We start from the raw sequence: 57,519 nt of genomic DNA, 5'->3' as shown, positions 1-57,519 counted from the left end.
CTACGACCTGTCCTCCAAGCTGCCGTTCGCGGCGTACGACATCGCCGCGGACGTCGACATCTTCTGGCTGGACATCCACGAGGGCGTGCTGGACGTCTCGGACCGTGACGGCAAGCTCACCGTCATCGACCACGAGGACGAGCACCAGTGGTCCCGTCGCAGCCAGGGCGACCACGCCTGGATGGTGCGCGCCGACGACCGGGCCGTCTACCACGGTCATCGGCGGGGCGTCACCGCCTACGCGCCCGACGGAGGCGGCGAGTTGTGGCACACCCCCACCCGCGGCGGTGTGCTGTTCGGCTGGCAGGAGGACGACACCGTGTACGCGGGCACGGCCCACCGCGTGGTGCAACGGCTGTCGAAGGTGAGCGGGGCCATCGAGGCCACCTACGTCTGCGACGGCGCCGTGTACTCGTGCGCCACCTCGCCCGGCGGCCGGTTCGTGTTCGCCGGTGACGCGGCGTCGTCCGTCTACTGCTTCGACCAGGACGGCACCCGGCTGTGGAAGCTCGGCACGGGCGGCGGCTCGGCTCTGTCGATGCAGTACCGGGACGAGCGGCTGTACCTGGTCACCACCGACGGCTCACTGGTGTGCGTCGATGCGAGCGAGGCGGCCGTCTCCGCAGCCCAGCAGGGTACGGTGCCGGTCGCGCGGGACGTCAAGCTCGCCGAGGCGCTGACGGCCTACGCACCGGCCACGACGGCGAGCGCGGTGAGCACGGTGGCCCAGGCCCCGGCCGGGTCGATCGTCGTCCAATGTGTTCAGGACTCCGCCCGTCTGCGCGTGCATGTGGTGTCCGAGGGGTACGACTCGTCGTGGAACGTGCAGTTCCCGCGCGCGATACGAGAGCCCGGAGCCCGCTATGTCGTGGATGCGCTGCACCCGGCGGCCGGCGGCTTCTACCGGGTCCGCGGTGACATCCGGCGGCTGCTCTGACATCCCCACGGCCGCTCGCGGGCGCGGGGGCGCGGGGGCGCGGGGACGTTCCCGCGGGGGCGGGACGCCGGTCCTTGGGGCGTACGACAGGCGCACATGAGTTCGTGTGAGCCCTGTACGCGCCCCCACGCCCGTGCGGAGAATGCAGTGTCCATGATCATGCAGCGGAGTGGCCGGTTCCGTCGGCCGAAGCCCAGGAAAGCAGGTCGACCGCCATGCTCTTGCGTCTTCCCACATCCCTGACCGAAGCACAGAACTGTATGGCCGAGGGAGCGGTGCCCATCGGCGGAGCCACTCTCGTGTGGGCGCTCTGGCAGCGGGACGGCTTCCCCGAGCAGGCGATGTCCCTGCGCAGCCTGCCGGAGGCCAACATACTCGAGCGCGAGGCGCTGGGCGCGGCTGTCCTGCTGCACCGCATCGACGACCGGATACCGGAGGTCCTGCGCGGTGCGGCCTCCACCGTGGGCACCGGCGCAGTGCGCCGGACGGCCACGGTCGGCGGCAACATCGTGGGCAGCACCCTGCGATGTCTGCTGCCGGCGGCGCTCGTCCTGGACGCCCGCGCCACGGTGCTGGACCGGGACGGAGTCTTCGAGACCGATCTGGCCGAGGTGGTGGCCAAGCGCCATCTGCTGCTCAGCCTGCACTGGCGCACCCCGGTGACCAGCGGATACCACAAGGCGCCCGCCGAAGCGGGCGGCCCGCCGCCCCTCGTCGTCGCCACCGCCGTGCACGTCGAGGAGGACGGGCGGCGCAGGGTCCGCGTCGCGGTCCGTGACGGCTACGAGGTGATCGGCGGGAGCACGGAATGCACGGCCGGCACGGACGAGACGCTGCGTGCCCTGGACGCCACGGACCTCGGTTCGCTCCCCCCGGAGATCGGCGACGTGATGCGCAGGGAGGTGTCCGGGGTCCTGGTCCGGGCCACCGACGGCTGACGGCCCCGACCGCCGGAGGCGTCACCGGCCCCGGTACGGCCCAGCCGGCCGTGGGGGCGTGCCAGGTCGTGGGGTCCCAGAACCCCGGACCGGCGCAGCGACTGCGGGCAGTGCAGGTAGATCTCGTCGATCTCCAGAAGCACGGCGAGTGCCGGGCGGCGGCCGTCGGCGGCCATGGCGTCGAAGAACGGCGCGTCCGTCAGGATGCGGGCGTGCCCGTTGACGCGCAGTACCTCCTTGCCGCCCGGGACGAGGTAGAGGAGACCGGCCTGCGGGTTCTCGAGAATGTTATGGAAACCGTCGCCCCGGCGGTTGCTCGGCCGGTCGGGCAGTGCGATGGTGCGGGGCCGAGGACATGGGTGAAACCGGGCTGCCCGCCGCGCGGCGACACATCGCAGGTGCCCCGGCGGTCGGACGTGGCCAGCAGACAGAAGGACGAGCGGGCCAGTATGCCGAGGTCGTCGTCGGTGAGTTCGGGGTGCACCTTGTCGATCACGACGGGGTGCGGTTCCCCGAGCAGGTCCCGCAGCTCGGCCGACGACGTCAGCTCCACGTATCCCTCGGCGAGAGCTCTCGGGGTGCCGTGAATCGCCGCGTCCATCGTCTCGGGCATGCCGCGACTCCTTGTAGTGCGTGTGCGTGGTGGCGCAGCGAACACTAGCCGCCAGGGCCTGTACCGGTCGGACCAGGTCCGTCGGCCGTCGGACTCGGGATGTGGGACGCGGGACGCGGTATCGGCACCGGTGCCGGCCGCGGGACAAGAAGCGTCCTCCACCGGAAGCGTCCTCCACCGGAAGCGTCCTCCACCGGAACCGGCCGGTGGCTCGGTCCGGGGCCGCGGAGGTGATGCGGCTCGGCACGCACAGCCTGCGGTCGTCCCGCTTCACGGACACGTCGTCCGTCCACACCTCGACCGCGCGGCGGCGCCGGGCGGGGTGGTGAGGGTGCCAGGACCCGGGTCAGTCGACGGGCCAGGTGTGCACCGGGGCGTTGAGATGCATGTAGTCGATGTACTGCTGCGTCATCCGGCGCAGGGCCTCATGGCGGCCGCAGTGGGCCGTGGCGTCGATGTGGTGGAACATCTCCTTCTGCCACACCGCCCCGTTGCGCCCGGTGACGCAGCGCTGCTCGATGATGCCGAGCAGCGGCTCCCGCCAGGCCTCGTCCATCCCGGAGAGCTCCAGCCCGCGGTGCGCCAGTGGCAGCAGCCGTCGCAGCACCAGCTCGGGCACCGGCACCTCGCCCATCCCGGGCCAGTACAGCCGGGCCTCGATGCCGTGCCGTGCCGCCGTGTGCAGGTTCTCCTCGGCGGCCGAGAAGGACATCCGGGACCATACGGGCCGTTCCTCCTCCACCAGGGCTCGGGTGAGCCCGTAGTAGAACGCGCCGTTGGCCAGCGTGTCGGCGACGGTCGGGCCGGCGGGAAGGACCCGGTTCTCCACCCGCACATGCGGCTTGTCGTGCGAGATGGCGTAGACCGGGCGGTTCCAGCGGTAGATGGTGCCGTTGTGCAGGGTCAGCTCGCCCAGTTCGGGGATGTCGCCCCGGTCCAGCGTCTCTGCGGGATCCTGCTCGTCGCACAGCGGGAGCAGGGCCGGGAAGTACCGCAGGTTCTCCTCGAAGAGGTCGAAGACACTGTTGATCCACCGCTCCCCGAACCACACCCGGGGCCGTACCCCCTGCACCTTGATCTCCTCGGGACGGGTGTCGGTGGCCTGTTCGAACAGCGGGACGCGGGTCTCGTGCCACAGTTCCCTGCCGAACAGGAACGGCGAGTTGGCGGCCAGCGCGACCTGGACCCCGGCGATCGACTGTGCCGCGTTCCAGTAGTCGGCGAACTGCTCCGGGAACACCTGGAGGTGGAACTGGGTGCTGGTGCAGGCGGCCTCGGGAGTGATCGTGTCCGCGTAGGTGCGCAGCCGGTCGAGGCCGTCCATTTCGATGCACAGGTCCTCTCCGCGGGCCGCGAAGATCTGGTCGTTGAGGAGTCGGTAGCGCGGGTTCTCCGACAGCGCCGATTCGCCCACGTCGTCCTGCCGCAGCGTCGGCAGGATCCCGGTCATGATCAGATGCGTGCCGACCGACTTCGCGCGCTCCTCGGCATGGTTCAGCGCGGCACGGATCTCGGACTCCCAGGAGTCGGGTCCGCCCGCCGTCAGCCGCCGTGGCGGAACGTTGACCTCGAGGTTGAACCGGCCCAGCTCCGTGGACCAGGCCGGGTCCGCGATCGCTTCGAGCGCGTCGCTGTTGCGCATCACCGGCTCCGCCCGGTCGTCGACCAGGTTCAGCTCGATCTCCAGCCCCACCTGGGGCCGCTCGGACTCGAACCGTGCCTCTCGCAGCATCTGCGCGAACGTGTCGAGGCACTCCTGCATCTTGATCCGGTACCGGCGGCGGTCCTCACGGGTGAACACCAGCGCCGGGACGTCGCGTCCCATCGCACTCCCTCCCGGCTGCCGTCCGCGGACGCCTCTCCACCCCAGCCTCGCATCACTGGCCGACTCCGACCACGCGAGACAGGATCCGTCGCGGAGCCGGATACTCCTTACCCGTTCGGGGTACCCGGCCGCATCCGGCGCGCCCCGCGGTCGTTCGTACGGCTGGACGCGCGTCACACGGGCGGGACGTCAGGGGGCGGCCGCCTCCAGATCGGCGATGCTCCCCGACATGATCGTCCGAACATGGCCGGTGATGTGCTCCGCGGGCCAGTCCCACCAGGCCACCGCCAGCAGGCGCACGACGTCCCGGGGGCCGTAGCGGGTGCGGATGAGGCGGGCCGGATCGCCCCCGACGATGCCGTAGTCGGGCACGTCGCCGGTGACCACGGCACCGGAGCCGATGATGGCGCCGTGTCCGATCCGTACGCCCGGCAGCACCGTGCTGCCGTGGCCGAACCAGACGTCGTTGCCGACGACGGTGTCCCCCCGGTCGGGCAGGCCGGTGAGCAGGTCGAAGTGTTCGGACCACGAGCCGCCCATGGTGGGGAAGGGGAAGGTGGAGGGGCCGTCCATCCGCCGGCGTGGCCGCCGCCGTCGGAGTGTCCGTACGGCGCCGGCCCGGCAGGGAGGCTCAGATCTCCCCGGCTGTCCTCTTGCCGCCCCCTCACCCGCATGAGGCAGCCGGCCTCGCGCCCTGACCCTCCCGGCCCCGAAGTGCCGTCACCCGCGGGGCATGTGGTGCCGGATCCATGCCGTCTGACCGCCGTCGACGAGCAGGTCGGTGCCGGTGATGTACGAGGAGTGCGGGTCCGTGAGGAAGGCCACCGCGTCGGCGATCTCGGCGGGTGTACCGGGCCGGCCCGCGCCGCACGCGTCGAGCATTTTCATCATGTGCCCGTCGGAGTCCGCGTCGGCCTCCGCCTTCGCCATCGCGGTGGCGACGATGCCCGGACTGACCGTGTTGACACGGGCGCCGAGCCGGCTCCACGCGAGGGCGGCGGCCTGCACCCGCAGGAGATTCGCCCGTTTGGCCAGGATGTAGGCGGCCGTCGGATCGTCGGCGAGGCCGGTGACCGCGTCCAGGCCCAGCAGCCGGTCCGCGGGTGCCGTGGCCAGGGAAGCCTCGTCCTCGGCGCCGATCGAGGCCATGTGCCCGGCGACGCTGGCGACGCAGACCAGTGACGTGCCACGAACGGCCACCTGCTCGAACGCCTCGATGACGTACACCGTGCCGAGCAGGTCGACCTCGAGAATCCTGGATGCCGAGGCGGTCGCGGCGGCCACCCCGGCCGTGTGCACGACGGCCGTGATCCGCCCCGCCCCGGCCGCGGTCCGGGCCAGCCGCTCCACCGCCGCACGGTCACGGACGTCGGTCGGTACACCCCGTACCGCGTACCCCTCGGCGCGCAGCGCGTCCACCGTTTCGTCCAGCCGAGCGCGGGACGCATCGGCGAGGATCAACGTCCGCCCGCTGCCCAGCCGTCGGGCGACCGCCGACCCCATCCCGCCCGCTCCGGTGACGACGACCACGTCACGCGACCGGTCGTCCCTACTGTCGTGCATGGGAGGTCTCCTTGCCGTGGTGGTGACCGTTGCCGATGAGGTCGTCGGGGGCGGCCGCCTCGTCCCGTACGGCCTCGTGCCAGGCCGTACCGTCCGCGACGGCCTTCCGCCAGGCGCGGACGGCCTTGGGCGGCATGCCCACCGCCAGTGCGCCGGTGAGCCTTCCGCCCCTGCGGTAGGCGGCGACGAACCGCCGCCCGGCCGTGTCCCCGTCCACGACGGCGACTTCGTCGTGGCCGCGCAGGTAGCCGTAGGCCTGGATCCGCAGGCCGTACTGGTCGGACCAGAAGTACGGAACGGGCGTGAACGGCGTGCGCGCCTCTGGCGCGGCGAGCAGGTTGTGCGCGGCGGCCATGCCCTGCTCGGCGGCGTTCGTACGGTGCTCGATCCGCATCGACGTCCCGAACAGCGGGTTGTACCAGCGGGCGACGTCACCGGCCGCGTACACCCCCGGTGCGGCCTCGCAGTACTCGTCGCAGATCACGCCGTCGCCGAGCGTCAGCCCGCTGTCCGCGAGCCAGCCGGTGTTCGGCAGTGAACCGACGGCGACCAGGATCTCGTCGGCCTCGACCACCTCGCCGCCGGCCAGCCGCACGCCGTCCTCGGTCACCTCCGTCACGGTGACCGAGGTGCGCAACTCCACGCCGTGGTCGAGATGGACCCGGGAGAGCATCCCGCCGACCTCGGTGCCGACGGCGTGGGCCAGCGGGACGGGAGACGGCTCGAGCAGGGTGACGTGGGCGCCCAGACCCCGGGCGACGGCGGCGGCCTCGGCACCGAGGAACCCGGCGCCCACCACGACGAGCCTGGTGCCCGGCGTCAGCACGTCACGCAGTGCGAGGGCGTCGTCCAGCGTGCGCAGGACGTGCGCTCCCTCGCCGGGCAGCCGCCGGGGACGCACGCCCGTGGCCACGATCAGCCCGTCGTACGGCACCCGCGACCCATCGGCCAGCCGGACCGCGCAATCCGCCAGGTCCAGCCCGGTCGCCGCCGTCCCCAACCGCAGGTCCAGGTCCAGGGCGTCGAGGTCCTCGTCCCGGCGCAACGGCAGCCGTCCGGCCGGCCACGCGCCGGAGAGGATCTGCTTGGACAGCGGAGGGCGGTCGTACGGGACGTGCGGCTCGTCACCGACGAGGGTGAGCGGGCCGTCGTGGCCCGCCCGGCGCAGGGTCTCGGCCGCCGCGAGTCCGGCGGCCGAGGCACCGACGACCACGACGCGTCTCACCGCTCCACCAGGCGGATCGCCGCGGCCGGGCAGACCGCCTCGGCCTGGCGCGCGTCGTGGAGCAGTTCCTCACCGGGGTACTCCTCCAGCAGGACCGCCACTCCGTCGTCGTCCCGCTGGTCGAAGACGTCGGGGGCGGCCAGGACGCACTGTCCCGACGCCACGCACTTGGGTTCGTCCAGTTCCACACGCGTCGTTGTCACTCGGTCGGTCCTTCCGGTTCTGCCGGTCGTGCTGTGGGGGTGAGGGCGGGGCCGGTCACCAGGTGACGGGCAGGCTGTGGACGCCGTACGTCGTCCCGGTGCGGTCGAAGGAAAGGTCCTCGATCGGGGCGGCCGCGCGCAGGGTGGGGATGCGGCGGTAGAGGGTGCCGTAGGCGACCTGGAGTTCCAGCCGGGCCAGGTTCTGGCCCAGGCACTGGTGGGTCCGTAGCCGAACGCCTGGTGGATCCGGGCGGGGCGGGTGAGGTCCAGCCGCTCGGCCTCGGGGAACGCCTCCGGGTCCCAGTTCGCCGCGTGCAGGTCGAAGACGATGCCCTCGCCCTTGCGGATGACCACCGAGCCGATCCCGACGTCCTCCTTGGCGACCCGGCGCACACCGGTCTGGACGATGGTCAGGTAGCGCAGCAGCTCGTCCACCGCGTTCGCGACCAGCTTCGGGTCGTCGGTCTCCCGCAACAGGGCGAGCTGGTCGGGGTGCTCGAACAGCGCCAGGGTGCCGAGGCTGATCATCGTCGCGGTCGTCTCGTGGCCGGCGATCAGCATCGCCACGCCCATGTGGACGGCCTCGGTGTGCGACATCTCCCCGTCGCGGACCCGGCCGGCCATCTCGGAGAGCACATCCTCGCCCGGGTCGTCCGTCTTCCGCCTGATCAGGTCGTCCAGATAGGCGGCCAGCTCACCGCTGACCCTCCGGGCCTCCTCGGGCGCCGCGGCGCCGTCCAGGACCAGGCTGCTGCTGCGCTGGAAGAAGTCGTGGTCCTCATAGGGCACCCCGAGCAGTTCGGCGATGACCAGCGACGGCACCGGCAGCGCGAACGCCGTGAGCAGGTCGACCGGGTGGGGGCCCGCCAGCATCGTGTCGATCAGGTCGTCGACGATCTTCTGGACCGGGGCCCGCATCCTCTCGATCCGCTTGACCAGGAACGGGCCGTTGACGGTCCGGCGCAGCCGGGTGTGCTCCGGCGCGTCCGTGTTCGTGATCAGCCGGGGTGTGGCCGGGGCGATCATCGCCCGGTGGGCGTTGACATGAGGGAAACCGGGGTCGAGGTCGTCGTCGCTCACCCGGGGGTCGGGCAGGAGGGCGCGCTGGTCGGCGTGCCGGGTGACCAGCCAGGGCGTACTGCCGTTCCAGATGCGGACCTTCGTGACCGGGTGCTCCGCCCGCAGCTCCTGCGCGGCCGGGGCCGGGGCCAGAGGGCACTGCGCCGCCCGCGGCAGCGGATACTCGGGCAACTCCTCGGCGGTGCCGCCGGCAGGGCAGGACAGGGCCTCGGGCATGGCATCTCCTACATGACGTGGGGGAGCGCTTCCGGCTGGAACGGCCGTGAAGGAAGCAGGAGTTGTGGAATCGGAAAGCTCGGCCACCAGGCATGGAAGCGGAGCGGGCTGACACCTTCCGGTCAGTTTCCTGACCTCAGCCTGACGTGATTCAAGTCACGCGGGGGGTCCGGTGGCGGAGTGGAGGTGGCGCGGGGCAAGAAGGCCTGCGCCCGTCTTGCTTAACTTAGTCAAGTAACTCTACGGTAACCGCATGTCCGCCCCGCAGCCCGCAGTGGTGCCCGTACCCGCCTCACCGGATCCGGTCGAGACCGAGCGGGCCCTCACCCGTGTCACCTGCCTGGTGGGCCGGGTCCGGCAGCACGAGCGCCTGATGGCCGTGGCCGGGCTGCCTCCGGCTCGGGCCGCCGCGGCGATCCTGCGGCACGCCGCCGGAAGCGACCCGCTGCGCCCCGGGAAGCCGGTGGCCCGCCTCTCCGTGGAGGCGTCCCATGTCACCCGGCAGCTCGGGCAGTTGGAGAAGGGCGGCTGCGTACAGCGGGTCCCCGATCCGGAGGACCGGCGGGCCCGGCGTGTCCGGCTCGCCGAGGCCGGACCGATCGCCATCGACCGGACGCGGGAAGTGAGCCTCCGAAGCATGCGGGTGGCGCCGGCGGACCGGTCGCCCGAGGGCCTCCGTCTGCTCGCCGAGCTCTTCCCCCGCACGGTGGGCGACTTCGTCGCCCGAGCCGAGGCCGGCATCGAGCCATGACGGCCACGCCCCACCCGGACAGCCTCCCCGTGTATCGGAGCACCGGCCGTCCGGCGGGCTGCGTCCTCGGAGAGGGGCCGTCGTCGCCCCGCGGCCACGGGCGGCACGTCCTGGTCGTCGAGCAGGACCCCTCGGTGACCGAACTGATCGCCACCGCACTCGAGTTGGTGGGTTACCGGGTCTGCACCGCGGGGACCGCAGCCGACGGGATGGTGCGGTTCGCGGAGCACCGCTTCGACCTGGTGGTCCTGGACGCCACCCTGCCCGACCTGATCGGCTTCACCCGGGGGCGGCGCGTGGCGCCCGCGGACCGGCCGCCGCTGCTGTTCCTGACCACCTGCGACTTCCTCCACAGCCTCCTGCCCGAACTCGGCCCGGGCGGCGAGGACTACGTCACCAAGCCGGTGCGGATCGCCGAAGTCCTGGCCAGGGCCCAGGTCCTGCTGCGCGGCCGTGCCCCCGAGCAGCAGGGGATGCACTGCTACGGCGACCTGGTTCTGGACGATGCCACCTGCCAGGCATGGCGCGGGTCCAGACAGCTCGACCTCACCCCCGCCGAATACCGGCTCCTGAGCCACCTGCTGGCCAACGCCGAACGCGTGCTGTCGAAGGAGCAGATCAGCCGGCACGTGTGGGGCGAGTACCGCGCCAACTCGGCCATCGAGAAGCTCGTCTCCCGTCTGAGGCTCAAGGTGGACAAGGAACATCCCGCGCTGATCCGCACCCGCCGGGGTTTCGGCTACTGGCTCGGTCACCCCGCCCGTCAGGACGCCACCCCCGCACACTGACGTGCCCCACGGCGCCGAAGCGGCAACCCCGTCCGGCGTGGGACGAGTGGCCCGGCTCACATGGCGCACCGGGCCTGTCACCGACACGATGGTCTTCGTCACCGGGCAGGCTGAAGGGATCAACATGTTCCGCAAGGTGCTGGTAGCCAACCGTGGTGAGATCGCGATCAGGGCGTTCCGCGCGGGCTACGAGCTGGGTGCCCGAACGGTCGCGGTCTTCCCCCACGAGGACCGCAACTCGCTCCACCGGCTCAAGGCGGACGAGGCATACCAGATCGGCCAGGTAGGGCATCCGGTGCGTGCCTATCTCTCGGTCGAGGAGATCGTCGGCGCGGCCCTCCGGGCGGGCGCCGACGCCGTCTACCCGGGCTACGGATTCCTGTCCGAGAACCCCGAGCTGGCCCTGGCGTGCGACGAGGCGGGCATCACCTTCGTCGGACCGAGCGCCCCGATCCTGGAGCTGACCGGGAACAAGGCGCGCGCCGTCGCCGCGGCCCGCGCGGCGGACGTGCCGGTACTGAGCTCCTCGGAGCCCTCCACCGACGTGGAGGAACTCGTCCGCGCCGCCGACGACATCGGCTTCCCCGTGTTCGTCAAGGCGGTCGCCGGCGGTGGCGGGCGCGGGATGCGCCGGGTCGAGGACCCCGCCCAGCTTCGGGAGTCCATCGAGGCGGCCTCGCGGGAGGCCGCCTCCGCGTTCGGCGACCCCACGGTCTTCCTGGAGCGGGCCGTCGTCGATCCCCGCCACATCGAGGTGCAGATCCTCGCCGACGGCGAGGGCAACGTCATCCACCTCTTCGAGCGCGACTGCTCGGTGCAGCGCCGCCACCAGAAGGTGATCGAACTCGCGCCCGCGCCGAACCTCGACCCCCGGCTGCGGGACAGGATCTGCGCCGACGCCGTGCGCTTCGCCCGCCAGATCGGCTACCGCAACGCCGGTACCGTGGAATTCCTCGTCGACCGCGACGGGAACCACGTCTTCATCGAGATGAACCCCCGCATCCAGGTCGAGCACACGGTGACCGAGGAGGTCACCGACGTCGACCTCGTACAGGCGCAGCTGCGCATCGCCGCCGGCGAGACCCTCGCCGACCTCGGACTCGCCCAGGAGAACATCACCCTGCGCGGCGCCGCGCTGCAGTGCCGCATCACCACCGAGGACCCGGCCAACGGCTTCCGCCCCGACACCGGGCAGATCAGCGCCTACCGCTCGCCCGGCGGCTCCGGCATCCGCCTGGACGGCGGCACCACCCACGCCGGCACGGAGATCAGCGCCCACTTCGACTCCATGCTGGTGAAACTGACCTGCCGAGGCCGGGACTTCGCCACCGCGGTGGGCCGGGCCCGGCGCGCCGTGGCCGAGTTCCGCATCCGCGGCGTCTCCACCAACATCCCCTTCCTCCAGGCCGTGCTCGACGACCCGGAGTTCCAGGCCGGCCGGGTCACCACGTCGTTCATCGAGCAGCGACCGCACCTGCTCACCGCACGCCACTCCGCCGACCGTGGCACGAAGCTGCTGACCTACCTCGCCGACATCACGGTCAACAAGCCGCACGGCGAGCGCCCCGAACTGATCGACCCGACGACCAAGCTGCCCCGGCCGGCCGCGGCCGAGCCGGCGCCGGGGTCCCGGCAGCTGCTCGCGGAACTCGGCCCCGAGGGATTCGCGAGCCGGCTGCGCGCCTCACCCACCGTCGGCGTCACCGACACCACCTTCCGCGACGCCCACCAGTCACTGCTCGCCACCCGGGTCCGCACCAAGGACCTGCTCGCCGTCGCCCCCGTGGTGGCGCGCACCCTGCCCGAGCTGCTCTCCCTGGAGTGCTGGGGCGGCGCCACCTACGACGTCGCCCTGCGCTTCCTCGCCGAGGACCCCTGGGAACGCCTGGCCGCCCTGCGCGAAGCCGTGCCGAACATCTGCCTCCAGATGCTGCTGCGCGGCCGCAACACCGTGGGCTACACGCCCTACCCGACCGAGGTGACCGACGCCTTCGTCCAGGAGGCGGCGGCCACCGGCATCGACGTCTTCCGCATCTTCGACGCGCTCAACGACGTCGACCAGATGCGGCCCGCCATCGACGCCGTACGGGAGACCGGGACGGCCGTCGCGGAGGTGGCCCTGTGCTACACCTCCGACCTGTCCGATCCGTCCGAGCGGCTCTACACCCTGGACTACTACCTGCGCCTGGCCGAGCAGATCGTGGCCGCGGGCGCGCACGTCCTGGCCGTCAAGGACATGGCAGGCCTGCTGAGGGCGCCCGCGGCCGCCACCCTGGTGTCCGCCCTGCGCCGGGAGTTCGACCTGCCGGTCCACCTGCACACCCACGACACCTCCGGCGGGCAGCTCGCCACCTACCTCGCCGCCATCCAGGCCGGAGCGGACGCCGTCGACGGAGCGGTGGCGTCCATGGCGGGCACCACCTCGCAGCCCAGCCTGTCGGCGATCGTCGCGGCGACCGACCACTCGGACCGGCCCACCGGCCTCGACCTCCAGGCCGTCGGCGACCTGGAGCCGTACTGGGAGAGCGTCCGCAAGGTCTACGCCCCCTTCGAAGCGGGCCTGGCCTCACCCACCGGCCGCGTCTACCACCACGAGATCCCCGGCGGGCAGCTCTCCAACCTGCGCACCCAGGCCATCGCCCTCGGCCTGGGCGACCGCTTCGAGGACATCGAGGCGATGTACGCCGCCGCCGACCGGATCCTCGGCCGCCTCGTCAAGGTGACCCCCTCGTCGAAGGTGGTCGGCGACCTGGCCCTGCACCTGGTGGGTGCCGGGGTGTCCCCGCGGGACTTCGAGCAGGACCCGGACCGGTTCGACATCCCCGACTCCGTCATCGGCTTCCTGCGCGGTGAACTCGGCACCCCGCCCGGCGGCTGGCCCGAGCCGTTCCGGAGCAAGGCACTGCGCGGCCGCGCCGAGGCCAAGCCGGTGCAGGAACTGACCGCGGACGACCGCGCCGGGCTGGCGAAGGACCGCCGGGCCACGCTCAACCGGATGCTGTTCCCCGGACCGGCCCGCGAGTTCGAGACGCACCGGCAGACCTTCGGCGACACCAGCGTCCTGGACAGCAAGGCCTTCTTCTACGGGCTGCGCCCCGACAAGGAGTACACCGTCGACCTCGACCCCGGGGTGCGGCTGCTCATCGAACTCCAGGCCGTGGGCGACGCCGACGAGCGTGGCATGCGCACCGTGATGTCCACCCTGAACGGTCAGATGCGGCCGATCCAGGTCCGCGACCGGGCCGCCGCCTCCGACGTCCCGGTCACCGAGAAGGCCGACCGCAGCGACCCCGGCCATGTCGCGGCGCCGTTCGCCGGAGTGGTGACCCTCGCGGTCGCCGAGGGTGACGAGGTGGCGGCCGGTGCCACGGTGGCCACCATCGAGGCGATGAAGATGGAGGCCGCGATCACCGCCCCGAAGTCCGGCACGGTGAGCCGGCTGGCCATCAACCGCATCCAGCAGGTGGAGGGCGGCGACCTCCTCGTGGAACTCGCCTGAGCCGCCCGCCGCCCGCCCCACTCCCCCTTCCGGTCCCCGTCGCTGGTGCTCACCCGAGGAACTCGTCCGGCGGCGGCGGGAACAGGGACGTCCGTCGCATCAGGGTCATGCGCGTGGTGGCGGGCAGCGCGGCCGGCCGCGGAATCAGCCGCTGCATCCCGGCGGCGCGCTCGACCCGTACGCAGTCGGTGTCGCCGATGACCAGCAGCGTGGGAGCCGTCAGACCGCGCAGGGCGCCGGCGCTCCAGGACAGTGGAGCGCGCGCCGCCGCGAAGCACCCGGCGAGGAGATCCTCGAAGCGCCCGGGATGCGGCACGCTCGCCGCGTACACGTCGGCTCGCGTGGAAGTCCGTCTCGTCGGGCAGCCGCGGCGAGCCGGGGCCGGGGGTGCGGACCTTCTCGCGGACACCGTCCTGCACGGACCGGGCGGGGCGGCGAGCACGCGCCGTCCCGCCCGGCCGGATGCCTGAAGGACGGCCCGGCCAGGGCCGTTTACCTCGTAATACCTCTCGGGACCACTGACCTCGGCGCAGGCGGAACTGTCCGGCACGGTCGGTTCGTCCTGGGAACGTTATCGTCGTGCACCAGGGGGCCGGGCCCGGCCCCGGAACTCGCCGGCGACCGATGACTTCGCCCCGGAGCTGGAGTCTCCCTCACCGAGCCGAGAGCACACCGGCCACGCCCGAGCCGTACACCTGTGACAGGAGACCCGCCCGTATGACCCGTCCGGAACCGATGACAGGTCGCCGCATCCGCAGAACGGCCCTCTGGCCATCGGTCCACGCGGAGCGCGCGGCGCTGGCGGCCGACCTCGCCGATCTGACCGACGAGCGGTGGGTCACACCGTCACTGTGCACAGGCCTGACCGTGCGCGAGGTGCTGGCGCACCTCACCGCGGCCGCGAGCCTGAACGGGCCGCGCTGGCTGGCCGGGGTGATCCGCTGCCGGTTCGACTTCGACAAGCAGGTGGCCATGCGGCTGGCCGAGCAGATGGGCGCGACTCCGGCCGAGACCCTCGACCGGTTCCGGCGTGCCGTCCCGAGCACGACCAAGCCCCCTTTGCCCGTCATCGCCATGCTTGGCGAGACGATCGTGCACGGAGAGGACATCCGGCGCCCCCTGGGCATCCGCCGCGACCACCCGGCGGACGTCGTCACACGGGTCGCCGAGTACTACCGGAGCACGGACCAGGTCGTCGTGGCCAAGGGCCGGATCGGCGGCCTGGGACTCGTCGCCGACGACGGCCCCTTCACCGCCGGTTCCGGACCCCTGGTGACCGGCCCCACCCTGGCCCTGGTGATGGCCATGACGGGACGTGCGGTGTACTGCGACGACCTCACGGGCCCCGGCGTGGAGCTGCTCCGCCGCCGCTGCCGTCCGGCATGACCGTGCTGCGGGTCCATGGCGCACGGCGGAGCCGGGGCGGCAGGCCCGCGGAGGCGTTCAGCCGGCCGGTGCCGCGGCACGGCTGCGCACCGGGTGCTTGCTCAGGACCGAGACCCGGTTGAAGGCGTTCATGGTGATCGCCACCCAGATCACGGCGGAGATCTCGTCCTCCGACAGTACGGGGCGGGCGATGCGGTAGGCGGTGGCCTGCGTGTCCGCGTCCGTGGGAAGGGTGGTCGCCTCGGCCAGCGCCAGTGCGGCACGCTCGCGTGGATCGAACAGTTCGGTGTCGCGCCAGGCGGGCAGCACACCCAGACGCTGTGTGGTCTCACCGGCGCGCAGCGCTCTCGTGGTGTGCAGGCTGAGGCAGAACGCGCACGCGTTGAGCTGGGAGACCCGGATGTTGATCAGTTCGACGAGTATGCGGTCCAGCCCGGCGTCGGCCGCGACCTTGCGTACCGCCTCGGCCGTGGCCGACAGAGCGCGATAGGCGTCCGGGCTCTGCTGGTCGACGAAGACCCGCCTGTCGGTGGTCTCTGCTGCCTGCTCGGTCACGTGAACTCCCTCAACGCGCGGTATCCAACCTCCTGTCCTATCATCAATGACTCATTTTTGATGAACGTACTTTCGATGGCCGGCCGGACGAGGCCGCGAGCGGTCACGGACGGGGCGGCGGCGAGGGGGGACCGGGAGCCTCGCCCCGGGCCGGCGACCCGTCCATCGCGGTGAGCTGCAGCCGCAGCGCCAGCCGCACGCGGGGAGAGGACAGGTCCACCGGAGCCACTTCGTCGAGCTTGCGCAGCCGGTACCGCAGCGTGTTGGGGTGGATCCGCAGCAGCCGCGCAGCGCTCTGCGGGTCACCGAAGTGGTCCAGCCAGGCCGCGAGCGTCGCGCGATACGGCGTGCCGTGCTCCTCGTCGTGCGCGCGCAGCACGGCGAGCGGGCCGCCGAGCAGGCCCGTGTCGATCCCGACGGCCGCCGTGGCACGCTCCACGACCACGGTGTCCCAGGCGTCCTCCATCAGGACGATCCCCGTCGTGCCGTGGAGCGCGAGCCGGCCCGCGGTGACCAGCCGGTGGAGTTCGCCGGCCTCCGCGGTGGAACGGGGCAACCGGTCGGGGGAGTGGGCAGGGCCCCCCGCGACGGCGTACAGGCCCGCATCGCGCGCGTGGACCTCACCGAGCACGTGGCGGAGCCAGTCGAGGGTGCCCGCGCCGGCATCGGCCATACCGCCGGCCGTGACCGGCCGTCTGCCGCGCGGTCGCTCGGTGACCAGACCGAACAGCAACCCGTCGATGTCGGTCAGCAAGGGCTCGTGCCAGCCGAAGCGGCGCACGACGGACTCCCACAGATCCAGCTGCCTGCGTACGTCGCCGGCCTCGTAGGGCGACCCGAAGGCCACCACCCGCCAGGGACCCGCCGGCAGCGCCGGAACCGCGTCGGGTCCGGAAAGCGCGCCCGGACCCGGCGCGGTTCCCTCGCGCAGGGCCCCCCGCAGCCGGCCGGTCGACACCCGCCGTGCGATCCCCGCCTCGGCGCGCAGCCGCAGCAGATGCAGGGCGAGGACCGAGGCCACCTCGCCGAGCTCCCGGATGCGCTCCTCCGGGACCGGAGGACCGACCACCGCCCAGATCGAGCCGAGCCACTCGCCGCCGGCCCGCACCGGGATGATCAGCCGGGGCAGCGTGCCGTCGGGGCCCGCCGGGGTCCAGATGGGGTCGCTGGAGCGGGCGAGCCTGCGGAAGACACCGCCGGCCCGGAAATGGGTGAGGGTCTCCGGCGGGACGCGCCGTCCCACGATGGTGGAGACCCTCGCCGGATCGGTCGTGTCCTGCCGCGCGGAGTACGCGAGAACCCGGGACTGCGCGTCCTCCACCGTCACGGGCGCGTCGATGATCTCGGCCGCCGCGTCGGCCAGCGCGAACAGGTCGACGTGCGGTCCGGGCGTACCGAGGCGACTGGTGTCGGGCGCGGCGGCCCGGTCGATGACACCTCGCAGCAGCCAGACGACATGCGCCCATGAGGTGTGCGGCTGCAGTTCGACCAGGGCGGGGCCCGCCAGTTCGCGGGTGGCACGGGCCACCTGGGGATCGCCGGCGAAGGGGCTCTTGAGGACGACGCCCCCGGCCGCCGCCCGTGCGGCCCGCTCCAGCAGAGCAAGGGCCTCCGCCCGGTCGGTCACGCCCACCCCCAGGACGAGTTCCCCCGGCTGCCCCCCGGCATCGCCGGGCTCGGCCAGGGCGATGTCGTGGACTTCGGCGTCCTTGGCCGCCACGACCGTACGGAGGAAGCCGGCGCCCAGGGACTCCACGAGATCGGTGACCGTGATCATCACCGGCACCCCGTGGTGGGAGAGGAACAGCTCATGCGCAGGGTCATGCCCCCATTGTGACTCCCGTGCACAGTGCCCGGAGCATCATCGATCCGTCTTTCATTGGTCGCACAGCACAAAGACAACCGGGCGGACCGGGCCCACCATCGGAGACATCACCGCCTTGGAGAAGAGGTTTCGCATGGTCCGCCCTCCCTCGCCCGCGCCCTCCGGCCCCCATGCCGTCGCCGTCGTCGGCGCCGGCATGGTCGGACTGTCCACCGCCTGGTTCCTGCAGGAGCGAGGAGTCGACGTCACCGTGTACGACCGCGCGGGGGTGGCCGCCGGATCGTCCTGGGGCAACGCCGGGTGGCTCACCCCCGGACTGGCGACACCGTTGCCCGAGCCCGCGGTCCTCAGCTACGGCCTGCGAGCGGTGCTCAGCCCGTCCTCCCCGGTCTACGTCCCGCCCAGCGCGAACCCCGCCCTGCTCGGGTTCCTGGCCAAATTCGCCCGGAACAGCACCGCGACACGGTGGCTGCGCGCGATGCGCGCGCTCGTCCCCATCAACGGCCTGTCGCTGTCCTCCTTCGACCTGCTGGCCGAAGGAGGCGTCGAGGCGCGCACCCTCGACGCCAAGTCCTTCCTCGCGGCCTACCGCACGGCCGGGGAGCGCCGGGTTCTGCTGGAGGAACTCGAACAGATCCATGCCGCGGGCCAGAGCATGGAGTTCGACGTCCTCGACGGAGACGAGGCCCGGGAAATCGAGCCGTCCCTTTCGGACGAGATCGGCGCGGCGATCCGGCTGCACGGTCAGCGCTACATCGACCCGGGACACTTCGTGCACTCCCTGGCCGACGCGGTCCGTGCCCGGGGCGGGACGATCCGGGAGAACACGGAGGTCACCGATGTGCGGGACGCGGCCACCGGTGTCACCGTCCTGACCGGTGACGGCCAGAACCGACGCTTCGACGCGGTGGTCCTGGCCACCGGAGCCTGGCTCGGCCGGCACGCCAGGAAGTTCGGGGTCCGCTCCCTCGTACAAGCCGGCCGGGGGTACAGCTTCAGCATCCCGGTCGAGCACGTACCGTCCGGCCCGGTCTACTTCCCCGGGCAGCGCGTCGCCTGCACGCCGCTCGGCGACCGGCTGCGCGTCGCCGGAATGATGGAGTTCCGTAAGCCGGAAGCGCCCCTGGACGCCCGACGGATCAACGCCATCGCCGAAGCGGCCCGCCCGCTGCTGCGCGGGGCCGACCTGGACGCCCGTAAGGACGAGTGGGTCGGCTCACGCCCGTGCACGACCGACGGACTTCCCCTGATCGGCCGCACCCGCTCACCCCGGGTCTTCGCCGCGGGCGGCCACGGCATGTGGGGCATCACTCTCGGCCCGGCCACCGGACTGCTGCTCGCCGAGACGATGGTCACCGGCGAACGCCCCGCGCAGCTCGCGCCGTTCGACCCGCTGCGCTGACCGGACGTCGACGGCGGGGCCGGCATCCCCGCCCCGCCGTCAACAGCCGGTGAGTCCGCTCAGTGGGGCGGGGTCGGCGTGTCGGGGGTGCGGTACATGGCCTGTACGTCGAGCTCCAACTGGACCGTGGGGCCGACCACGGCGATGCCGCGGGCGAGCATCGAACGGTAGTTGAGGGTGAAGTCCTCGCGGTGCAGTTCGGCCTTCGCGAGCGCGGCGCAGCGCAGTTCCTGCTCGTAGCCGCCGTTCACGGTGCCGAGGTACTCGGTGTCGAGGCCCACGGAGCGGCTGGTGCCGTGCATGGTGAGGGTGCCGTGCACGGTCCACTTGGAGCCGCCGCGATAGGCGAACCGGGTACTGGTGAAGTCGATGTACGGGTAGTGCTCGACGTCGAGGAAGTCGCCGGATCGCAGGTGGTTGTCACGCGTCTGGTTACCCGTGGTGAGGCTGGATGCGTCGATGCGCACCTGGACCTGGGAGTCGGCCATGTTCTGCGCGACACGGACGCCGCCCTCGAACCGCGTGAAGCGGCCGTGCACATGGGCCATGCCCACGTGCTTGGCGATGAACCGGATCGCGGTGTGCGGCGGGTCGAACAGCCAGGTGCCGGACGGCGGCAGCTCCAGCTGACGTCCGGGCTCCAGCGCGATGCGCTGCGGAGGGAGCACGACGCCGGCGGCTATCTCGACGGTCTCACGGACCGGCGACAGGCTCTCCGACGCGATCATCACGCTGTAGGTGCCCGGGGGCAGGGCCGCCATGAAGTAGCCGTACGGGTCGGTGGTGCCGCGCGTCGCGACACGGTGGCTGCTCAGCCCGGTCACCGTGACCTCGGCTCCGCCCAGCGGCTGCCCCAGCGCGTCGAGGACCTCGCAGCCGAACACCCCCGAGCCGGGCGGCAGGGGGACCGAGAGGGCCGGCGCGGCGCCGTGGGCGCTGTGGGAGCGCCTGCGTCGCAGCAGTCCGAGGACCATGGTGTTCACCTTTCTTCACACGTGTCGCTGCCATGCGACCCGCACGGCACGCCGCGTTCGCGGCTGCCAAGAGGCCCGGGAAACGGGACGTCGGTACGAGGGGGGAGGCCGGTGACGATCCTAAAGCCGACGAAAGGGCTGATCCGCTGCTCCGGATACCTGCATGAGCGCCGGACCGTGCCGCACGAGTCGCCGGAGGGGCCCTGATATATGAGGGGATGACCCGGTTTGAGGGGGCAGTGCTTTGCGGTAACGCTCTGGCAAACAGTGTGGGGCGTATCGCAATGTTCATGCGTCACTCGCGGTATCGGCGCACATCGTGCACGACGTCCGCACACGCACCGGCGCGGCCGGACCGATGAGAACTCGCGCACCGCACCGTCCAAGAAGGAGAGAACAGCGAGATACGGCGAGAGAAGTGCGCCGTACCGCCGAGGAGAGGAGTGGTGCGCGATGAAGCTGACGCTGACGCAGTTCCTGACGCTGGACGGCGTCTACCAGGGCCCGGGATCCCCGGACGAGGACACCGGCGACGGGTTCACCCGGGGCGGCTGGTTCGTACCGTACCTGGACGAGGCCTTCGAACAGCTGGCCGCCACCTGGCTCGGCCAGGCGGACGCCCTGCTGCTGGGCCGCCGTACCTACGTGAACTTCGCGCGGGACTGGCCGAAGATGACCGAACCGCCCTTCGGACCCCTCATGAACGGCCTGCCGAAGTACGTGGCCTCCCACACCCTGACCGAAGCCGGATGGAACCCGACCACGATCCTGTCCGGCGACGTCCCTGCCCAGGTCGCCGACCTGAAGCGGCGGCCCGGCCGTGAGCTGCAGCTCCACGGCAGTGCCCGGCTGTCCCAGTCCCTGCTGGCCGCCGGCCTGATCGACGAACTGCGCCTGGTGATCGCCCCCGTGCTGGTCGGCACCGGCCGCCGTCTCTTCCCGTCCGGTGTCTCCCCGACCGGCCTGCGCCTCGTCCGCCACGAGACGACACCGCGCGGCCTGGCGGTCCACACCTACGAAACGACGGGACAACCCGAGTACGGGACGTACGGCGCCGACGCGTAAGGGGTGAGAGCCGGCAGTCCTGGCGCGACTGGCCCGGCCCGTACGGGTACGGCAGAGGTCCTCGCCCCGGGATGCCGGACCTGTGCGAGGCACCGGCCGGACGGGGCGAGGACGACTGCGTGTGCTCCTCGGCGTGCTGGAGCGGGATCGGAGCGCGGCGGGTCAGCGCTCCCAGCGGTATTCGATGATCGCGCCCGGGTTCGCCAGCGGTTCGGTGGACGGAGCGCCCCGGATGTCACGGACGGGGCCCGCGGAGTCGGTCGCGGCGAAGAGGGACCTGCCGTCGGCGCTGAACTCCGTGTCACGGAAGCGGTTCTCCTCCGTGATGAGCTTGGTGACCTTGCTGACGTCCCGGCCGTCCGGCGTGAGGTCGACGCGGTAGACGGTGCCGTCCTTGAGCGTGGTCATCACCAGGGAGTCGTTCCAGCCGGGGAGGCCCTCACCGGTGGACGCGGCGGACTTCCTGGATGTCCCGTAGTGCTCGAAGCTCGAGGGTGCGATGGTGGGCCAGCACACCGACCACATCTCGCCCTGGGCGCACTTGGGGTTCTGGAACTGGAAGTCCGAGTCCACGGTGCCGAAGGTGTGGATCGGGTCCATGAAGGGCCGGGTGAAGTCGCTCTCCTCCTGCACGGGGACCGTCGCGGGGATCTCGAAGTTGCTGAAGGTCAGCTCGTCGCACGGTGTCGGCCAGGAGGCCGACCAGTTGGCGTAGACGTAGGCCTTGTCGTCGCGGTACCCCGAGACGTTCGGCCAGCCGTAGTTGCCGCCCGAGCGCAGGATGTTGATCTCGTCGTCGGTCTTCGGGCCCTGCTCGTTCGAGTAGAGCGTGCCGTCGGGGCCGAAGGCCAGGCCCTGGGCGTTGCGGTGCCCGTAGGTGTAGACGTGGCTGCGCACGCCGTCGAGGACCGGGTTGTCCGAGGGGACGGAGCCGTCGGTGTTCAGCCGCAGGGTCTTGCCCTGGTAGGCGATCCAGTCCAGGCCCTCGACCTCATGGGCGGTGGGCAGCCGCATGGCGTAGCTGGGCCTGCAGGTGCTGCCGAACTGGTTCACGCCCTGGTCACCGATGGTGTAGTACAGCTTGCCGTCGGGGCCCAGGCGCAGCCGCGCCGACTGGTGGTCGTTGCCGGACGGCATACCGGCGATGACGGCCTTCGGGCTGTGCAGCCGCTGCCGGCCGGCGTCGTAGGTGTAGCGTTCGATCTTGGTACGGGCTTGCACGGCCGGGGTGCTGTCGATGTCGTAGCTGTACGAGATGTAGGCGTACACCTCGCCGCTCTTCGGCACTTCCTCGAGGGCGAGGCCGAGCACGCCGTCCTGCCCGCCCTCGCTGTGGACGGCCTCCGGCAGGCTGAGCAGGGTGGTCTTGGCACCGGTCTTCGGGTCGACGCGGGTGACCTTCTTGCCGCTCTTCTCGGTGGCCCACAGGGATCCGTCGGGAGCCCGGACGATCTCGTAGGGGTTGTGGAGGCCGGTGGCCACGACCCGCTTGGTGAACGTGCCCGACATGGGCGGCGCGGTGGTACGGGCCGGAGGGGTCGCGGCGTCCGTGTTCCCGTTCGCGGAGGGATCTCCGCCCGTGACAGCGGCGCCGGTCAGCGATGCGCCGAGGGCCAGGATGAGCGCGGTTGTCACAGGTCCGCGCAGTATGCGGTGCATGTGGTTCCTTCCGGTGAAGTTCCCCCCGCATTCGAATCATTACGCTCCGATTATGTTTCAGCGCTCTGGGTAGCGCTCCGTTGTGCCGTTCGGGTGAAGGAGAGGCTGGGGCGGGGACGCGGGCCGGCCCGGACGGCCACCCCGGCCGGCGAGGGCTGGGCAGCTTCAAACGCACCTGGCAGGAGAAGAGTTGGGGCATCGCCGCCTGCCGGTGGACGGCATGCTGCTCCCGGGTGTCCGTACGGTGGGACCGGTCGAGGACCGCCGCGATCAGGCGCCCACCGAACCCCACCGGCGCGGCCCCGTGGCATGCCCCCACCTCGCGGTTCACCCGAATGGCTACACTTCTCCGGCAGTGCCGTACCGCCCCCGTCGGCGGGTGGGCCGGACACTGCTCCCGGCCGCACCCCGGGTGTCTCGATCCGTCAGCTTCTCCCTGTGAGCCAGGTACTTTGCATGGCAGCCAACCGCACGGCCAAGAGCATCGCCACGCGTCAGCGCTTCGTCGACGAGGCTCTGCGTCTTTTCAAGGAACGGGGCTACGAGAGCACGTCCATGGCCCAGATCGCGGCCGCGGCCGGCAGCAGCCGGGCCAACCTGTACCTGTACTTCAACAGCAAGTCCCAGATCATCAGGGCCCGCATGACCGAGATCGAGGCCGAGGTCGCCGAGCTCTACGCAGTGCTGGACGGGATGCCGGCGCACACCCCCGAGGCCCTGCGGGAATGGCTGGGGACCGCCCGCGGGATGTGGCTGCGCTGCGCCACGGAGTTCGAGGCCGTCAACCAGGCCATGGCCATCGACCCGGACGTGCTCGAGGAGTGGCTGGGACTGATCCGGCGTGTCTCGTCGGCCCACGCCGCGCTCCACCTCGACGGTGCGACAAAGGACGAGCGGACGGAACGCGAAGTGCACATGACCACGCTCATGATGAGCCTGGAGCGCAACTTCTACTTCCTGTACGTCCGTGGCCACAAGGAGCGGGAGGAACTGACCCTCGCCTCCCTGGCCCGGCAATGGGCCCAGCTGTTCGACGACTGAGACGACCGGCCGGGCCGGGGCGGCCGACATGACTCCGTCGGGAAACCCGGGTCACGGGTTTCCCGACGGAGCGGTGCGAGGAAACGGGCGGCGCCGCCGGCGTCAGCCGCCGAGCACCAGCCGCGGGCACCCGGCCTCGGCCCGGGACACGCAGATCAGCATGGTCTCGTTGGTCTCCTGTTCGGCCGCGGTGAGGATCGAGTCCCGGTGGTCGGCGCGGCCGGAGACGATGCGCGTCTCGCAGGTGCCGCACGTCCCGGTCTTGCACGAGGACACCACCGGCAGCCCGGCCTTCTCCGCGGCCTGAAGGATCGTCTCGTCCGCGCCGACCTCGACGACCGTCCCCGACTCCGCGAACTCCACCTGGAACGGTGTGTCGGGAACGGTGCGCTCCACGGGCTTGGGAGCGAACCGCTCCATGCGCAGGGAGTTCTTCGGCCAGTGAGAGGTGTTCTCCTCGACGGCACGCAGCAGGGGCTCGGGCCCGCACGCGTAGACGAGCGTGTCGTCACGCACCTCACCGAGCAGACCGGCCAGGTCGATCAGCCCGTCCCGGTCCTGCGGGACCAGCGTGACCCGGCCGTCGTGGGCGGCCAGCTCGTCGCAGAAGGCCATCGACGTGCGGGTGCGCCCGCCGTAGACGAGGTCCCACTCGGCCCCGGCGCGCTCGGCCTCCCTGATCATGGGCAGGATCGGGGTGATGCCGATGCCCCCGGCGACGAAGAGGTAGCGGGGCGAGGGCAGGAGCCGGAAGTTGTTGCGCGGCCAGGACACGGTGACCCGGGACCCGGCGGTCAGCGCGTCGTGCACCGCCGCCGACCCGCCCCGGCCGGCCTCCTCCCGCAGCACACCGATGCGGTACGTGGTGCGGTCCTCGGGGTCGGAGGACAGCGAGTACTGACGCACCCACGGCTCACCGTCCACGCCGGTCCCGTTCTGTCCGCCGTTCCCGCGGGGCACATGGACGTCGACGTGGGCGCCGGCCTTCCACGGCGGCAGGTCCCCGCCGTCCGGGTGGCTCAGGGTCAGGGCGACGACGCCGTCCGACGCCTCGGTGCGTTCCGTCACCTCCAGGTTGAGCGTGCGCACGGTGCGCGTCCGGGACCGCTCGACGTCCGCGACGTCCCAGTGCACGTGCAGCGACCGGCGCACCGGGAGCAGGGCCATGCGCAGGAAGTCCAGCTCGTCGGTGTCGTCGGGACGCAGCGACGGCAGCCGCTCGAAGAGCACGCGCAGTCCTGTCGCTCCCTGGACCCGGGCGAGAGGATTGCCCAGGCAGGTGTGCCGGCCGGCGGTGAAGGCCAGGTGATCCTCGGGGTCGGGGCGGTGGATGTCGAACTCGAAGGGCCGGTCGACGTGCCCGGGGTCGGTGTTGGCCGATGCCAGCGCGACCCACACCATGTCGCCGGCCGAGATCTTCACGCCCGACAGTTCCACGTCGCGCGTCACCCGGCGGGAGGTGAACGTCGAGGACGGGCGGCGCCGCACCGTCTCCTCGAAGACCCGGGGCCACAGCTCCGGCTCGGCGAGCGCGTCCTGCAGCGCCCCGGGGTTCTGGGACAGGAAGATCACCGCATTGGTCATCGCCTGGGCGGTGGTGTCCGTGCCGGCCGCGGCGAACTCGGAGACATGCAGGGCGATCTGCGGCGTGGGCAGCGCGTACGAGCCGTCCTTCGCCCTGGCCGACGCCATCACGGAGATGATGTCGTCCGCGTCGGAGTCGCGTCGTTCGTCCACGATGGCACGCAACGTCAGGTTGGCCTCGACGAAGCGGTCCCACACCTCGGTCCGCCCCGGCTCGGGCAGCGGTTCGTGCGCGGACGACAGCACGGCGAACAGGTCGTCGCGCAACTGCCGCATCATCGCCTCGTGTTCGTAGCCGAGACCCAGCAGCGCCATGATGGTCTGGGTCGTCAGCTCCAGCGAGTACTCCTCGAGCAGATTCGCCGAGCCCCTGTTCTCGAACCGGTCGATGATGCGGTGGGCCCGGGCCTCGATCTCCGGCTGCAGCCGGTCCATGCGCTCCTTGACGAAGCCCCGCTGGGCCACGGAACGAGCATCCGTGTGGCCGGGCGGGTCCTGCCCCACGATCATCTTCGACACGAGATCCGGCGGGTAGATCCCGTGGTGCTTCTCCGGCACGTCCGCGGCCGAGTTCGCCGCCGAGGAGTAGGTCCGCCAGTCCGAGAGAACGGTGAGACAGTCGTCCCGCCGCGTCACGATCCACGCGTTGAGGTGCGGGTACCAGAACACCGGCGAGGTGTCCCGGACCGTGGCCAGGTGACCGGCCGGGTCGCGGTAGTAGTCGTCGCCCATCGCGTCGAAACCGTGGGCGACGGGGCAGCGGCCCACCGGACGGGCCTCTTCCTGCAGTGACGTCATGGCCTGGTCCTTTCGCTGGTCAGACGCTGGTTGCCGCGGAGGCGGCGATCGACGAGAGCTTCTGGAACCGGGCGACGTTGTCCCCCTCGTCCATCACCCCGGAGGAGAGGAAACAGAAGGACATGCCCGAGGCGGGGTCCACCCACAGCAGGGAGGAACCGGCCCCGTACGAGCCGAAGGTGCCCGGGGAGACGAAGGGGCCGAAGAAACGCGCGTGCGTCCCCGTGCCGGCAAGGGCCATGCCCAGGCCCATGTTCCCCGGCGGGAGGTCCCACTTGCGGGCGGCGGCGACCATCCCGTACAGGTCGTTGATCTGGTCGCCGGTCTGGTTGGTCACGGCGAAGTCCAGCACCGACTCCCCGATGAGCTGCTCCCCGGAAGCGGTGCGCCCCTTGTTGCGCAGCATCTCGGTGAACGCGAAGACGTCGTCGATGGTGGACACCGCGCCGACCCACGGCATCTCGGCGTCCCCGCGGTCGATGACGTCGTCGAGGCACTCGATGTCCTCGGGCTTGAGCCAGGAGTCGTTGGCGACGATGACCTTCAGCGGCACGCCCAGGTCACGCCACTCCTCGGGCATCCCGAACCGGGTGTGTGTCATGCCGACGGGGTCGAAGACCTTCTCCCGCATGAGCTCCCGGAACGAGTCGGCACCGTAGGCGCGCCGGGCCATCTCGCCCATGAGCGCGTGGTTGATGGCCGCCGAGTAGTTCAGGTTCGTGCCCGGCTCGTGCACGACGTCGACGCCGGCCAGTGCCTCGATGACATCGGCGAGCACGGCGAAGCCCTCAGGGCCCAGGCCCGGGTTGGGCGTGGCGGGCATGCCGGCCCGGTGCGTGAGCAGGTGGGCGAGGTTGATCCGGTCCTTGCGCGCCGCGCGGAACGGCTCGGTGCCGAAGAACTCGGGAATGAGGTCGACGACACGCGTGGAGAGCATCAGCCTGCCCTCGCTGAGCGCCCGGAAGACCAGGGCGTTGGTGAAGCCCTTGGACATGGACAGGATGCGGTAGACGTCGTCGCGCCGGGTCGGGCGGCCGGCCTGGACGTCGGCCAGTCCGTAGGTGCCGCGCAGGGCGATCTCGCCGTGGCGGGCCACGATGATGTTCGCCCCGTGGTAGGCGCCGTCCTCGATGTCCGCGCGGATGGTGTGGTCCAGGACCTCGAGGAAGCGGCGTTCGACGCCGGGCGTCTCGGTGAGGGCGACAGTGGGTTCCGGGGCCTCGGTGTGCTGCACTGGTTCTTCTCCGTCCGGTGTGCTGAGGGGGCGTCAGAGCATGAGGGCGCCGCCGGAGGGCGCCAGCGTCTGGCCGGTGTAGTGCCCCGCCGCGTCCGAGGCGAGGAAGAGGACCGTGCGGCCGATCTCGTCGGGCTCCGCCAGCCGCTTCAGCGGCTGGAGGGCGAGCAGCGCCTGGACGTGGTCGTCGCCGGACGCCGTGAGCATGGGGGTCCTGATGCCGGCCGGGGCGAGGGCGTTGACCCGGATGTCGAACGGGGCGAGTTCGGCCGCGACCGCCTTGGTGAGGCCCACGACCGCGGCCTTGGACGCCGGGTAGTAGGCGGGCATCGGCAGACCGATGAGCCCTGCCACGGAGGCGAAGTTGATGATCGAACCGCTGCCGCTCTCCTTCAGCAGCGGCACGGCGGCACGGATCGCGTAGAAGGTGCCGTTGAGGTTGATCGCGACGACCCGGTCGAAGTCCTCGTCGGAGATGCCGCTCAGGAACTCCGGGTGGTAGGTCTCACCGGTCTTGAAGGACTCGGTCATCCGGTGGTTGATCCCGTCCACCCACGCCTGCTTCTCCTTGTTCGGCGTGGCGACGCCGGCGGCGTTCACGAGGATGTGCAGCCGGCCGTGGTCCTCCCGGACCCGGTCGAAGACCCGGTTCACCGCGGCGGAGTCGGACACGTCCGCGGCATGGCCCCGAACCCGCTCCAGGCCGTCGAAGGCGCGGTCGAGGTTCTCCTGCCTCAGATCCATCCCGTAGACCGTGGCGCCGGCTCCCGCCAGGGCCTTCACGGCGGCCAGGCCCATGCCCGATGCCGCACCGGTCACGACCGCGATCCTGCCGTCGAGTTCCATAGTCGATCCCCTCGTCGTTGAGGTGTGGACCTGCCGAGTTGCGGCAGGCGCTGCCTCCCAGCGGGTGAAGTCCGGCCAACCTAACCAAGAATTTGACACCTGTCTAGATTCAGTTTCCGGGACGGACGGATGCCGGATCTCCACTGGTCCGAAGCGGAGGTCTGCTACGCCGGGGGCGAAGGCCGACCCACAGCAGGACACCGCCGCCCCCGCTGTGAGCAGGGACGGCGGTGTCGTCGGGAGGAGAGGACGAGGGATCGCCGGGAGTGTCAGGCGGCCCGCACCACCCGGAAGGTCAGGCACACGAGGGGAGTGCCGTCCTCCACCGGGGTGCCCTCGCGCTCCCAGAAGCGGCGATGGCCGGCCCGCCAGTCCTCGAGGGAAGCGTCGCCCTCGCCCTCGGCGGCGGCGTGCTCCCACGTGACCTCCGCGAAGGACGTCAGATCCACACCGGTGATCTCGATCGTGGCGACGGCACGGCCGTCGTCGGCCGGCAGGGCCAGCCGCTCACCGACGAACTCCAGCCCCTCGGTCTCCTCGACGTACTCGGCCGGCAGGCCGGTCGTGGCGGTCTTCCGTCCGGCCAGGACGAGAGAGTTCAGCTCGTCACGCAGTCCGTCCGGGGTGCCGAGTTCCAGTGCGCGCATACCGCCCACTCGTGGCCACATCTTCCTCATCGCCCTGCTTCATCAGCCGTGTGAAACACGGATCGCTCTTCAGCCGGCCATGACGGGTCGGGCCCGCGGCGGCCGATCCGTCTCCACCGGATGGAAGAGGCCCCTGGCCGGACGGCCAGGAGGGACGCAGAATGTCGGGCATGTCATCCTCGCGCGTCCGCAGCCGTACGCAGATCGGCATCGTCGGTGCCGGCCCCGCCGGGCTCATGCTCTCCCATCTGCTCGCCCGCGCCGGGATCGACTCCGTCGTGGTCGATCTGCGCAGCCGTCGCGAGATCGAGGAGACCCACCGCGCCGGGATTCTCGAGCAGGCCTCGGTCGACCTGCTGGCCGGCACCGGCGTCGGTGACCGGGTGCACCGGGACGGCCACCGCCACGACGGGATAGAGCTGGCCTTCGGCGGGGGCGCCCACCGGATCGACTTCCAGGGCCTGGTCGGCGCCTCGACCCAGCTCTACCCCCAGACGGACGTCTTCATCGACCTCGCCGACGCCCGCGAGCGCGACGGCGGCGACGTCCGGTTCGGCGTCACCGACGTATCGGTGGACGGCCTCACCTCCGACACCCCGGCCATGCGGTTCACCGACGCCGACGGCACCGCACACGAGATACGTGCCGACTTCCTGGTGGGCGCCGACGGGTCACGCAGCCTGTGCCGCCGCGAGGTGCCACAGGCCCGGCGCACGCAGTACTTCCGCGAGTATCCGTTCGCCTGGTTCGGCATCCTCGCCGAGGCGCCGCCCAGTGCTCCGGAACTGATCTACAACCACTCGCCGCGCGGCTTCGCGCTGATCAGCCGGCGCACCGAGACCGTCCAGCGGATGTACTTCCAGTGCGACCCCGCCGAGGACGCCGCCGCCTGGTCCGACGACCGGATCTGGGAGGAGCTGCAGTCCCGTGTGGGAGCCAACGGGCACACCCTCAAGGAGGGGCCGATCACCTCCAGGACGGTGCTCCCGTTCCGCAGCTTCGTCCAGGAGCCGATGCACCACGGACGGCTCGTGCTCGCCGGTGACGCCGCGCACACGGTGCCGCCGACCGGCGCCAAGGGCCTCAACCTGGCGCTCGCCGATGTGCGGGTCCTGGCCGAGGAACTCGAGCGAGCGGTCGCGAGCGGTGACACCGCCCCGCTGGAGACCTACAGCGAGCGGGCGCTCGGCCGGGTCTGGAAGGCCCAGCACTTCTCGTACTGGATGACCACGATGCTGCACACCCTGCCGGAAGCCACCCCGTTCGACGTACGGCGCCAGGAGGGCGAGCTGGCCTCGGTGACCGGCTCGACCGCGGGCTCGACCTACCTCGCCGAGGCCTACACCGGCTGGCCGGAAGGGCGATGACCAAGGTGCCGTCCCGCCGGGAACCGGCCACCGACCGGCTCGGGGAGGACGCCCCCGGCTCCCTCCCCGGCCGGGCGGGCGCACCCGGCACCGTGGGCTTTGGGCCCGAGAACGACGCCGTACGGCGACCGGCCGTCGACCACTTCCCCGTACGGAGTGACGACGGCCACCGCACCTGCTCCTGAGGACCCGCCGCCGCGCTGTGCGATCTGCGTCCCGAAGCCGACCGCGACGTCGTGCCGCCCACGGTCCTCCTTCACGGCACCGGCCGGTCCAGGGTGCCCGAGGACGAGGTGCTCCGGCGGCGGACATGCGGATCGCCCGTGAGGAGTGCTGTCGAGAACCTGGCCCGATACATCGCCTTCAAGTCGATCCGCCGTCGTACCGGCTGACACCTGGCCGCAGCGGCCCCGACGGGGAACCAGCCGGCCGGGGCGAAACGGTAACAAGGGAAACAAGGGCAACGGCCCTGCTGTGCAAGCTGGTTGGAGATGATTCAGTGCTGCCGCAGGGGTGCTGATCAATGCTGGAACGCGGTGGAATGGAGGTGCCGGGGAGGGCGAGGACGCCTTGGAGAGCCGGCCTGTGGAGGAAGCGGGAGCCGCGCGCGGCACTCCCGCCTGCCGGACGAGCCGTGACACGCCCGTCCCGCCCCGTACGACGCTCATCACCTGGGGGACCGATGACCTTTCCGCCGCCGCCCACCGGACCGGACGACGACCCGTCCGCGCCACCTGTGCCGACCGACCCCTCCGCACCACCGAAGCCGACCGAACCGCCCGCGCCGTCGATTCCGACCCGGCCGCCCGCACCTCCGCACAGCCCCGGGGTCCCACGGGATCTGCCGGGCCCGCCCGCCCACGACCCGCCGTGGCAGAGGACGTCGTTCCAGGATCCGGTGCGGCACGATCCGCTCGCGGTCGCTCTCGGCAACGCGTCCCTTCTGGGGGTGGGCTATCTGCTGGTGCGCCGCCACGGATTGTTCTGGACCGCCGCGGTGGTCACCTTCGCGCTGGTCTGGACGACGGTCGCGACCGCCGAGACCTGGAGCGAGGTGCTCCTGCTGCTGTGGTGGGCGGCGGTCGTGGCGCATGGATGGCTGCTCGCCCGGCGCCGGCGGGGCAGCCCGCGGACGGCGCAGCGCCTGGTCGCACTCAGCCTCTCCGTCGCGGTGCTGCTGGGCGTGGGGCTGCTGCGGTTCGACGCCCACGGCATCGAGGACGACATCGCCCGGGCACGCGCGGACGGCGACTGCGGGGCGGTGACCAAGGCTCAGGAACGGGTGTGGGCGGGGCACAGGCTCGCTGCGGCTCCGGTGGCGGCACGCGGCGACACGGCGGTCGACACCTGTGAGCGACTGGAGACGGCCGAAGCCCGGCTGACCGCCGGACTGAACGGCGACCAGGACGACCTGACCTCGGGCTTCCGCCTGCTGGCCTCGATCCTGGAGGAGGACTCCCGCAACGACGCCACGGTCGGGGCCTCCCTGGACCGTTTCCTGGACGGGCTGCCCACCGACGACGCCTGCGAGACGGTCCGGATCACGGACTGGCTCAGCGACCGGGAGTCCGAGCCGGGCCGGCAGGTCCTGGACCGCTCCTCCGAGACCGCCGACCGGCTCGCTCCGGCCGCGCTGATGGGCTGCGGCGACGCCCTGATGAGCACACAGGAGTGGTCGCAGGCGGAGTCCCGCTACCAGCGGCTGCTGGACGAGTACCCCGGCGACAGCCATGAGGGCCGGGCCCGCAAGGCGATCAGGAAGGCCGTGCTGGCCCTGCAACTGGACGAGGTACAGGAGTTGGTGCGCGAGAACCGTTACTGCGAGGCGCCGGCGAAGTACGAGGGGGCTCCGGCTCGCCGCGCAGGTTCCGGCCGGGCCCTGTTCCTGGGAGACAGCGAGCACTCGGGCAAGCTCCCCGGCGCCTGGCGGACCACCGACGCGGCAAAGGCCGCACTGGTGGTGTGCGTGGGCCGGCAGGACTTCGGAAGCGCCGTCCGCACCTGCCCCTACCGGAGTGAGACCAGCGGGCGGATCACCGACGTCACGTTCCGCAGGATCTCGCTCCCGGTGAAGGTGTACGCGCTGCGCACCGGCAAGCGCGTCGCCGACCGCACGGTGCAGATCAGCGGCTCCACCTGCCCGTCGCTCTTCTTCACCTACGGCGTCATTCCTTCGAACAAGTACGTCACGCCCTCGAAGTCCGACATCCGCAACGCGTTCTCCTCCGTCCTCGGACGATGACCCCGGCCGCCCTGGCCCTCGGCGCCGGACGCCCGGCTGTCAGTGCCCGGTGCGAGACTGCGGGACATGACGGAACCGAACCCGAAAGCGGACCTGACCCAATATCTGCAGGACGCCAGACAAGCCCTGGTGTGGAAGCTCGAAGGGCTCTCGGAGTACGACGTCCGCCGCCCGCTGACGCCCACCGGCACCAACCTGCTGGGGCTGGTCAAGCACGCCGCCGGAGTGGAACTGGGCTACTTCGGCGACGTGTTCGGCCGGCCGTTCTTCCCGCAGGATCCGCCGTCCTGGTGGTACACGGAGGAGGCCGAACCCAACGCGGACATGTGGGCCACCGCGGACGAGTCGCGCGAGGAGATCGTCGCGCTCTACCACCGGGCCTGGGAGCACGCGGACAGCACGTTCGCGGCACTCGCGCTCGACACCGTCGGCCACGTCCCCTGGTGGCCCCAGGAGCGGAGGGAGACCACGCTGCACCACCTCCTGGTGCGCGTGATCGCCGACACCCACCGGCACGCCGGCCAGGCGGACATCATGCGGGAGCTCATCGACGGGGCCGTCGGCTGGGGGAAGGGGGCGAGCGGCCTGCCGTCCGGTGACGCGGCCTGGTGGGAGGCCCACCGACGCCGACTGGAGCAGGCGGCGAGGGAGGCCGGCAACCGCTGACCGGCCGGGGAGTGAGGTCCGGCGGGCGGTGCCGGCACGACTGCGGAATCCCCGTGGTGCCGCTCAGCCGCAGCGGCGGCGCCCAGGTCGCCGTCGGCGCCGTCGGCGAACTGCACTGCTCCCACTGCGCCTCGACGAGGCGGACGGCGAACGCGCGGTCGACCATCCCGGCATTCTTCCACCCCGGCGAGGTCACAGCCGGTGCTTCATGGCTGCGGCAGGCCGGCACGGAAACGTAGCGGCGAGAAGGGACACCCACGAGCGTCAGTGCGGCTGCCGCAGCCCGGTGACGAGGAGGTCGACCAGTCGGCGTGCGTCGTAGCGGGGATCGCTGTCCGCGCCGATGCAGAGGTTCCCCACGCCGCGCATGAGCGCGTAGGCCTCCACGTCGGGGCGGATCTCACCGGCCGCGGCCGCAGCGGTGAGCAGTTGGGAGCACACGGGCACGAGCCGGTCGAGGAAGTAGACGTGCAGCGTCTCGAAGCCGGCGTTGTCGGACTGCAGCACACCGGCGAGTCCGTGCTTGGTGACCAGGAAGTCGACGAAGAGACCGATCCATTCCCGCAGCGCCGCGTACGGCGTCGCGCTGCTCTCCAGGAGGGCCGGGCCGGCCTCGGCGCCGGCCTCGACCTGGTGCCGGTAGACGGCGATGATGAGATCCGCCCGGGTCGGGAAGTGGCGGTAGATCGTGCCCACCCCGACACCGGCCTCGGCCGCGATGTCGCGCACCGGCGCATCCACGCCCGACGTGACGAAGACGGTGGCCGCCGCGTCGAGCAACGCCTTCTCGTTGCGCCGGGCGTCCGTCCGCTTGGGCCGGCCCGCGCGCCCCGCTTCTTTGCTGCCGCTGCCGTCGGTGTCGCTCACCGTGTCGCTCACCGCGTCACTCCCTCCGCTGCCGGACCTGCTGTACGGAACGTGGTTCCGTACCCTCATTCCGGAGCGGAGTTCCGTTTGGTCCATGATGTCAGAGTGCGGGCCGGGCGGCGACAACCGGCCGGGCGGACCGGCTGTGGGCTCAGGGCCGGGTCGTGCGCAGCGTCGCCCATACGGTCCGGCCGTCCCCGTACTCGGCGACCTCCACCCCCCAGCGCTCCGACACCGCCTTGACCAGCAGCAGCCCGCGTCCGACCTCGTCCCGGGCATCGGCCCGTCGCGTCCGGGGCACGGACGGACCGCTGCCGTCGTCCGTGACCTGGATCAGCACCAGGTCCGGCGTGGCTCCCAGGGTGCAGGCGACTCTCCGGCTGCTCGTGTGGAGGACGGCGTTGGTGAGGAGCTCACTCACCACGAGGGCCGCTGTGTCGCAGGTGTCCGGGACGACGCCCCAGACGCCGAGCTGCTCCGTCACGAGGTGACGGGCCCTCCCGACGGTTCTGCGGTCGGAGGGCAGGAAGTAGGCGGCCCGGCAGGCGGCGCCGCCGAGGTCGGGGGGAGGGGTGCCACCGGCCGTGGGGGTGGCGTCGGTTAAGGCCACGAACGATTCCTAACGTGGGGGAACACCGGATGCCGTGCGCTGGGGGGAGCGGTCATGACAGGTGTCCACGTGGCCACGCGTAGCCGGCGCCTGGCGTGCGGTCCGGAGAAACCTGGTCACCCCGTCACTATGGTTGCCCCGCGACTGCCCTGGCAACCCATCACTTTGCACAGTGCACAACCTTGCTGTTCACCTGTCCGCGGGGTGGGGCCCGTGGCAGACTGCTCGGCGATCGGCCGTTCGAGGAGGCATGCGACGTGAGCGCACCGCGGTCGGCCCCGACCGTGCTTCAGATGGTGCTGGGCAGACGGCTCCAGGAACTGCGGCGGGCCAAGGGCCTCTCGGCACAGGACGTCGGTGCCAGGCTGCGCCAGGCCCACACCACGGTCACCAGGATGGAGCAGGCCAAGGTCACCCTGAAGTGGGCCACGGTCAAGGCGCTGTTGGAGATCTACGGCGTACCGGAGGACGAGGCCCGGGAGTTCCTCGCCCTGACCGACCAGGCCAACCAGCCCGGCTGGTGGAAGAGTTACCGTGATGCCCTGCCGGACTGGTTCGCGGTGCACGTCAGCTTGGAGAACTCGGCCACCCACATACGGGGCTACGAACCCCATGTCGTCCCGGGACTCCTCCAGACCGAGGACTATGCCCGCGACGTCCTGAGGCTGAGCCGGCCCCACCCGACGCCGGAGGAACTGACCCGGCGTGTGGCACTGCGGATGGAGCGTCAGGCGCTGCTCACCCGCCGGAGCCCGGCTGCGCCCCGGCTGTGGATCGTCATGGACGAGACCGTCCTGCGGCGACCGGCCGACGGACACGAGGTCATGAAGGCCCAGATCGACCGTCTGATCGAGGTGACGGACCTGTCGAACGTCACGCTTCAGGTGCTGTCCTTCACCGCCGGACTGCACCCGGGCGCCTTCGGCCCCTTCACCCTCTTCCGTCTTCCGATGCCGGATTTCCCGGACATCGTCGGCACGGACAACCTCGGCGGCGCCCAGTACAGCGAAGATCGGAGGGAAGTCGCTCTGCACCGTGAGGTGCTCGACCGGATGAGTGCCCAAGCCATGTCCAAGGGGCGCACCAGGGAATTCCTTTCGGACGTCCGCAAGGAGTGGGAACGATGAAGCACACGATGAACGCCACAGGTGATCTGGGAACCGAAGGATGGCACAAACCGTGGAGCGGCAGCAATAACGGAAACTGTGTCGAGGTGAAGAAACTCGGCGGGGGGAGAGTGGCACTGAGGCAGTCGACGGACCCCGACGGCCCCGCCCTCATCTGCACCACCGCCGCGATCGCCGAACTGGTCAGAGCGGCCAAGTCGGGAGCGGTCGACTTCCTCGTCGCCTGAGACCTGCCGGGAACATGCCGGGGCGCGTCCCTTCATGAGCGCACTGAAGCGTACTGATCAGTACCAGCTGAACGAAACGAATCACCATGCCGATGCCGTAGCGGAGGAATGAAGTGACAGACGCGGGATTCAACGCGGACGACATCGACACCAGTAAACCCCAGTCGGCTCGAATGTACGATTACTTCCTCGAGGGAAAGGACAACTATCCCGTCGACTGGGAAGCCGCCGAGAAGGTGATCTCCTTTTTCCCCGCGGTGAAGGAAATGGCGCGGGTCAACCGCGACTTCATGCACCGGGCCGCCCGGCTGCTCGCGGAGCGGGGCGTCCGTCAGTTCCTCGACATCGGCACGGGAATACCCACCGAACCCAATCTCCACCAGATCGTCCAGAGAGTCACGCCCGAGGCCCGCGTGGTGTACGCGGACAACGACCCGATCGTCCTCAGGCATTCCGAGGCGCTCCTGCACAGCACGCCGGAGGGCGGCACCGCCTACATACAGGCCGACGCGAGGGAGCCGGAGAAGATCCTCGCGGCGGCGAGGGAGACCCTCGACTTCGAGCAGCCGGTCACCCTGTCCTTGGTGGCTCTGCTGCACCTGGTGGCAGAGGAGGACGATCCCTACCGGATCGTGTCCGAACTGCTCAAGTCCCTTGCTCCCGGCAGCTATCTGGCTCTCTCCCACGCGACAGGAGACTTCGACGCCGAGACCTGGGAGCGCGTCGTCGAGGTCTACCGCAAGGGAGGGACCTCCGCCCAGGTCCGGTCACGCGACGAGTTCGCCAGGTTCTTCACGGGACTCGAGTTGATCGACCCCGGCATAGAGCTCGCGGAGCGCTGGCACCCGGAGCCCGGGGAGCAGCACGGCCGAAGTGAGCAGATCCCGCTGTACGTCGGGGTCGCCCGCATTCCCTGAGTTCTGCGCCGCGACCCGCCACAGTCCTTCGTGGCCCGCCGCAGCACCCCGCCCCCTCCGGGCCGGGGAGGCAGTGGCAGCCCGCCTCGAACATACTCCCGTTGCATACCCCCTCGCGCGCCCGCGAAGACCGTCGGCCCCGTCGAGGCGGCACCGGTTTCCGACGGGCGGCCGGCTGTGCGCGAGGTCTGGACAGCCGCCGGGTGACGTGTTGTCATTCCGCTGCACAGTGAATTTCCAACGTTGAAAGGATCCGGGTCGTCGCAGCGCCGGTTCCGTGTCGTACCGGCGGGTCCGCGCCGACCGCCGGTGAACACCCCCCGCCGGTAAGGCCGTTCAACTGATGCAGTCCCGTTTCGTCCTGTCTCCATGCCCCCTGCGCGAGGAAAGGTTCGATGACAAGACAACACACCCGCCCGAGAGCCCGGTGGTGGGCTCTGCTGACCGCCGCGGCCCTGGTCCTGCCCACGAGTGCCGCGGTTCCCGCCGCGGCGGCCGCGGAACCCGCGAGCAGCAGCACGTCCGCGCGTACCGTCGGCACGGCAGCCGATGCCGCCGTCGAGCAGCACGGCTTGAAGGGCGAGTACTTCAGCATGTCCGCGCCGGGAGCCAGGGACTTCGCCGAGCTCGGCGGGACCCTCCTGGAACCGCAGATCAACTTCTCCGGCCTGACGAGTACCTTCGAGGAACTGACCGGGAGGACGGAGCACACGACCGCCCGCTGGACGGGGCAGATCGAGGCACCGGCGACCGGCGACTACACGTTCTACGCCACCGGCGACAACGGATTCCGCCTCTTCGTCGACGACAAGCCGGTCATCGACCACTGGGAGCCGGACTGGGACAGGGAACAGACCAGCGAGCCGATCAGGCTGGCCGCCGGTGAGAAGCACACCTTCCGGCTGGAGATGTTCCAGGACCTCGGCGGGTCGAACATGTTCCTGCGCTGGTCGAGCCCGACGACACCCAAGCAACTCGTCCCCGAGTCGGCGTTCACACCGCCCGCCGGCTTCGAGGTCTTTCCGGTGGACCTGTCGGTCGCCGAGGACGGGAAGCGGCTGCGCGCCCGCTTCGAGGAACGGGTCGGCGACCTCGACGAGGTCGCGGGGCACCTGAAGATCGAGGCCGACACGACCGCCATGCCGGTCACGTCGGTGAAGGCCGTACCCGGCGACCGTACCTCCCTCCTCGTCACGCTCTCGAAGCCCATCCAGAAGAACCAACAGGTTCGGTTCACCTACGACGGCGAAGGCGGGCTGACGGCAGGTGGCAAGACCGTGCCCCGGATCGTCCGCTACGCCACGAACGCCTCCGGTCACCGGCTCACCACACCGTGGGGCGACAAGCTGGACAGGAAGGACCCGCTGCCGGAGCACCCCCGTCCGCAGCAGGTGCGCTCCCAGTGGAAGAACCTCAACGGCACCTGGCAGTTCAGCGGCGCGAAGGCGGGCGAGCAGCCGGTCTTCGGCAGGAACCTGGACGAGAAGATCACCGTGCCGTTCCCCGTCGAGTCCCAGTTGTCCGGGCTCGAACGGCACGAGGACCACATGTTCTACCGCAAGCTCGTCGAGGTGCCGAAGAACTGGAAGGTCGGCCAGGGCAAGCGACTGAAGCTCCACTTCGGCGCCGTGGACTACCAGGCCCGCGTCTGGGTCAACGGCAAGAAGGTCGCCGAACACACCGGTGGATACACCGCGTTCAGCGCCGACATCACCGACGCGCTCAAGGGCAGGGGCGCGCAGGAGGTCGTGGTCGCGGTCACCGACACCGGCGGCGCCGACCAGCCGACGGGCAAGCAGCACACCCATCCCAGCGGCATCTTCTACACCCAGTCGTCCGGGATCTGGCAGACGGTCTGGATGGAGCCCGTCGCCGACACGGCCATTGACAACGTCGTCACCACGCCCGACATCGACACCAGCAGTCTGGCGGTGACCGTCGAGTCCGAGGGTGCCTCCACGAAGGCGCGCGTGGAGGCCGTCGCCCGCGACGCCCGGGGGAAGGTCGTCGGCAAGGCCAGCGGGCCCGCCAACCGCCGGCTCCACCTCCCCGTGAAGAAACAACACTTGTGGAGCCCCGACGACCCCTACCTCTACGACCTCGACGTCAGGCTGACCGACGGCAGGTCGGCCGACAGGGTCGGCAGCTACTTCGGCATGCGCGAGATCGGGATCGAGGAGGTCGGCGGCTACCAGAAGCTGGTGCTCAACGGGAAGCCCGTCTTCTCCCTCGCCACCCTCGACCAGGGCTTCTGGCCCGACGGCCTCTACACCGCCCCCAGCGACAAGGCGCTGGCCTTCGACCTCGAGGCGCACAAGAAGCTCGGGTTCAACGCCGTCCGCAAGCACATCAAGGTGGAGCCGGCGCGCTGGTTCTACCACGCCGACAAGCTCGGCCTGCTGGTCTGGCAGGACTTCGTCTCCGGGAACATCACCAACGAGACCGGGCAGAAGGCCTTCGTCGACCAGGGCCGCGAGATGATGCGCCAGCACCACAACTCGCCCTCGGTCATCGGCTGGATCGTCTTCAACGAGGGCTGGGGCGAGTGGAACCGCGAGGAGAGCGGTCGCATCGCCGAGTCGGTGAAGGCCGCCGACCCCTCCCGCGTCGTCAACGCCCACAGCGGTGTCAACTGCTGCAACTCCAAGGGCGACTCGGGCAAGGGCGACATCATCGACCACCACGACTACAACAACGACGACCCGCCGTTCCCCGACCACCGGGCGGCCATGGACGGCGAGCACGGCGGCTTCACCCTGCGCGCCCCGGGCCACATGTGGCCGGGCACGCCGACGGTGATCTACAGCGGAGTCGCCGACAAGGAGGCGCTGACCCGCAAGTACGTGGAGAACACCGAGCGGTTCTACCTCGACCAGGCCGCCGCCGAACTCTCCGGTTCGGTGTACACACAGGTCACCGACCTGGAGAACGAGCTCAACGGCCTCTACACCTACGACCGCCGGGAGATCAAGGTCGACCCGGTCCGGGTGCGCGAGGCCAACCGCAAGGTGATCGCGGCCGGCGCCGCCGCGGGCGAGCGGGAGCAGCTGAAGGGCGGCGGCCACTGGACCCTCGACGAGGGCACCGGCACGACCGCGAAGGACGGCGGCCCCAACGGCAAGCCCCTGACGCTCACCGAGGGCGCCGGCTGGACCCCCGGCGTCAACGGCAGCGCGCTCGAGTTCGACGGGCAGGGGCAGCACGCCGAGACCGACGGCCCCGTGCTCGACACCACCGGCAGCTACTCCGTCGCCGGCTGGGTCAGGCTCGACTCGCTCCCCGGCAACTACGCCACCGCGATCAGTCAGGACGGGCGGCGACAGGCCAGCCCGTTCTACCTGCAGTACGGGCAGGGCGCCTTCGCCTTCAGCACCCCCGACGGGAAGCGCGCCCGGCTGGAGACGAAGCCGGACACGGGCCGCTGGTACCACCTCGTCGGTGTCCGTGACGACGCGCGGGGCGAGATCGACCTCTACGTCGACGGCGAACCGGCGGCGACCTCCACCGCCGGCCCCGCCTACGTCGGCACCGGACCGCTCGCCGTGGGCCGCGCCCAGTGGAACGGCGGCGACACCGACTTCTGGGACGGCGCGGTGGACGAGGTCCACGCGTACGACAGGGCACTCACCGCCGAGGAGGTGAGCGCCCTGCACGACCGGGAGAAGCCGTAGTCGGGGCGCCGGCGGGCACGGATGACCGTGCCCGCCGGCGCCACCCCGGGGATAGCGGAAAGGTGCGGGTGCCGTCCGGCACCCGCACCTTCCGTCCGCCGGGGGAGCACCGGCCCGGGAACGCGTGGGCGGCGACGAGCCGAGGACCGCCGCCACCCCTCACCCGGGGCGCCGCACACCGCTCACGGCGCCCAGGGCGCCGTCACGGTCCAGGTCGTGTCCTCCGCGAACAGGGCGGGATTGTCCCAGGTGTGTGTACCGCCCGGGGTCGCCAGCCACAACCGGGCGTCGTAGTGGCGAAGATACTGCTCGGGGAAGTTGTAGGCGGAGAGCCGCACCGCCCCGTTCGCGCCGCGCACCGGGCAGAAGGTGGCGTCCGCCCGGAACAGGTCGCCGCTGCCGGACTCCTTGTACACGCGGTACTCGCGGTGGCGCAGATATTCGCCGGGATAGTTCCGCGACTCGAACGAGTAGCAGGAGCCGTCAGCGAGACCGGGGACGATCCTCCAGGTGGCGTCGTTCTTCAGCAACGCGCTGCTGCCGCCGTCCACGGCCTCGGTGAACACCGCGCCGTCCTGGTGGCGCACGTACCGGTTCGTCAGCCCCGGCGTCGTCACGCCGAGAGACCGGTGCTGACCGGTCGGCAGGGTGACGGGTGCCGCCGGCGAGCGGGACGCCTCGATCAGGGCCCGGTTGGCGGCCCTGATCCGCGCCTCGTCCACCTTCACGACCTGACGGTCGTAGGTGAGCAGGCCGTTGGCCTCTTTCTCCACGTCGGTGATCTCGGTGTAGACCGCGCCGGACAGGCCCCGCTCCAGCCGCACCTCGCGGATCGCGTCCAGCAGGCCGACGAACCGGTTGCCGAGGTGGGCCGCGTCGGGCTGGTCCTCGTAGCTGAAGCCGCCGCCGGGATACCACTCGTGACCGGACACCTTCAGGCCCAGGCCGCCGTACTCGCCGAGAACGGCCGCACGGCCTGCGTCGGGCACCGTGGTGCCGGGACCGACGTAGACATGGTGGTCGACGACGTCCCCGTTGCCGCCGTCGACGGAGCCGCAGCAGTTGACACCGCTCATATTGTTCACCAGACGGGACGGGTCGTACGCCTTCACCTCGTTCGCGATGCGGGCCTGGTCGTACTGGCCCCAGCCCTCGTTCTGGTTGACCCACATCACCACCGAGGGCGAGCTGCGGTGCTGGTCGATGACGCGGTCGTACTCGGCCTCCCACTGGGTACGGGCGGCCGCGTCCGGTGTGCGCAGGTCCATGGACGGCATGTCCTGCCACACCAGCAGGCCGAGCCGGTCCGCGTGGTAGAACCAGCGCTGCGGCTCCACCTTGATGTGCTTGCGGACCATGTTGAAGCCGAGGTCCTTGTGTTTTTGCAGGTCGTACCGGAGGGCGGCGTCGCTGGGCGCGGTGTAGATGCCGTCCGGCCAGTAGCCCTGGTCCAGGGTGCCGGACTGGAAGACGAACTCGCCGTTGAGGACGGGACGCAGGACACCGCCGACGCGCGCGATGCCGACGGAGCGCATCCCGGTGTAGCTGCCGACGGAGTCGGCCACCGTGCCGCCGGAGAGCAGATCCGCCCGTACGTCGTAGAGGAAGGGATCGTCCGGGGTCCACCGCCGGGCGGAGGGCACCGGCACGGTGAACTCGCTGCCCACGGGGCCGGTGGCGGTGCCCACCGCACTGCCGCCGGCGGAGACCGTGATCCGGGCCTGGTGGCCGTTCGTCCCGGCGCCCCGCACCGTGACCTTGAGCCGGTTGTTCACCAGGTCGGGAACCATGTCGAGGCGGGTGATGTGCGCGGGCGCCGTGGGCTCGAGCCACACCGTCTGCCAGATGCCGGACGCGGCGGTGTAGAAGATGCCGCCGCCCGGATGCGGTGTCACGTCGTTGATCCGCTGCTTGCCCACGGCCTGACCGCCGGTCTGGGTCGGATCCCACACGGAGACGACGACGGTGTTGGTGCCACTGCCGAGCAGGTCGGTGATGTCGTAGGAGAAGGCGTCGAAGCCGCCGCTGTGCGGCGCACCGGCCTGCCGGTCGTTGACCCACACGGTCGTACGCCAGTCACTGGCGCCGAAGTGGAGCTGCACACGGCGGCCGTTCCAGCCGGACGGCACGGTGAAGGTGCGCTTGTACCAGAGCTTGTCGTTCTGTGTGATCCGGCGCTGGATGCCGGACAGGGCGGACTCGGCCACGAACGGCACCCGGATCTGCTCGGTGAACGACGCCGGCCGGCCGGCGTCGGCCGAGGTGACGGCGAAGTCCCAGATGCCGTTGAGATTGGCCCAGTCGGGGCGGGTGAGCTGGGGGCGAGGATACTCGGGCAGGGGTGTGTCGACGGGGACCTGGTGGGTCCAGGGGGTGGTCATCGGCGCGGGTTTGGGCGTCCACGCCTGGGGTGCGGCAGTAGCGGTGGCGGACCCGGTGAGGGCCGCGGAGCCGAACAGAGCCAGCACCATCAGCGCGGTGGTGACCCACCACCGCCGGTGTCCTGGCCCGTGAACCGGTGAACGCGGTACGGGTATTCGACGCATCGTGCCTCCTCGGAGAGTGGGGGCGGTACACGTGCGTGTGCGCGGGACCGCCGGCTCCCGGTTCCCGTAGGGGAACCGGGAGCCGGCCGCCCCGAAAGCCGGACGCGGCAGCCGGTCCGGGGAGGGAGGGCTGCCGCGTCCGGAGCTTCAGAGCAACTGGCGTCTGCGGCCCAGCCAGGTCTGGGCGACGACCACGACGGCCAGGAAGGCGCCGCTGACGACCTGCTGGTAGGAGGAGTCCAGGGAGCCGATCTGGTTGATGACGTTCTGGATCACCTTGAGCAGCAGGACGCCCACCAGAGAGCCGCTGACGAATCCGAGGCCGCCGGTGAGCAGGGTGCCGCCGATCACGACGGCGGAGATGGCCTCGAGCTCCATCCCGTTGCCGAGGATGGTCACCCCGGAGGCGAGCCACGCCGCGTTCAGCGCGCCCGCAAGACCGGCCAGCAGCCCGGACAGCGTGTAGACGAGGATCTTCGTACGGGCCACCGGAGCACCCATCAGGGCCGCCGCGTCCTCGTTGCCGCCGACCGCGTACACATGCTGCCCGAAGCGGGTGCGGCGCAGCACGACGGCGCCCGCGGCGAACAGCGCCAGGGTGATCCACACCGGATTGCCGACGCCGAAGGTGGTGCCCTGGCCGAGTTCGGCGAGGAAGGAGCCCTTGCCGATCAGATACGTCTCGGCGCCCTCGTCGGTGAGGGCCAGCATCAGGCCGCGCGCCCCGAGCATCGCCGCCAGCGTGACGATGAACGGCGCCAGCCGGGAACGGGCCACCAGCAGCCCGTTGACCACGCCGATCCCGCCGCACACCACCAGCGGCAGCAGCAGCGCCGCCGGCGTCCCGTGCCGCGACCCCCAGGCCGCCAGGACACCGCCCAGGGCGAACAGGGAACCGACCGACAGGTCGATGCCCCCGGTGATGATGACGAAGGTCATCCCGAGCGCGACGATCGCCAGGAACGCCGAACTCGTCGCCATGTTGCCGACGTTGTCCCCGGTGGCGAAGGAGTCGAAGCTGAACGACGCCACCAGGGAGACGACCACCAGCACGGCCAGCGCCCCGTGCTGCTGGACCAGTCCGCTCAGCCGCTCCGCGCGCGCGGACCCCTCGGGCCCGGTGGCCTTCGGCGGTTCACCGCCCGCGGTGGCCACGGGCACGTCCGTCTTCGTGGCGGTCATCGCTTCCCCCGTCCCCGTGCCGCGTAGACCGCGCACACGATCACTATGGCCTGCGCGATCTGGGTCCACGACGGCGGCAGGTCGTGCTTGATGAGGGTGGCGGTGAGCAGCTGGATGAGCACGGCTCCCGCCACGGTGCCGGCGATGTTGACCCGGCCGCCGGTCAGCGGAGTCCCGCCGACCACGACGGCGGTGATGGCGGACAGCTCCATCAGATTGCCCAGCGAGGTCGGGTCGCTGGCCTGGAGCCGCGCGGTGGCCAGGACGCCCGCCACGGCCGCGAGCAGCGCGCACAGCACGTAGACGATGATCAGTACGCGCCGCACCGGCAGGCCGGCCAGCTGCGCCGCGGGCCGGCTGTCGCCGATGGCGAGGAGCTGGCGTCCGAACGTGGTGCGGCGCACCACGAACGCCGCCAGCAGCGCCAGGGCGGCGGCGATGAGGATCAGGTACGGGATGCCGAGTACGGCACCGGACCCCAGGGAGGCGAGCCCCGGATTGCGCAGATCCTCCAGCTGCGGCAGCAGCACCAGCGCGAGACCCCGGCCGCCGACCATGAGCGCCAGCGTGGCCACGATCGGCTGCACCCCGACGAGGGCGACCAGCGTCCCGTTGGCCAGCCCGATCGCGGCGGCGAACACCGCCACCACCAGCAGCGCGGGCAGGAGACCGTAGCCGAGGTAGAGGGCCGTCACGGACGCCGCGAGGGCCATCACCGCACCGACCGACAGGTCGATGCCCTCGGTTCCGATGACCAGGGCCATCCCGATCGCGACGATCATGACGGGGGCGACCTGCACGGCCTGGGTGCGGAAGTTCTCCGCGGACAGGAAGTACGGGGTGATGACGATGTTGACGACCAGGAGCAGCGCCACGCCGGCGTAGACGCCGTAGGTCTGCAGCCACTGCAGGACGCGGGTCCGGTCCAGCGGTGCGGTGCGGAGGACTGCTTCAGCCATCGCCGGCCTCCTTGACGGCCGTGGCCCCGGCCGTGTGTCCGGCCGGGGGGTGCCCGGCGATGGTCCGCATGAGTGTGTCCTCGGTGACCTCGTCGCCGGCCAGCTCGCCGACGACCGCACCGTCCTTCAGTACGACCACGCGGTCGGACCCTTCGATCAGTTCCTCCAGATCGGAGGAGATGAGCAGGACGGCCAGGCCGTCCTCGGCCAGTTCGTCCACGAGCTTCTGCACCTCGGCCTTGGCCCCGACGTCGATGCCCCGGGTGGGCTCGTCCAGCAGCAGCACCTTGGGGTTCATCGCCAGCCAGCGGGCGAGCAGCACCTTCTGCTGGTTGCCGCCGGACAGTTCACCGACCTTCTGGTGCGGCGAGGACGCCTTGATGCGCAGCCGCTCGATGAACGTGTCGACGACACGGTCGACGCGTGCCTCGGAGACCAGACCGAAGCGGGACAGCCGGGGCAGCACGGCCAGCGCGATGTTCTCGCGGACCGAGAGACCGGGCACGATGCCCTCGCTCTTGCGGTCCTCGGGCAGCAGACTGACACCGGCCCGGATGGCGGCGGGCGTGGACCCGCCGCGCAGTGGCACACCGGCCACCACGACCCGGCCCGAACTCGTCGCCAGCGCACCCGAGATGGCCTTGGCCGTCTCGGTCCGCCCGGACCCGAGCAGCCCGCCGAGCCCCACGACCTCGCCGGGACGGATCGTCACGGACACGCCCCGCAGGCGGTGCGGGACCGTCAGATCCCGTGCCTCCAGCACAGGTTGGGCGCCAGCAGCGTGGTGGTCGCCGGTGAACTTGGTCAGGCCCTCCTCGCGGACCTCGCCCAGCTCCCGGCCCAGCATGGTCGACACCAGGGAGAGACGGCCGAGGTCGGCGAGCCGGCCGTGATGGACACGGCGCCCGTCGCGCAGCACGGTGACCGTGTCGCACACGGCGTACAGCTCGTCCAGCCGGTGACTGACGTAGACGACCGCGATGCCGTCGTCGCGCAGCCGCCGGATCACCGAGAACAGCGTCTCGACCTCGCGCGGTTCGAGGGAGGAGGTCGGTTCGTCCATGATGACCACGCGTGCCTCGGTGGCCACCGCACGGGCCAGGGCGACCATCTGCTGCGCGCCGACGCCGAGGGCGCGCAGCGGCAGGCGGACGTCCACCCGGACCCCGTAGGCGCGCAGCGTCTCCTCGGCCTCCTGGTGCATGCGGGCGAAGTCCAGCAGGCCCAAGCGGGTGCGCGGCTCGCGGCCGAGGAAGAGGTTGCGGGCCACGCTCAGCAGCGGGATGAGGTTGACCTCTTGGTAGATGGTCGAGATCCCGGCCTTCTGCGCCTCCAGCGGAGTGGCGAAGGAGACGTCACGGCCCTGGAAAACGATGTCACCGGCGTCGGGCCGGTAGACCCCGGTGAGCAGCTTGATGAGGGTCGACTTGCCGGCGCCGTTCTCGCCGATCAGGGCGTGCACCTCGCCCGGGTGCAGGGTCAGGTCCACGTCGTCCAGGGCCCGGACGCCGGGGAAGGTCTTGCTCAGTCCGCGGACGGCGAGGACTTCGGCGGGGGGAGCCACCTGTGCCTCCAGGAAGTGGGTCAGGAAGTGAAAAGTGACGCGGAAATGAGGGGTGACGTGGTGGCGGGGCCCGCCGGGAAGGCCGGGCCCCGCGGGGATCAGTAGGCCCTGCCGAGGTCCTGCTTGGCGTTGCCGGTGTCGTAGGCGCCGTCCTCGATGATGATGTCCTGGGCCACTTCCCTGCCCTGCGTGAAGGTGTCCAGCGTCTCGAACGCCAGCGGGCCGAACCGCGGGTTGGACTCGACCACACCGGTGATCCAGCCGTCCACGATGCCCTGCACGGCGTTGCGCGTGCCGTCGACCGTGACGATCTCGACATCGCCGGCCTTCTTGCCCGCGCCCTTGAGCGCGGCCACCGCGCCCAGGCCCATCTCGTCGTTCTCCGCGTAGATGCCCTTGATGCCGGGCTTGGACTGGATGAGCTGCTCGGTGACCTGCTGGCCCTTCTCCCGGGCGAAGTCACCGGTCTGCTCGAAGACGACCTTCAGGCCGGGGGCCTTCTCGGCCACGCGGTCCTTGAAGCCCTTGGTGCGTTCGGTGGTGACGTTGTTCCCGGCCGCGCCCAGCAGGATCGCGACCTCGCCCTTGCCGCCCGTGGCCTCGATCATCTGGTCGGCGGCCCGTCGGCCCTGCTCGACGAAGTCCGAGGCGATGAAGGAGACGTAGTCCTCGCAGGCCGTGGCGTTGATCTTGCGGTCGATCGTGACGATCGGGACCTTCTTCGCGGCGGCGGCCTGCAGCACCGGGTCCCAGCCGTCGGAGTTGAGCGGCGCGATGACCAGCAGGTCGGCGCCCTTGGCGAGCAGGTCCTGGACGTCGCTGATCTGCTTGGAGAACTGCGACTGGGCGTTGGCCGTCAGCAGCTTGACGCCCCGCTTCGCCGCCTCGTCCTTGATGGACTGCGTCTCGGCGATGCGGAAGGGGTTGGCCTCCTTCTCCGACTGGGAGAAGCCGACGGTCGCACCCTTGAGGTCGAGCTTCTCGCCGCCGTACGCGTCGATGGTGCAGGTCTTGCCGCCCGGCTTCGGCGAGGCGACCTTCTGGCCCGCGTCGGCCGCGGCGGACGGGGACTTCTTGCCGGTCGAGGCGTCGTCCTCCGACTTCGCGCAGGAGGTGGCGGTGAGGGCCACCGCGGCGGCCATGGCCACGATCACGGGACGGGCGAGGAGAGGAGAGCGGTGGGTGGTGCGCTGCATGGTGACCCCGATCCGGGTGACGCTGAAAGGGAACTGGGGAGCGGTAGGGCGCGCGGAACTGGTGGTGCTCCCGGTGTGCGAGGCGGCGTCCGGTTCGCCGCCATCAGGTTTTTACATCGTTGGAAGGATGCTGTAAACCCCTTGCGCACAAGGCGGGTTGGGAGGAGTGCGGGGAAAGGGAGGACGGGCGGAGCGGGGATCAGGCGTTCGCGCCGCTGGTGCCCGCGGGCCGGCCCAGTGTGCTCTCCCGTTCGACCAGCCGGTAGTCCGCCCAGATGCGGCGCGGCTCCGGATCCGCGTCGTGGAGCCGGGCGAGCACCGACTCGACGGCGAGACGGCCGATGGCGGTCTTGTCCGGTGACACGGAGGTGAGCGTCACCGCGCTGAAACGCCCTTCGAGCACGTCGTCGAATCCGACGACGGCGATGTCCTCGGGGACCCGCAGGCCGCGCTCGTGGAGGACCCGCATCGCCCCGATGGCCATCGGGTCGTTGTAGGCGAACACCGCGTCGGGGCGCACCCCGCCGTCCAGGATGTGGGCCATCGCCGCGGCTCCGTCCGCGTGCCCCCAGCCGTCGGTGGCGGCGACCAGGCTCCCGTCGGCCGGGAGTCCGGCGGCGGTGAGTTCCTCCCGCCAGCCCTGCACGCGCAGTTGGGCGGGCTGACTGCGCCCCCGACGCGCTCCGATGAACGCCACCTTCCGGCGCCCCAGCGAGACCAGGTGCCGGACGGCGGCGCGCGCGGCGGCGACGTTGTCGATGGCGATGTGGTCGTACGGCAGGTCGTAGTCCCGTTCGCCCAGCAGGACCAGCGGTACGTGCTCGGCGCGGTCCTGGAAGTCCTTGGCCTCCATCTCGATCGGGCTGAGGACGAGTCCGTCGATGACCCTGGCCCGGAACCCCTGGCTGACCAGGATCTCCTGCTCGCGCCGGCCTCCGGTGTGGTCGAGCAGCACGATGTAGTCGTGCTCCGCCGCGGCGTCGATGACGGCGGCGGCGAGTTCGGCGAAGTAGGGGTTGCCCAGTTCGGGCAGGGCGAGCGCGATGATGCCCGTACGCCCCTTGCGCAGGTGGCGGGCGGCCAGGTTGGGCCGGTAGCCCAGGGCGTCGATGGATCGCTGGACGCGCTCGCGCATGGCGGGGGTGACGTGCTGGTAGTTGTTCACCACATTGGAGACGGTCTTGATGGAGACCCCCGCGTGCGCGGCGACGTCCTTGAGGCTGACCCGCACGACAAATCCCTTCGTGAGCGGCCCGAACCGGGGACCGGTGCAGATGCGGGTGCCGTCACCGTGAGCCGGGCGCCGAGCCGCCGGGCTCGAGTTTTACAACGTTATACATCCGTATCCGGGACACTGACAAGGCCATGAGCAGGGGCGTGTCACGAGCATCCTCGCGGTGGCGCCGAAACCGCTTCCTTCCCCGGCGGCACCCTCGTGGACCGGGGCTCGTCGGTAGCGGTCGCGCACTCGGCCCAGACGGTCTTGCCGGGGCCGGTACGGCCCGTCACGCCCCAGCGCGCGGCGAGCGCGTCGACGAGGGTCAGGCCACGGCCGTGTTCCTCGTCCGCCGCGGCCACCGTGGGGGCCGGAGGGTCCGGGTGGGTGTCGGACACCTCGATACGGATGACGCCCCGCACGTCGTCACAGACGAGGAACAGGGAGAAATCCCGTTCGGGCACACAGCCGTGAAGGACGGCGTTCGCGGCGAGTTCGGCGACGACGAGGACGACGGTGTCGTACGCGGCCGAGCCGTGCGGATGACCCCACTCGGTGAGCTGATGCGCGGCGAGCAGCCGGGCGAGCCGGGCCCCACGCCGCGTGGCGGAGAAGCGCTGCGCGAACGTACGGGCCGGAGTGGGGCTTTGCGTGCGTGGGGCTGACATGGCGGCCACCCTGCTGGGAAGTGAGGGCCCGTCGACAGGTCCGGCGCCGATACAGATCACGCTGTACTGGTTCACTCGCTGGACCGGGTCGGTCGCTGTACGTGACGATAGGTGTGTCACGCGTGGCGCAGCGCGCACGGCACACGGTACGACACGAGTTCGGGCCAGGCAGGCGGATACGGCCCGGCGGCACAGGGGAAGGCGGCTGCGATGGCGACGGACAACGGCGGTGGGGCGGGCGGGAGTGCCACAAGGCGGGAAGGCGGGGCCGACGGGGGCTGCGAACCGGAACTGTCGGACAGCCTCAAGACCTTCGGTGCGGTCCTGAAGGCGCTGCGGGAGGAAGCCCGCCTCACCCAGGAGCAGTTCGCCCCGCTGGTGCGGTACTCGGCCGCCTACATCGCCAAGATCGAGCAGGGCAAGCGGTTCCCGCCGAGGGACCTGCTGGACCGGTCGGACGAGGTACTGGGCGCGGGCGCGGGACGGGTGCTGGGAGCGGCCGCGAGAAGCCTGACGCGCAAGGTGGGATTGGCGACGTGGTTTCGACAGTGGGCGAACATCGAGGAGGAAGCGATCTCGCTGTACGCGTACGAGTGCCGGGCGATTCCGGGGTTGTTGCAGCCGGAAGCTTACATTCGGGCGATCTTCGCGCGACGGCTACCGCCCTTGTCCGACGACCAGATCGAGCGCCAGGTGTCCGCCCGACTGGAACGGCAGCAGCTCCTCACCGAGAGGCCGAACACAGCCTTCAGTTTCATCATCGAACAGGCTTTACTTGAACGGAACATGGGCGGACCAGAGGTCACCCGCGTGCTCTTGGGGCACTTGCTCGAACAGGGTGGGCGAAGGAACATCGAGATTCAGGTGATGCCCCTGCGGATGTACGACCACGCAGGTATCGACGGTCTGATGTACCTCGCGGAGACGCCCAAGCACGAGTGGGTGGGCTACTCCGAGGGCCAGCAGTCAAGCAACCTGATCACACCGCCCAAAGACGTCAGCGCAATGCTCCAACGCTATGGCAAGCTGCGCTCGCAGGCCCTCGATCACGAAGCCACGGCAAGCCTGCTGGAACAGATGAAAGGAGCGCTATGACCACTACCGAACCGGCCTGGTTCAAGAGCAGCTACAGCGGCAGCTCGGGCGACAACTGCGTCGAGGTTGCCATGCGCCCCGAAGCCGTTCACGTCCGGGACTCGAAGGACACCCGGCGTCCGGCGCTGGCCGTTTCCCGCTGCGCCTGGTCGGCGTTCACGGCGCTGGCGTCCGACGCGCGCGTCTGAACCATCGGTGGGGCGTCCCTTTGGGGCCTCCGCGGCCACGTAAAAATGTGCCGGGCGGCCGCGAGGACCGCCCGGCACGACGGGGGATCACGTCAGTGGAGTGATCCTGATGTTGCGGAACCTCACCTTGTTCCCGTGGTCCTGCAGCCGGATCGCTCCCGCGGCAGGAGTCTCGGACCGGCCCGACGCGGTCGGTCCGTCGAGGACGATGTCGTCGTGGACCTTCTTCCCGTTCCACACCACCGTGACCCGGGCGTCGGCGGTCTTGCGGCCGCTGTCGTCGAAGCGCGCCGCGCGGAAGTCGATGTCGTAGCTCTGCCAGGTCTCGGGCGCCGTGGCCGCGTTGACGTCCGGTGCCCGCTTCAGATAGAAGGCCCCCGCCTCGTTGGTGTCGAGCGTGGTGTCACCGTAGGAGTCGAGGATCTGGAGCTCGTAGCGGTCCTGGAGGAAGATGCCGCTGTTCCCCCGGTCCTGTCCGGTGACATCGGGCGGAAGCAGCGGTACCCGGAACTCCACGTGGAGCCTGAAGTCCTGGTACGCGTCCTTGGTGCGGATGTCACCGCAGCACACCTCCATCGACTTCTCGTCACCGAGCGGCCAGCGCAGATTCCGGCCGTCCGTGTGCTGCCACTGCGCCTGGGAGGCGGCCGTGCCGTCGAAGAGCGGGACCTGGGCTCCGCGCGGATGGACGCTGAGCATGTCGAGATTGACATGACCGGTGTCGCCGGCGTCGAACCGGTAGGAGACCGTATTGCTCCCGGCGCGCAGCGCCAGCCGTTCGGTCCGCGTCGACCACGAGTCCCAGTCGTCGGTGGGAGGCAACTGCGTCTGCCGCAGCTTCTTCCCGTTGACGTACAGGGACAGGGTTTTGGTGCCCCGGAACGGGTTCGGCCCGTTGGAGTAGCGCAGCCCCACGTCGTAGGTGCCCGGCTTCGGGACCGTCACGTCGAACGTCGTACCGGCCTTGCCCTCGGTGGCGTAACGGTCCACGAAGCCGCTGCCGGAATGGCCCGCGTGGTCGGTGTTCACACCGGCCGTGCCCGTCAGGCGCGCCTCCTCGGCCTCGTACCGGGTCGCGGGAGCGGGCTGCTTGCCCGGGATCCGATTGAGGGTGTACCAGGCCTCGGTGCTCCACAGCTGCTCACCGGAGTCCGACGTGAAGGGACGCGGGGAGCGCAGGTGGACGACACGGCCCGGCTTGAGGTCGTCCAGTCGCAGCTTGACGGTACGCCGGTCCTTCGAGAGCGTCGCGGAGCGCACCGCCAGCTGCTCTTCGGCGATCTTCGGACCTCCGTAGTCCGCGGTCGGTGTGTAGCGCCACTGCTCCGCGCGGTAGTGGGCAGCCAACTGCTCGGCGGTGGCCTCGGACACCGGCTGGGTGTACGTCAGGTCGAAGCCGCCGGGCACGGCGCGCATGGTCTTGACGTCGAACGTGTTACCGCCGTTCGGTGTCAGCTTCTGCAGGCCGAACCTGAGCTTGCCCTCCTGGCCCCAGTTGCCGTCCGCGCCCAGCCCGCCGACGTAGATCGCGCCGTCGGGCCCCTGGGTGACCCGGTTGATGCCGGCCTCGAGGCCCTGGGTGTAGCGGAAGACGGCCCCCTGGTACTGGCCCTTCACTTTCTCCAGGTAAGCGCGCTGCAGGCCGCCGTAGGTGACGTCGCCCAGCAGCATCTGGCCGGCGAACGCGCCCTTCTTCAGATACAGGGGAGTGGAGGGCGAGTTGGCGATCTCGTTCTGCGGCAGCCACAGCACCGGCTCGGTGACGGAGGAGTCGTCGAAGGGGCCGGCGGGCTCGGTGTAGTGGTTGAAGAAGCGGTCCTGCTTGATCTGCACGAGCTTCGACGAGGGAAGCCATCCGCCCTGGTTGTCGGTGGCGAAGATGCTGCCGTCGGGTCCCCAGCCGATGCCGTTGGGCGTCCGCAGCCCTCCCGCGACCGGGCTGATCTTCCCCGTCTTCTTGCTGACCTTGTAGGTGGCCCCGCGGCCCGGTGCCGGCTGCGGCACGGTGGTCGCGCCGCCGAGGTCGATGGCCACGGAGAGGTTCACGTAGAAGTGGCCGTCCCGGTAGAGCAGGCCGAAGGCGAACTCGTGGAAGTTGCCCCCGTAGGGCCAGGTCGCGACCGTCCGGTACTCGTCGGTCACCTCGTCGCCGTCGCGGTCGACGAGCCGTGTCAGCTCGTGCTTCTGCGAGACGTACAGGGCTCCGTCGACGTACTTGATCCCCATGGGCTCGCGCAGCCCGCTCGCCACCTTCGTGACGGTGACCTTGCCGGGGCCCGTGGCGCCGGTGACGTTGTCGAGCAGGTACACCTCTCCGGCAACGTTGTCGGTGCCGCCCCACGTGCTGATCGCCAGACGTCCGTCGGGCAGCCAGTCCATGCCGCTGACCTGCGGCTTGAAGCCCTCCGGGCGCAGATCGGTGAGGGTCAGGTCGGGGCGTACGCCGGTGAGCGGGAGGCCGTCGCCGGGGGAGTCGCCGCTCGCCTCGCACTCCTTGCGGCCCGGCGCCGTGACCCGGACGACCCCGGCGTCGGTGCTCAGCACCTCCTGGGGCACGACGGCGAAGTCGCTCTCGCCCGGCGGCTTCCAGGCCAGCTGGAGCTGCTGCCCGCCGTCGCGCTCGAAGTGGTCGATGCGCAAGGGGTGCGCCCCGGCGGTGAGATGGACCGTGCCGTCCTTCGGCTCGGCACCGTGCAGCCCGTCGTGGTCGATCACCGTGTCGCCGTCGATCGCCAGCCGTGAGCCGTCGTCACTGGTCAGGCGGAACACGTACGAGCCGTCGCCGGGAACGTTCAGGTACCCCGAGGCCTCGGTGACGAAGCGGTCGGACAACCCGCCGAAGTCGGCCTCCGTGGACCAGTCGACCGTCGGCATCAGCTTGTCGTGGTTGGGAGTCTGACCCGGTTTCAGGGTGCACAGCTTGCTCAGCGGCGTCTGCACGTCGAACACGCGCAGCGTGATGCCGGGTTCCTGGGGCGGAATGTCCGAGGGAGCGGCGGCGGCCGGCGGTGCGGAGCACAGCCCCACGGTCAGGGCTCCCGCGAACAACAGGGGGGTGAGGTGTCTTCGGGCGCGTGGAAACAGACGGTGGCGCATTGGTCCTCCACGAGTAGGGGACCGGACCGTGCCGGATTTCGTTCCGGTCTGCTGCGGTGGCGCTGTACTTGAGCCGTCAAGCTAGAGGACTTCTGCTTGACATGTCCATACTTTGTCATCGGAGAGTTCAAAGTCCGGGGCCGTGCGTGGGGAAGTAGCCTCCCCGTTGGCCCCGACGGCGGGCCGCCCGGCGCGGCCCCGGTCCTCGGCGACGAGGCCAGGCTCCGCCAGGTCACCTCCAACCTCGTCGGCAACGCCGTCGCCCACACCCCGTCCGGCACCCCGGTCCGTATCGGCGTCGGTGCCCAGGACGGTCACGCGGTCCTCGAATTCCGGGACGAGGGCCCCGGAATGACTCCCGACCAGGCCGAACGTGCCTTCAACCGCTTCTACCGCGCCGACAAGGCACGGGCCCGTGCCGGAGAAGGCGGCGCGGGCCTGGGCCTGGCCATCGTCGACTCCCTCGTCCGCGCGCACGGCGGCCACGTCGAGATCCGCACGGCCCCGGACCAGGGCGCGACCTTCCGCGTTCTGCTGCCCCTGGAGCCCGGCGCCTGAGCGGAAAAGGGTCCGTAACCAAGAAGTGACGGCACGAAAACGGTGGTCCTTCCGCATACACCTGATTCCATCGACCTTTGTATTGACGGGGACATGCCTCAAGGGTTCAATCACGTCTTGAGATAAGACGATCGGTCCGCCGGCACGGCACACCCCCACAGAGACACCCCACAGTTCTCGCCTCTTCTCTCACCTCACCCTCACGGTGGGCGCGCAGCCCGATCCAGGGTTCCGCTCCGCCGTGCGTTCACACCTTGAAGGTGAGGTCCCCACCGAGAGGTCACACCCATGGCTCCCCTGCGCAGACGCATCCCGCTCCGCCGTACACCCCCCTCCCACCGGCTCCCTGCGATGCTCGCCCTCGCCCTTGCTCTCGCCCTCGCCCTGACACTCGCTCCCGGCATGACGCAGCAGGCGATGGCCGCGGGAGAGCGCGTCGACGTATGGCTCACCACGACCTCCGACGCGGGCGGCCGCAACGTCACTCGCGGCCTGGCCCCACAGGCACCGGTGCACTTCGGCCCCGCCGGAGGCGGCGCCGACCAGACGATCACCGTCGACGAGACGACGACGTACCAGCAGTTCGAGGGCGGCGGCGCCTCCATCACCGACACCACCGCCCATCTGCTGCGCGGCGGCGCCGTCAGCGCGGCGACCCGTGACGCAGTGATGCGCAAACTGTTCTCACCCACGGACGGCATCGGGCTGTCCTTCGTCCGCAACCCGATCGGCGCCTCCGACCTGTCCCGGCCGGGACATGTCTCGCTCGACGACACCTGCTGCGACCTGTCCGACTTCGGCACCAACGGCTACGACACCAACGTCCGGCTCCTCACCGCACAGGCCCAGCAGCTCAACCCGGAACTGCGGGTCAAGGGCGTGCCCTGGAGCGCGCCCGGCTGGATGAAGGACAACGGCCGCATGGACCAGATGGGCTGGCTCAAGTGGGAGTACTACCCCCTGTACGCCCAGTACCTGGTCAAGTACGTCCAGAGCTACCGGGCCGCCGGCGTGGACATCGACTACCTGTCCGTCCAGAACGAACCGAACTGCTGCCAGGCCGGCAACCCCACGGCCATGAACTACCCCGGAATGAGCTGGAACCCGTCCGGGTTGGTCGAGTTCACCAAGAACCACGTCTACCCGGCCTTCCGCGCCGCCGGAATCGACACCAAGGTCCTCGTCCACGACTGGAACTACGGCGACTACGCGGGCTTCGGCGCGCCCATTCTCGCGGACGCCGGGGTGCGCAACGACCCGCTCTTCGGCGGTATCGCCTGGCACGGCTACGCCGGTGACCCCGCGGTGGGCAGCCAGGTGCACGGCCAGTATCCGAACGTCCGCCAGTTCAGCACCGAGCACTCCGGCGGCACCTGGATCGGCAACCAGCACAACGAGGACCTGGCCGACATCGTGGGCTACGCCCGCAACTGGAGCAGCAGCCTGGTCAAATGGAGCCTCGCCCTCAACCAGGGCATGGGGCCGCACAACGGCGGCTGCGGCACCTGCACCGGACTGATCACCGTGCAGGAGGGCGGCCCCCGTGCAGGACAGGTCGACTACACGGTCGAGTACTACACCACCGGCCACCTGACCAAGTTCGTCAGGCCCGGCGCCCACCGGATCGCCTCCACCGCCGGCACCACGGTGTCCAACGTCGCCTGGCGCAACCCCGACGGCTCCAAGGCCCTGATCGCCCACAACGGAGGCCCCTCCTCCCGTTCGGTCCGCGTCGACTGGGGAGGGCAGTCCTTCACCTACAGCCTCCCCGCCCGCACCACCGCCACCTTCACCTGGTCCGGCACCCCGTCGGGCAACCCGGGCGGTAGCACCGGCACCCTCACCGGTCTCGCGGGCAAATGCCTGGACGTCGCCGGCGGAGCCACGGCCGACGGCACCGCGGTGCAACTGCACACCTGCAACGGCACGGCGGCCCAGCGCTGGGCCGTGAGCGCCGACGGCAGCGTGCGGGCGTTCGGCAAGTGCCTGGACGTGAGTGGCGCCTCGACGGCCGACGGCGCCCGGGTACAGCTCTACGGGTGCAACGGCAGCACAGCCCAGCAATGGTCGTACGATCCCACCACTCACGATGTGGTCAACACCGGCGCGGGCAAGTGCCTCGACATCACCGGCAACAACTCCGCGGACGGCACCCCCGCCCAGATCTGGACCTGCACCGGCGCCGCCAACCAGAAATGGACCCTGAACACCACCTGACTCCGCCGGGCCGTCCTCCCGGGTCCGGCCCCCCGGGCCAGGGAGGACGGCCGGTACCGAGGACAGTCATGTGATCATGTCCGTATGGCAGCGGGTCGGATCATCTTCCTCAACGGCACGTCCAGTTCAGGGAAGTCGAGCATCGCCCGTGAACTGCTCGGCATCCTGGACGACGGCGTCTTCTCCCACCTGGCGGTGGACGGCTTCAACGCGATGCGTACGAAGCGGCCCCTCGCACCGGAGGACCTCGACACCGCTCTGCGCCGGACGAGGATGGGCTTCCACCGCTCGATCGCGGCCATGGCCGAGGTGGGCAACGATGTCGTCGTCGACCATGTCCTCAGCGAGCCCTGGCGGCTGGCCGACTGCCTGGCCGTACTGCGCCCCGAGGACGTGCTGTTCGTCGGCGTCCACTGCTCACCGGACGAACTGGTTCGCCGCGAAAAGGCCCGGGGCGACCGCCCCCCGGGCCTCGCCGCACTCCAGTACGAGCTGGTCCATCAGCACGGTGACTACGACGTCGAATGCGACACCAGTACGGCGAGCCCGCGCGAGTGCGCCGAACTGATCAAGGATTTCCTTCCGGTCCGGCCGACGCCGACCGCCTTCACCCGTCTCCGCGCCCGCCGTCCGGCGGACAGCGGGCCGACGAGCTGAGAACGCCGGTTCAGGTCGACTCGCGCACC

The 57,519-nt window shown here is 70.7% G+C and carries 46 protein-coding genes and 4 pseudogenes (2 of these 50 only partly in view); 23 read left to right on the top strand and 27 right to left on the bottom strand.

Going from position 1 to position 57,519, the window contains the following annotated elements; all coding sequences use genetic code 11:
* Together ACFYQA_RS19945 and ACFYQA_RS19940 are read left to right on the top strand one after the other, a co-directional pair.
* Positions 1-937, top strand: partial view of a WGR domain-containing protein gene (locus ACFYQA_RS19945; RefSeq protein WP_388919272.1) — the 3' portion only. It extends 515 nt beyond the left edge of the window; 937 of the gene's 1,452 nt are visible here — the last part of the coding sequence; its start codon lies beyond the left edge, outside the window; its stop codon occupies positions 935-937.
* Between the two features lie 215 nt (positions 938-1,152).
* Positions 1,153-1,875: an FAD binding domain-containing protein gene (locus ACFYQA_RS19940; RefSeq protein ID WP_388919269.1), complete on the top strand. Its 723-nt coding sequence runs from the start codon at positions 1,153-1,155 to the stop codon at positions 1,873-1,875.
* Between the two features lie 61 nt (positions 1,876-1,936).
* On the opposite strand, the pseudogene ACFYQA_RS19935 reads toward ACFYQA_RS19940, so the two are convergent.
* The 7 genes and pseudogenes from ACFYQA_RS19935 to ACFYQA_RS19905 all read right to left on the bottom strand — a co-directional run.
* Positions 1,937-2,488 (bottom strand): annotated as a pseudogene (locus ACFYQA_RS19935) (MSMEG_1061 family FMN-dependent PPOX-type flavoprotein); the annotation flags it as partial.
* A gap of 346 nt (positions 2,489-2,834) precedes the next feature.
* Positions 2,835-4,313: a glutamate--cysteine ligase gene (locus ACFYQA_RS19930; protein WP_388919266.1), complete on the bottom strand. Its 1,479-nt coding sequence runs from the start codon at positions 4,311-4,313 to the stop codon at positions 2,835-2,837.
* A gap of 189 nt (positions 4,314-4,502) precedes the next feature.
* Positions 4,503-4,889 (bottom strand): annotated as a pseudogene (locus tag ACFYQA_RS19925) (CatB-related O-acetyltransferase); the annotation flags it as partial.
* Positions 4,890-5,033: 144 nt separating this feature from the next.
* Positions 5,034-5,876 (bottom strand): SDR family oxidoreductase, encoded by an 843-nt coding sequence (locus tag ACFYQA_RS19920; protein WP_388919263.1) that lies wholly within the window; start codon positions 5,874-5,876, stop codon positions 5,034-5,036.
* Positions 5,863-7,101 (bottom strand): NAD(P)/FAD-dependent oxidoreductase, encoded by a 1,239-nt coding sequence (locus tag ACFYQA_RS19915; RefSeq protein ID WP_388919260.1) that lies wholly within the window; start codon positions 7,099-7,101, stop codon positions 5,863-5,865. Before ACFYQA_RS19915 ends, ACFYQA_RS19920 begins: the two co-directional genes overlap by 14 nt.
* The gene (locus tag ACFYQA_RS19910) at positions 7,098-7,289 is read right to left on the bottom strand and encodes a ferredoxin (protein ID WP_388919300.1); all 192 of its coding nucleotides are present in this window, start codon (positions 7,287-7,289) and stop codon (positions 7,098-7,100) included. Before ACFYQA_RS19910 ends, ACFYQA_RS19915 begins: the two co-directional genes overlap by 4 nt.
* A 70-nt stretch (positions 7,290-7,359) precedes the next feature.
* Positions 7,360-8,600, bottom strand: a pseudogene (locus ACFYQA_RS19905) (cytochrome P450).
* A 253-nt stretch (positions 8,601-8,853) separates the two neighbouring features.
* Here ACFYQA_RS19905 and ACFYQA_RS19900 point away from each other — a divergent pair.
* From ACFYQA_RS19900 to ACFYQA_RS19890, 3 genes are all read left to right on the top strand, one after another.
* Positions 8,854-9,351 (top strand): MarR family winged helix-turn-helix transcriptional regulator, encoded by a 498-nt coding sequence (locus ACFYQA_RS19900; RefSeq protein WP_388919257.1) that lies wholly within the window; start codon positions 8,854-8,856, stop codon positions 9,349-9,351.
* Positions 9,348-10,139 (top strand): response regulator transcription factor, encoded by a 792-nt coding sequence (locus tag ACFYQA_RS19895; protein ID WP_388919255.1) that lies wholly within the window; start codon positions 9,348-9,350, stop codon positions 10,137-10,139. Before ACFYQA_RS19900 ends, ACFYQA_RS19895 begins: the two co-directional genes overlap by 4 nt.
* A gap of 124 nt (positions 10,140-10,263) precedes the next feature.
* Entirely contained in the window at positions 10,264-13,638 is a 3,375-nt protein-coding gene (locus ACFYQA_RS19890; RefSeq protein WP_388919297.1) for a pyruvate carboxylase, read from the top strand.
* Between the two features lie 49 nt (positions 13,639-13,687).
* Here the strand turns inward: ACFYQA_RS19890 and ACFYQA_RS19885 are convergent, their stop codons facing one another.
* On the bottom strand, positions 13,688-13,954 hold the full coding sequence (locus ACFYQA_RS19885; protein ID WP_388919252.1) for a hypothetical protein: 267 nt from the start codon (positions 13,952-13,954) through the stop codon (positions 13,688-13,690).
* 401 nt (positions 13,955-14,355) lie between these two features.
* On the opposite strand from ACFYQA_RS19885, the gene ACFYQA_RS19880 reads away from it, so the two are divergent.
* The gene (locus ACFYQA_RS19880) at positions 14,356-15,024 is read left to right on the top strand and encodes a maleylpyruvate isomerase family mycothiol-dependent enzyme (protein WP_388919250.1); all 669 of its coding nucleotides are present in this window, start codon (positions 14,356-14,358) and stop codon (positions 15,022-15,024) included.
* 57 nt (positions 15,025-15,081) lie between these two features.
* Here the strand turns inward: ACFYQA_RS19880 and ACFYQA_RS19875 are convergent, their stop codons facing one another.
* Both ACFYQA_RS19875 and ACFYQA_RS19870 read right to left on the bottom strand, forming a co-directional pair.
* Complete coding sequence (locus ACFYQA_RS19875; protein WP_388919247.1) at positions 15,082-15,579, bottom strand: carboxymuconolactone decarboxylase family protein; 498 nt, start codon at positions 15,577-15,579, stop codon at positions 15,082-15,084.
* Between the two features lie 103 nt (positions 15,580-15,682).
* The gene (locus ACFYQA_RS19870; protein WP_388919244.1) at positions 15,683-17,356 is read right to left on the bottom strand and encodes a PucR family transcriptional regulator; all 1,674 of its coding nucleotides are present in this window, start codon (positions 17,354-17,356) and stop codon (positions 15,683-15,685) included.
* A 181-nt stretch (positions 17,357-17,537) separates the two neighbouring features.
* Here ACFYQA_RS19870 and ACFYQA_RS19865 point away from each other — a divergent pair, with 181 nt between their 5' ends.
* Positions 17,538-18,806 carry an NAD(P)/FAD-dependent oxidoreductase gene (locus tag ACFYQA_RS19865; RefSeq protein WP_388919241.1) on the top strand — a complete coding sequence of 423 codons (1,269 nt, stop codon included), beginning with the start codon at positions 17,538-17,540 and terminating at the stop codon, positions 18,804-18,806.
* Between the two features lie 59 nt (positions 18,807-18,865).
* On the opposite strand, the gene ACFYQA_RS19860 is transcribed toward ACFYQA_RS19865, so the two are convergent.
* On the bottom strand, positions 18,866-19,780 hold the full coding sequence (locus ACFYQA_RS19860; protein ID WP_388919238.1) for a YceI family protein: 915 nt from the start codon (positions 19,778-19,780) through the stop codon (positions 18,866-18,868).
* Positions 19,781-20,233: 453 nt separating this feature from the next.
* Here ACFYQA_RS19860 and ACFYQA_RS19855 point away from each other — a divergent pair, with 453 nt between their 5' ends.
* Positions 20,234-20,845, top strand: a complete 612-nt coding sequence (locus ACFYQA_RS19855) for a dihydrofolate reductase family protein (protein ID WP_386395029.1) — start codon at positions 20,234-20,236, stop codon at positions 20,843-20,845.
* 162 nt (positions 20,846-21,007) lie between these two features.
* On the opposite strand, the gene ACFYQA_RS19850 is transcribed toward ACFYQA_RS19855, so the two are convergent.
* The gene (locus tag ACFYQA_RS19850) at positions 21,008-22,480 is read right to left on the bottom strand and encodes a glucose/sorbosone family PQQ-dependent dehydrogenase (protein ID WP_386395027.1); all 1,473 of its coding nucleotides are present in this window, start codon (positions 22,478-22,480) and stop codon (positions 21,008-21,010) included.
* A gap of 480 nt (positions 22,481-22,960) precedes the next feature.
* Here ACFYQA_RS19850 and ACFYQA_RS19845 point away from each other — a divergent pair, with 480 nt between their 5' ends.
* Complete coding sequence (locus tag ACFYQA_RS19845) at positions 22,961-23,545, top strand: TetR/AcrR family transcriptional regulator (RefSeq protein WP_386395025.1); 585 nt, start codon at positions 22,961-22,963, stop codon at positions 23,543-23,545.
* A gap of 102 nt (positions 23,546-23,647) precedes the next feature.
* Here the strand turns inward: ACFYQA_RS19845 and ACFYQA_RS19840 are convergent, their stop codons facing one another.
* From ACFYQA_RS19840 to ACFYQA_RS19825, 4 genes are all read right to left on the bottom strand, one after another.
* Positions 23,648-25,927 (bottom strand): cytochrome P450, encoded by a 2,280-nt coding sequence (locus tag ACFYQA_RS19840; RefSeq protein ID WP_388919233.1) that lies wholly within the window; start codon positions 25,925-25,927, stop codon positions 23,648-23,650.
* A 19-nt stretch (positions 25,928-25,946) separates the two neighbouring features.
* Positions 25,947-27,161 carry a serine hydrolase domain-containing protein gene (locus tag ACFYQA_RS19835; protein WP_388919230.1) on the bottom strand — a complete coding sequence of 405 codons (1,215 nt, stop codon included), beginning with the start codon at positions 27,159-27,161 and terminating at the stop codon, positions 25,947-25,949.
* A gap of 33 nt (positions 27,162-27,194) precedes the next feature.
* Positions 27,195-28,007 carry an SDR family NAD(P)-dependent oxidoreductase gene (locus tag ACFYQA_RS19830; protein WP_388919227.1) on the bottom strand — a complete coding sequence of 271 codons (813 nt, stop codon included), beginning with the start codon at positions 28,005-28,007 and terminating at the stop codon, positions 27,195-27,197.
* 269 nt (positions 28,008-28,276) lie between these two features.
* Positions 28,277-28,654 (bottom strand): ASCH domain-containing protein, encoded by a 378-nt coding sequence (locus ACFYQA_RS19825; RefSeq protein ID WP_388919224.1) that lies wholly within the window; start codon positions 28,652-28,654, stop codon positions 28,277-28,279.
* A 170-nt stretch (positions 28,655-28,824) separates the two neighbouring features.
* On the opposite strand from ACFYQA_RS19825, the gene ACFYQA_RS19820 reads away from it, so the two are divergent.
* The 5 genes from ACFYQA_RS19820 (at position 28,825) to ACFYQA_RS19800 (ending at position 33,168) form a co-directional block, all read left to right on the top strand.
* Positions 28,825-30,021 (top strand): 4-hydroxybenzoate 3-monooxygenase, encoded by a 1,197-nt coding sequence (locus ACFYQA_RS19820; protein ID WP_388919221.1) that lies wholly within the window; start codon positions 28,825-28,827, stop codon positions 30,019-30,021.
* Entirely contained in the window at positions 30,018-30,206 is a 189-nt protein-coding gene (locus tag ACFYQA_RS19815) for a hypothetical protein (RefSeq protein WP_388919218.1), read from the top strand. Before ACFYQA_RS19820 ends, ACFYQA_RS19815 begins: the two co-directional genes overlap by 4 nt.
* A 713-nt stretch (positions 30,207-30,919) precedes the next feature.
* The gene (locus ACFYQA_RS19810) at positions 30,920-32,263 is read left to right on the top strand and encodes a tol-pal system YbgF family protein (RefSeq protein ID WP_388919215.1); all 1,344 of its coding nucleotides are present in this window, start codon (positions 30,920-30,922) and stop codon (positions 32,261-32,263) included.
* A 66-nt stretch (positions 32,264-32,329) separates the two neighbouring features.
* Positions 32,330-32,929, top strand: a complete 600-nt coding sequence (locus tag ACFYQA_RS19805; protein ID WP_388919212.1) for a DinB family protein — start codon at positions 32,330-32,332, stop codon at positions 32,927-32,929.
* Positions 32,930-32,982: 53 nt separating this feature from the next.
* Positions 32,983-33,168, top strand: a complete 186-nt coding sequence (locus tag ACFYQA_RS19800) for a hypothetical protein (RefSeq protein ID WP_388919209.1) — start codon at positions 32,983-32,985, stop codon at positions 33,166-33,168.
* A gap of 25 nt (positions 33,169-33,193) precedes the next feature.
* On the opposite strand, the gene ACFYQA_RS19795 is transcribed toward ACFYQA_RS19800, so the two are convergent.
* Together ACFYQA_RS19795 and ACFYQA_RS19790 are read right to left on the bottom strand one after the other, a co-directional pair.
* The gene (locus tag ACFYQA_RS19795; RefSeq protein ID WP_388919206.1) at positions 33,194-33,808 is read right to left on the bottom strand and encodes a TetR/AcrR family transcriptional regulator; all 615 of its coding nucleotides are present in this window, start codon (positions 33,806-33,808) and stop codon (positions 33,194-33,196) included.
* 139 nt (positions 33,809-33,947) lie between these two features.
* Positions 33,948-34,406 carry an ATP-binding protein gene (locus tag ACFYQA_RS19790; RefSeq protein ID WP_388919203.1) on the bottom strand — a complete coding sequence of 153 codons (459 nt, stop codon included), beginning with the start codon at positions 34,404-34,406 and terminating at the stop codon, positions 33,948-33,950.
* A gap of 257 nt (positions 34,407-34,663) precedes the next feature.
* Between ACFYQA_RS19790 and ACFYQA_RS19785 the strand changes: the two genes are divergently transcribed.
* From ACFYQA_RS19785 to ACFYQA_RS19770, 4 genes are all read left to right on the top strand, one after another.
* Entirely contained in the window at positions 34,664-35,533 is an 870-nt protein-coding gene (locus tag ACFYQA_RS19785; RefSeq protein WP_388919200.1) for a helix-turn-helix domain-containing protein, read from the top strand.
* A complete protein-coding gene (locus tag ACFYQA_RS19780; protein ID WP_386395006.1) occupies positions 35,530-35,760 on the top strand; it encodes a DUF397 domain-containing protein in 231 nt (76 codons plus the stop codon). Before ACFYQA_RS19785 ends, ACFYQA_RS19780 begins: the two co-directional genes overlap by 4 nt.
* 113 nt (positions 35,761-35,873) lie before the next feature.
* Positions 35,874-36,677 carry an SAM-dependent methyltransferase gene (locus tag ACFYQA_RS19775; protein ID WP_388919197.1) on the top strand — a complete coding sequence of 268 codons (804 nt, stop codon included), beginning with the start codon at positions 35,874-35,876 and terminating at the stop codon, positions 36,675-36,677.
* A 395-nt stretch (positions 36,678-37,072) separates the two neighbouring features.
* The gene (locus ACFYQA_RS19770; RefSeq protein WP_388919194.1) at positions 37,073-40,348 is read left to right on the top strand and encodes a LamG-like jellyroll fold domain-containing protein; all 3,276 of its coding nucleotides are present in this window, start codon (positions 37,073-37,075) and stop codon (positions 40,346-40,348) included.
* Between the two features lie 182 nt (positions 40,349-40,530).
* Here ACFYQA_RS19770 and ACFYQA_RS19765 read toward each other — a convergent pair whose 3' ends face one another.
* The 7 genes from ACFYQA_RS19765 to ACFYQA_RS19735 all read right to left on the bottom strand — a co-directional run bounded on the left by ACFYQA_RS19765 (position 40,531) and on the right by ACFYQA_RS19735 (position 49,679).
* Positions 40,531-42,819, bottom strand: coding sequence for an AbfB domain-containing protein (locus ACFYQA_RS19765; protein ID WP_388919191.1), 2,289 nt, complete (start codon positions 42,817-42,819; stop codon positions 40,531-40,533).
* Positions 42,820-43,041: 222 nt separating this feature from the next.
* A complete protein-coding gene (locus tag ACFYQA_RS19760) occupies positions 43,042-44,076 on the bottom strand; it encodes an ABC transporter permease (protein WP_388919188.1) in 1,035 nt (344 codons plus the stop codon).
* Positions 44,073-45,035 (bottom strand): ABC transporter permease, encoded by a 963-nt coding sequence (locus tag ACFYQA_RS19755; protein WP_388919185.1) that lies wholly within the window; start codon positions 45,033-45,035, stop codon positions 44,073-44,075. The genes ACFYQA_RS19760 and ACFYQA_RS19755 overlap by 4 nt, the downstream gene beginning before the upstream one ends.
* Entirely contained in the window at positions 45,028-46,599 is a 1,572-nt protein-coding gene (locus tag ACFYQA_RS19750; RefSeq protein ID WP_388919182.1) for a sugar ABC transporter ATP-binding protein, read from the bottom strand. Before ACFYQA_RS19750 ends, ACFYQA_RS19755 begins: the two co-directional genes overlap by 8 nt.
* Positions 46,600-46,697: 98 nt before the next feature.
* Complete coding sequence (locus ACFYQA_RS19745; protein WP_388919179.1) at positions 46,698-47,795, bottom strand: ABC transporter substrate-binding protein; 1,098 nt, start codon at positions 47,793-47,795, stop codon at positions 46,698-46,700.
* Between the two features lie 199 nt (positions 47,796-47,994).
* Positions 47,995-49,026: a LacI family DNA-binding transcriptional regulator gene (locus ACFYQA_RS19740; protein WP_388919176.1), complete on the bottom strand. Its 1,032-nt coding sequence runs from the start codon at positions 49,024-49,026 to the stop codon at positions 47,995-47,997.
* 149 nt (positions 49,027-49,175) lie between these two features.
* Positions 49,176-49,679, bottom strand: a complete 504-nt coding sequence (locus ACFYQA_RS19735) for an ATP-binding protein (RefSeq protein ID WP_388919173.1) — start codon at positions 49,677-49,679, stop codon at positions 49,176-49,178.
* A 210-nt stretch (positions 49,680-49,889) separates the two neighbouring features.
* Here ACFYQA_RS19735 and ACFYQA_RS19730 point away from each other — a divergent pair, with 210 nt between their 5' ends.
* Together ACFYQA_RS19730 and ACFYQA_RS19725 are read left to right on the top strand one after the other, a co-directional pair.
* Complete coding sequence (locus ACFYQA_RS19730) at positions 49,890-50,774, top strand: helix-turn-helix domain-containing protein (protein WP_388919170.1); 885 nt, start codon at positions 49,890-49,892, stop codon at positions 50,772-50,774.
* Entirely contained in the window at positions 50,771-50,962 is a 192-nt protein-coding gene (locus ACFYQA_RS19725) for a DUF397 domain-containing protein (RefSeq protein ID WP_388919167.1), read from the top strand. The genes ACFYQA_RS19730 and ACFYQA_RS19725 overlap by 4 nt, the downstream gene beginning before the upstream one ends.
* A gap of 87 nt (positions 50,963-51,049) precedes the next feature.
* On the opposite strand, the gene ACFYQA_RS19720 is transcribed toward ACFYQA_RS19725, so the two are convergent.
* Positions 51,050-54,058 carry a family 16 glycoside hydrolase gene (locus ACFYQA_RS19720; RefSeq protein ID WP_388919164.1) on the bottom strand — a complete coding sequence of 1,003 codons (3,009 nt, stop codon included), beginning with the start codon at positions 54,056-54,058 and terminating at the stop codon, positions 51,050-51,052.
* 168 nt (positions 54,059-54,226) lie between these two features.
* Here ACFYQA_RS19720 and ACFYQA_RS19715 point away from each other — a divergent pair.
* The 3 genes and pseudogenes from ACFYQA_RS19715 to ACFYQA_RS19705 all read left to right on the top strand — a co-directional run.
* A pseudogene (locus tag ACFYQA_RS19715) lies at positions 54,227-54,616 on the top strand (sensor histidine kinase); the annotation flags it as partial.
* Positions 54,617-54,904: 288 nt separating this feature from the next.
* Entirely contained in the window at positions 54,905-56,833 is a 1,929-nt protein-coding gene (locus ACFYQA_RS19710; protein ID WP_388919161.1) for a lectin, read from the top strand.
* Between the two features lie 84 nt (positions 56,834-56,917).
* Positions 56,918-57,490, top strand: a complete 573-nt coding sequence (locus tag ACFYQA_RS19705; RefSeq protein ID WP_388919158.1) for a chloramphenicol phosphotransferase CPT family protein — start codon at positions 56,918-56,920, stop codon at positions 57,488-57,490.
* Between the two features lie 10 nt (positions 57,491-57,500).
* Here ACFYQA_RS19705 and ACFYQA_RS19700 read toward each other — a convergent pair whose 3' ends face one another.
* Positions 57,501-57,519 carry the end of a LacI family DNA-binding transcriptional regulator gene (locus ACFYQA_RS19700; RefSeq protein WP_388919155.1) on the bottom strand. Its footprint extends 995 nt past the window's final position, so only the last 19 of its 1,014 coding nucleotides appear in the window; its start codon lies off the right edge, out of view; the stop codon is at positions 57,501-57,503.

Origin of the sequence: Streptomyces sp. NPDC005774, from assembly GCF_042871645.1 — a bacterium.
Taxonomy (GTDB): domain Bacteria; phylum Actinomycetota; class Actinomycetes; order Streptomycetales; family Streptomycetaceae; genus Streptomyces; species Streptomyces pratens.
This window is presented reverse-complemented; position numbering and strand designations above follow the sequence as displayed.

Coding starts and splice junctions, on each gene's coding strand:
- ACFYQA_RS19940 (WP_388919269.1), top strand. CDS start 1,153: ATGCTCTTGCGTCTTCCCACATCCCTGACCGAAGCACAGAACTGTATG.
- ACFYQA_RS19930 (WP_388919266.1), bottom strand. CDS start 4,313: ATGGGACGCGACGTCCCGGCGCTGGTGTTCACCCGTGAGGACCGCCGC.
- ACFYQA_RS19920 (WP_388919263.1), bottom strand. CDS start 5,876: ATGCACGACAGTAGGGACGACCGGTCGCGTGACGTGGTCGTCGTCACC.
- ACFYQA_RS19900 (WP_388919257.1), top strand. CDS start 8,854: ATGTCCGCCCCGCAGCCCGCAGTGGTGCCCGTACCCGCCTCACCGGAT.
- ACFYQA_RS19895 (WP_388919255.1), top strand. CDS start 9,348: ATGACGGCCACGCCCCACCCGGACAGCCTCCCCGTGTATCGGAGCACC.
- ACFYQA_RS19890 (WP_388919297.1), top strand. CDS start 10,264: ATGTTCCGCAAGGTGCTGGTAGCCAACCGTGGTGAGATCGCGATCAGG.
- ACFYQA_RS19880 (WP_388919250.1), top strand. CDS start 14,356: ATGACCCGTCCGGAACCGATGACAGGTCGCCGCATCCGCAGAACGGCC.
- ACFYQA_RS19870 (WP_388919244.1), bottom strand. CDS start 17,356: ATGATCACGGTCACCGATCTCGTGGAGTCCCTGGGCGCCGGCTTCCTC.
- ACFYQA_RS19865 (WP_388919241.1), top strand. CDS start 17,538: ATGGTCCGCCCTCCCTCGCCCGCGCCCTCCGGCCCCCATGCCGTCGCC.
- ACFYQA_RS19860 (WP_388919238.1), bottom strand. CDS start 19,780: ATGGTCCTCGGACTGCTGCGACGCAGGCGCTCCCACAGCGCCCACGGC.
- ACFYQA_RS19855 (WP_386395029.1), top strand. CDS start 20,234: ATGAAGCTGACGCTGACGCAGTTCCTGACGCTGGACGGCGTCTACCAG.
- ACFYQA_RS19845 (WP_386395025.1), top strand. CDS start 22,961: ATGGCAGCCAACCGCACGGCCAAGAGCATCGCCACGCGTCAGCGCTTC.
- ACFYQA_RS19840 (WP_388919233.1), bottom strand. CDS start 25,927: ATGACGTCACTGCAGGAAGAGGCCCGTCCGGTGGGCCGCTGCCCCGTC.
- ACFYQA_RS19830 (WP_388919227.1), bottom strand. CDS start 28,007: ATGGAACTCGACGGCAGGATCGCGGTCGTGACCGGTGCGGCATCGGGC.
- ACFYQA_RS19825 (WP_388919224.1), bottom strand. CDS start 28,654: ATGCGCGCACTGGAACTCGGCACCCCGGACGGACTGCGTGACGAGCTG.
- ACFYQA_RS19820 (WP_388919221.1), top strand. CDS start 28,825: ATGTCATCCTCGCGCGTCCGCAGCCGTACGCAGATCGGCATCGTCGGT.
- ACFYQA_RS19815 (WP_388919218.1), top strand. CDS start 30,018: ATGACCAAGGTGCCGTCCCGCCGGGAACCGGCCACCGACCGGCTCGGG.
- ACFYQA_RS19805 (WP_388919212.1), top strand. CDS start 32,330: ATGACGGAACCGAACCCGAAAGCGGACCTGACCCAATATCTGCAGGAC.
- ACFYQA_RS19780 (WP_386395006.1), top strand. CDS start 35,530: ATGAAGCACACGATGAACGCCACAGGTGATCTGGGAACCGAAGGATGG.
- ACFYQA_RS19770 (WP_388919194.1), top strand. CDS start 37,073: ATGACAAGACAACACACCCGCCCGAGAGCCCGGTGGTGGGCTCTGCTG.
- ACFYQA_RS19765 (WP_388919191.1), bottom strand. CDS start 42,819: ATGGTGCTGGCTCTGTTCGGCTCCGCGGCCCTCACCGGGTCCGCCACC.
- ACFYQA_RS19760 (WP_388919188.1), bottom strand. CDS start 44,076: ATGACCGCCACGAAGACGGACGTGCCCGTGGCCACCGCGGGCGGTGAA.
- ACFYQA_RS19755 (WP_388919185.1), bottom strand. CDS start 45,035: ATGGCTGAAGCAGTCCTCCGCACCGCACCGCTGGACCGGACCCGCGTC.
- ACFYQA_RS19745 (WP_388919179.1), bottom strand. CDS start 47,795: ATGCAGCGCACCACCCACCGCTCTCCTCTCCTCGCCCGTCCCGTGATC.
- ACFYQA_RS19735 (WP_388919173.1), bottom strand. CDS start 49,679: ATGTCAGCCCCACGCACGCAAAGCCCCACTCCGGCCCGTACGTTCGCG.
- ACFYQA_RS19730 (WP_388919170.1), top strand. CDS start 49,890: ATGGCGACGGACAACGGCGGTGGGGCGGGCGGGAGTGCCACAAGGCGG.
- ACFYQA_RS19725 (WP_388919167.1), top strand. CDS start 50,771: ATGACCACTACCGAACCGGCCTGGTTCAAGAGCAGCTACAGCGGCAGC.
- ACFYQA_RS19720 (WP_388919164.1), bottom strand. CDS start 54,058: ATGCGCCACCGTCTGTTTCCACGCGCCCGAAGACACCTCACCCCCCTG.
- ACFYQA_RS19710 (WP_388919161.1), top strand. CDS start 54,905: ATGGCTCCCCTGCGCAGACGCATCCCGCTCCGCCGTACACCCCCCTCC.
- ACFYQA_RS19705 (WP_388919158.1), top strand. CDS start 56,918: ATGGCAGCGGGTCGGATCATCTTCCTCAACGGCACGTCCAGTTCAGGG.